Origin of the sequence: Sphingobacterium sp. BIGb0116, assembly GCF_024808035.1 — a bacterium.
Classification (GTDB): Bacteria; Bacteroidota; Bacteroidia; order Sphingobacteriales; family Sphingobacteriaceae; genus Sphingobacterium; species Sphingobacterium paramultivorum.
Genome location: NZ_JANUDT010000013.1, coordinates 1 through 57671, shown reverse-complemented (window position 1 = coordinate 57671; position 57671 = coordinate 1). Strand labels below are relative to the sequence as shown.

47 protein-coding genes and 1 rRNA gene (1 of these 48 running past the window's edge) are annotated in these 57671 nt (G+C 39.6%); 28 read left to right on the top strand and 20 right to left on the bottom strand.

Going from position 1 to position 57671, the window contains the following annotated elements:
- The 9 genes from M2419_RS25700 to M2419_RS25660 all read right to left on the bottom strand — a co-directional run.
- Window positions 1-23, bottom strand: partial view of an NADH-quinone oxidoreductase subunit L gene (locus M2419_RS25700; RefSeq protein ID WP_153845665.1) — the beginning only. The gene continues 2032 nt to the left of window position 1, outside the view; only the first 23 of its 2055 coding nucleotides appear in the window; its start codon is at window positions 21-23; its stop codon lies off the left edge, out of view.
- A gap of 3 nt (window positions 24-26) precedes the next feature.
- The gene (gene nuoK / locus M2419_RS25695) at window positions 27-335 is read right to left on the bottom strand and encodes an NADH-quinone oxidoreductase subunit NuoK (RefSeq protein WP_075994232.1); all 309 of its coding nucleotides are present in this window, start codon (window positions 333-335) and stop codon (window positions 27-29) included.
- A complete protein-coding gene (locus tag M2419_RS25690) occupies window positions 332-874 on the bottom strand; it encodes an NADH-quinone oxidoreductase subunit J (protein WP_153845664.1) in 543 nt (180 codons plus the stop codon). Before M2419_RS25690 ends, nuoK begins: the two co-directional genes overlap by 4 nt.
- Window positions 875-877: 3 nt before the next feature.
- Window positions 878-1441, bottom strand: coding sequence for an NADH-quinone oxidoreductase subunit I (locus M2419_RS25685; protein WP_046672765.1), 564 nt, complete (start codon window positions 1439-1441; stop codon window positions 878-880).
- 3 nt (window positions 1442-1444) lie between these two features.
- A complete protein-coding gene (gene nuoH / locus M2419_RS25680) occupies window positions 1445-2518 on the bottom strand; it encodes an NADH-quinone oxidoreductase subunit NuoH (RefSeq protein ID WP_153845663.1) in 1074 nt (357 codons plus the stop codon).
- Window positions 2519-2768: 250 nt separating this feature from the next.
- Window positions 2769-4055 carry a citrate synthase gene (locus tag M2419_RS25675; protein ID WP_153845662.1) on the bottom strand — a complete coding sequence of 429 codons (1287 nt, stop codon included), beginning with the start codon at window positions 4053-4055 and terminating at the stop codon, window positions 2769-2771.
- Between the two features lie 191 nt (window positions 4056-4246).
- The gene (locus tag M2419_RS25670; protein WP_120333696.1) at window positions 4247-4492 is read right to left on the bottom strand and encodes a hypothetical protein; all 246 of its coding nucleotides are present in this window, start codon (window positions 4490-4492) and stop codon (window positions 4247-4249) included.
- 81 nt (window positions 4493-4573) lie between these two features.
- Window positions 4574-5581: an SPFH domain-containing protein gene (locus tag M2419_RS25665; RefSeq protein WP_159727215.1), complete on the bottom strand. Its 1008-nt coding sequence runs from the start codon at window positions 5579-5581 to the stop codon at window positions 4574-4576.
- 5 nt (window positions 5582-5586) lie between these two features.
- Window positions 5587-6957: a hypothetical protein gene (locus M2419_RS25660; RefSeq protein WP_182330752.1), complete on the bottom strand. Its 1371-nt coding sequence runs from the start codon at window positions 6955-6957 to the stop codon at window positions 5587-5589.
- A 336-nt stretch (window positions 6958-7293) separates the two neighbouring features.
- Here M2419_RS25660 and M2419_RS25655 point away from each other — a divergent pair, with 336 nt between their 5' ends.
- Window positions 7294-7656 (top strand): BlaI/MecI/CopY family transcriptional regulator, encoded by a 363-nt coding sequence (locus tag M2419_RS25655; protein ID WP_075994224.1) that lies wholly within the window; start codon window positions 7294-7296, stop codon window positions 7654-7656.
- A 4-nt stretch (window positions 7657-7660) separates the two neighbouring features.
- Window positions 7661-9982: a M56 family metallopeptidase gene (locus tag M2419_RS25650; protein ID WP_153845659.1), complete on the top strand. Its 2322-nt coding sequence runs from the start codon at window positions 7661-7663 to the stop codon at window positions 9980-9982.
- Window positions 9983-10092: 110 nt separating this feature from the next.
- On the opposite strand, the gene pth is transcribed toward M2419_RS25650, so the two are convergent.
- The 3 genes from pth to M2419_RS25635 all read right to left on the bottom strand — a co-directional run bounded on the left by pth (window position 10093) and on the right by M2419_RS25635 (window position 12823).
- On the bottom strand, window positions 10093-10656 hold the full coding sequence (gene pth, locus M2419_RS25645; protein ID WP_182982060.1) for an aminoacyl-tRNA hydrolase: 564 nt from the start codon (window positions 10654-10656) through the stop codon (window positions 10093-10095).
- A gap of 82 nt (window positions 10657-10738) precedes the next feature.
- The gene (locus M2419_RS25640; protein WP_153845657.1) at window positions 10739-11335 is read right to left on the bottom strand and encodes a 50S ribosomal protein L25/general stress protein Ctc; all 597 of its coding nucleotides are present in this window, start codon (window positions 11333-11335) and stop codon (window positions 10739-10741) included.
- A gap of 531 nt (window positions 11336-11866) precedes the next feature.
- Window positions 11867-12823: a ribose-phosphate pyrophosphokinase gene (locus tag M2419_RS25635; RefSeq protein ID WP_153845656.1), complete on the bottom strand. Its 957-nt coding sequence runs from the start codon at window positions 12821-12823 to the stop codon at window positions 11867-11869.
- Window positions 12824-13625: 802 nt separating this feature from the next.
- Here M2419_RS25635 and M2419_RS25630 point away from each other — a divergent pair.
- The 11 genes from M2419_RS25630 to M2419_RS25580 all read left to right on the top strand — a co-directional run bounded on the left by M2419_RS25630 (window position 13626) and on the right by M2419_RS25580 (window position 30033).
- Window positions 13626-16637: a DUF2723 domain-containing protein gene (locus M2419_RS25630; RefSeq protein ID WP_182330755.1), complete on the top strand. Its 3012-nt coding sequence runs from the start codon at window positions 13626-13628 to the stop codon at window positions 16635-16637.
- A 150-nt stretch (window positions 16638-16787) separates the two neighbouring features.
- Entirely contained in the window at window positions 16788-18188 is a 1401-nt protein-coding gene (locus M2419_RS25625; protein WP_227550148.1) for an APC family permease, read from the top strand.
- A gap of 246 nt (window positions 18189-18434) precedes the next feature.
- Window positions 18435-18998, top strand: coding sequence for a bifunctional pyr operon transcriptional regulator/uracil phosphoribosyltransferase PyrR (gene pyrR, locus M2419_RS25620; RefSeq protein ID WP_075994219.1), 564 nt, complete (start codon window positions 18435-18437; stop codon window positions 18996-18998).
- Between the two features lie 96 nt (window positions 18999-19094).
- Window positions 19095-20033 carry an aspartate carbamoyltransferase catalytic subunit gene (locus M2419_RS25615; protein WP_046672752.1) on the top strand — a complete coding sequence of 313 codons (939 nt, stop codon included), beginning with the start codon at window positions 19095-19097 and terminating at the stop codon, window positions 20031-20033.
- A 381-nt stretch (window positions 20034-20414) separates the two neighbouring features.
- Window positions 20415-23453 carry a tetratricopeptide repeat protein gene (locus tag M2419_RS25610; RefSeq protein ID WP_075994217.1) on the top strand — a complete coding sequence of 1013 codons (3039 nt, stop codon included), beginning with the start codon at window positions 20415-20417 and terminating at the stop codon, window positions 23451-23453.
- Between the two features lie 6 nt (window positions 23454-23459).
- Window positions 23460-25202 (top strand): TonB-dependent receptor, encoded by a 1743-nt coding sequence (locus M2419_RS25605; protein WP_182330757.1) that lies wholly within the window; start codon window positions 23460-23462, stop codon window positions 25200-25202.
- Window positions 25203-25242: 40 nt separating this feature from the next.
- The gene (locus M2419_RS25600; protein ID WP_182330758.1) at window positions 25243-26688 is read left to right on the top strand and encodes an SPOR domain-containing protein; all 1446 of its coding nucleotides are present in this window, start codon (window positions 25243-25245) and stop codon (window positions 26686-26688) included.
- 25 nt (window positions 26689-26713) lie between these two features.
- On the top strand, window positions 26714-27421 hold the full coding sequence (locus tag M2419_RS25595; protein ID WP_046672749.1) for a MotA/TolQ/ExbB proton channel family protein: 708 nt from the start codon (window positions 26714-26716) through the stop codon (window positions 27419-27421).
- Window positions 27421-27831 carry a biopolymer transporter ExbD gene (locus tag M2419_RS25590; protein WP_046672748.1) on the top strand — a complete coding sequence of 137 codons (411 nt, stop codon included), beginning with the start codon at window positions 27421-27423 and terminating at the stop codon, window positions 27829-27831. Before M2419_RS25595 ends, M2419_RS25590 begins: the two co-directional genes overlap by 1 nt.
- A gap of 58 nt (window positions 27832-27889) precedes the next feature.
- Window positions 27890-28717 carry an energy transducer TonB gene (locus M2419_RS25585; RefSeq protein WP_075994214.1) on the top strand — a complete coding sequence of 276 codons (828 nt, stop codon included), beginning with the start codon at window positions 27890-27892 and terminating at the stop codon, window positions 28715-28717.
- Between the two features lie 11 nt (window positions 28718-28728).
- Window positions 28729-30033 carry a folylpolyglutamate synthase/dihydrofolate synthase family protein gene (locus M2419_RS25580; RefSeq protein ID WP_182330759.1) on the top strand — a complete coding sequence of 435 codons (1305 nt, stop codon included), beginning with the start codon at window positions 28729-28731 and terminating at the stop codon, window positions 30031-30033.
- Between the two features lie 113 nt (window positions 30034-30146).
- Here M2419_RS25580 and M2419_RS25575 read toward each other — a convergent pair whose 3' ends face one another.
- Window positions 30147-31166: an asparaginase gene (locus tag M2419_RS25575; protein WP_088162974.1), complete on the bottom strand. Its 1020-nt coding sequence runs from the start codon at window positions 31164-31166 to the stop codon at window positions 30147-30149.
- Between the two features lie 12 nt (window positions 31167-31178).
- Window positions 31179-31946, bottom strand: a complete 768-nt coding sequence (locus M2419_RS25570; protein ID WP_159727203.1) for a TatD family hydrolase — start codon at window positions 31944-31946, stop codon at window positions 31179-31181.
- Between the two features lie 362 nt (window positions 31947-32308).
- Between M2419_RS25570 and M2419_RS25565 the strand changes: the two genes are divergently transcribed.
- Genes M2419_RS25565 through M2419_RS25555 form a run of 3 tightly spaced genes read left to right on the top strand, consistent with a single transcriptional unit; the run spans window position 32309 to window position 35845 of the window.
- Window positions 32309-33703 carry a TolC family protein gene (locus M2419_RS25565; protein WP_227550146.1) on the top strand — a complete coding sequence of 465 codons (1395 nt, stop codon included), beginning with the start codon at window positions 32309-32311 and terminating at the stop codon, window positions 33701-33703.
- Window position 33704: 1 nt separating this feature from the next.
- Complete coding sequence (locus M2419_RS25560; protein WP_070561231.1) at window positions 33705-34661, top strand: HlyD family secretion protein; 957 nt, start codon at window positions 33705-33707, stop codon at window positions 34659-34661.
- 11 nt (window positions 34662-34672) lie between these two features.
- On the top strand, window positions 34673-35845 hold the full coding sequence (locus M2419_RS25555; RefSeq protein WP_182330760.1) for an ABC transporter permease: 1173 nt from the start codon (window positions 34673-34675) through the stop codon (window positions 35843-35845).
- Window positions 35846-35924: 79 nt separating this feature from the next.
- Here M2419_RS25555 and M2419_RS25550 read toward each other — a convergent pair whose 3' ends face one another.
- The 3 genes from M2419_RS25550 to M2419_RS25540 all read right to left on the bottom strand — a co-directional run bounded on the left by M2419_RS25550 (window position 35925) and on the right by M2419_RS25540 (window position 40739).
- Complete coding sequence (locus tag M2419_RS25550; RefSeq protein WP_182330761.1) at window positions 35925-36947, bottom strand: FKBP-type peptidyl-prolyl cis-trans isomerase; 1023 nt, start codon at window positions 36945-36947, stop codon at window positions 35925-35927.
- 23 nt (window positions 36948-36970) lie between these two features.
- Entirely contained in the window at window positions 36971-37981 is a 1011-nt protein-coding gene (locus M2419_RS25545; protein ID WP_075994208.1) for a bifunctional oligoribonuclease/PAP phosphatase NrnA, read from the bottom strand.
- A gap of 118 nt (window positions 37982-38099) precedes the next feature.
- Window positions 38100-40739, bottom strand: coding sequence for a hypothetical protein (locus M2419_RS25540; RefSeq protein WP_259255881.1), 2640 nt, complete (start codon window positions 40737-40739; stop codon window positions 38100-38102).
- Window positions 40740-41150: 411 nt separating this feature from the next.
- Here M2419_RS25540 and M2419_RS25535 point away from each other — a divergent pair, with 411 nt between their 5' ends.
- The 5 genes from M2419_RS25535 (at window position 41151) to M2419_RS25515 (ending at window position 47553) form a co-directional block, all read left to right on the top strand.
- Entirely contained in the window at window positions 41151-41540 is a 390-nt protein-coding gene (locus M2419_RS25535) for a DUF423 domain-containing protein (RefSeq protein WP_046672738.1), read from the top strand.
- Window positions 41541-41781: 241 nt separating this feature from the next.
- On the top strand, window positions 41782-44265 hold the full coding sequence (gene priA / locus M2419_RS25530; protein ID WP_182330763.1) for a primosomal protein N': 2484 nt from the start codon (window positions 41782-41784) through the stop codon (window positions 44263-44265).
- Window positions 44266-44498: 233 nt separating this feature from the next.
- Complete coding sequence (locus M2419_RS25525; RefSeq protein ID WP_046672736.1) at window positions 44499-45155, top strand: protein-L-isoaspartate(D-aspartate) O-methyltransferase; 657 nt, start codon at window positions 44499-44501, stop codon at window positions 45153-45155.
- Between the two features lie 105 nt (window positions 45156-45260).
- Complete coding sequence (locus M2419_RS25520) at window positions 45261-47084, top strand: MutS-related protein (protein WP_182330764.1); 1824 nt, start codon at window positions 45261-45263, stop codon at window positions 47082-47084.
- Between the two features lie 67 nt (window positions 47085-47151).
- Window positions 47152-47553, top strand: a complete 402-nt coding sequence (locus M2419_RS25515; RefSeq protein ID WP_075994203.1) for an acyl-CoA thioesterase — start codon at window positions 47152-47154, stop codon at window positions 47551-47553.
- 161 nt (window positions 47554-47714) lie between these two features.
- Here the strand turns inward: M2419_RS25515 and M2419_RS25510 are convergent, their stop codons facing one another.
- The gene (locus M2419_RS25510) at window positions 47715-48089 is read right to left on the bottom strand and encodes a DUF779 domain-containing protein (RefSeq protein WP_153845646.1); all 375 of its coding nucleotides are present in this window, start codon (window positions 48087-48089) and stop codon (window positions 47715-47717) included.
- A 120-nt stretch (window positions 48090-48209) separates the two neighbouring features.
- On the bottom strand, window positions 48210-49712 hold the full coding sequence (locus tag M2419_RS25505) for an aldehyde dehydrogenase family protein (RefSeq protein ID WP_153845645.1): 1503 nt from the start codon (window positions 49710-49712) through the stop codon (window positions 48210-48212).
- Between the two features lie 173 nt (window positions 49713-49885).
- Between M2419_RS25505 and M2419_RS25500 the strand changes: the two genes are divergently transcribed.
- Window positions 49886-50788: an AraC family transcriptional regulator gene (locus M2419_RS25500; protein WP_259255872.1), complete on the top strand. Its 903-nt coding sequence runs from the start codon at window positions 49886-49888 to the stop codon at window positions 50786-50788.
- Window position 50789: 1 nt separating this feature from the next.
- Here M2419_RS25500 and smpB read toward each other — a convergent pair whose 3' ends face one another.
- Entirely contained in the window at window positions 50790-51245 is a 456-nt protein-coding gene (gene smpB / locus M2419_RS25495) for an SsrA-binding protein SmpB (protein WP_120333714.1), read from the bottom strand.
- 409 nt (window positions 51246-51654) lie between these two features.
- Here smpB and spt point away from each other — a divergent pair, with 409 nt between their 5' ends.
- The 6 genes from spt to M2419_RS25465 all read left to right on the top strand — a co-directional run.
- Window positions 51655-52854 carry a serine palmitoyltransferase gene (spt, locus tag M2419_RS25490; protein WP_153845643.1) on the top strand — a complete coding sequence of 400 codons (1200 nt, stop codon included), beginning with the start codon at window positions 51655-51657 and terminating at the stop codon, window positions 52852-52854.
- 11 nt (window positions 52855-52865) lie between these two features.
- Entirely contained in the window at window positions 52866-53987 is a 1122-nt protein-coding gene (locus M2419_RS25485) for a hypothetical protein (protein ID WP_182330766.1), read from the top strand.
- Complete coding sequence (locus M2419_RS25480) at window positions 53984-54976, top strand: NAD(P)-dependent oxidoreductase (RefSeq protein WP_182330767.1); 993 nt, start codon at window positions 53984-53986, stop codon at window positions 54974-54976. Before M2419_RS25485 ends, M2419_RS25480 begins: the two co-directional genes overlap by 4 nt.
- Before the next feature lie 9 nt (window positions 54977-54985).
- Window positions 54986-55678, top strand: coding sequence for a CDP-alcohol phosphatidyltransferase family protein (locus M2419_RS25475; protein WP_153845640.1), 693 nt, complete (start codon window positions 54986-54988; stop codon window positions 55676-55678).
- Between the two features lie 2 nt (window positions 55679-55680).
- Window positions 55681-56076 (top strand): GtrA family protein, encoded by a 396-nt coding sequence (locus M2419_RS25470; protein WP_159727189.1) that lies wholly within the window; start codon window positions 55681-55683, stop codon window positions 56074-56076.
- A 1291-nt stretch (window positions 56077-57367) separates the two neighbouring features.
- Window positions 57368-57671: ribosomal RNA gene (locus M2419_RS25465) — 16S ribosomal RNA — on the top strand; the annotation flags it as partial.

Here is a 57671-nt window from a genome sequence, read left to right as displayed (position 1 = left end):
GATATGTGAACAAATTGATCCAATGTTTACTTGTCTTTTAATTGGTTTATCTCATCCGGATTAATGGTTTTGTAATGTCTATAAACATTTAATACGATAGCCAATCCAACAGCGACTGCGGCCGCAGCAAGAACGATGGCAAATAATGCAAAAATTTGCCCACCATAACTCAATTTATCATATTTTCCAAAAGCAACAAAGTTCAGGATAGCTGCATTGATCATCAACTCAATACCGACCAAAATCATAATTGCATTTTTCTTGGAAAGAACGGTATAGAGACCAATGCAAAAGATGCAGGCACTGACAACTAAAAAATGCGTCAGCGTAATCATATTGTACGCTCCTTTCTGGATAAATGTGAGGCTCCTATCAAGGCCATCATCAAAAACACGGATATGATTTCAAATGGCAATACATAAAAAGTCATAAAACGTAATCCGATCTGATGAATATTATTGTCTGTTGCGACAATCTCGGTGTTATTTTCTCTAGCTTGTAAAATCCACGCAGACGGGGCTTGTTGCCATTCAATAATGCCGTATAGCATTAGGAACAGGAAGCCAAGCACTACTGGAATAGTCTGCCATTTGGGTATGCTTAAGAATGAACCGCTGCTATCTTGGAGATCTTTTAAAAGCTCTTTATTGGAAAGCATAAAGGCAAATAACATCAATATGAGCACGCCGCCAACATAAACCATAATTTGTGTAATGGCCACGAAATCGGCTAAAGCAAATAGGTAAAGTCCTGCCATTGCAAATAAGACAATAAAAAACAGGAATAAAGCACGCGCAATATTTTTAAGATTGACGAGCAAAAGTGCTGAACCGATTGCTAGGGTAGCAAAGGCGTAGAATAAAATACTTTCCATCTTTTATTTTTGCTTTGCTGCCTCCTTTTCAGCTTGAAACTTGGTCCATTCTGCTTTACGTTGTGCAACCTCGCTATCGGTCATATCTGAAAAACCATAGATAAGATCAGTCAGTTTTTGTGAGCTGCGGTCATATTCGTTGGTCATGGTAATACATTCTGTCGGACATACGACAGTACATAGCCCACAATACATACATTTAGCCATATCAATGTTGAATTTGGCCGGGTATAGTCTTTTAACGCTACCATCTGAGGTTTTTCCAATCGCTTCCGGTGATTTGATGGCTTCGATTTCGATGCAGTCGACAGGACAAGCCTTTGCGCATAAATCACATACAATACAGTCCTCGATATCGACTTGCAGTTGATAGCGGGCAACCTCGGGGATAGGCATTTTTTCACGCGGATATTGAACAGTAACAATACCTTCCTGCTGATCAAAGTAGTTATCCTTTTTAATATTTAATTCCGTTCGCGAACGTCGGGCACCAAACAAGTGTTTAACAGTCAAAGATAAACCCTTGATTGCCGTACGAAATGCATGCGAAGCCGTTTTAAATATCATATTCTATGCTATAACTAAAATTCGCCAAATTGCAGAAATGGCCATACAAATAAAAGCCAACGGTGTCAATACTTTCCAACATAAACTCATCAGTTGGTCTGCACGTAACCGAGGTAATGTCCATCGAATCCACATTTGGATACCGACAATAAATAATGATTTTGCTAAGGTCCAAAATATTCCCCACACTAAGCCTGTGGTCCAATCGGCCAAACGTATCACACCTATGTTTGGTAATGGTGTATTCCAAGCTCCTAAGAAGAGGACAACCCCCAACATCGAGACCAAAAACATCATGGCATACTCCGCCAAAAAGATAAAGGCAAATTGTATCCCGCCATATTCCGTATGGAAGCCACCGACCAATTCAGATTCGGCTTCCGGGATATCAAAGGGAGCACGATTACATTCGGCAAGGGTTGCGATAAAGAATATGATGTAGGTGATAATCAAATGTGGGGCCTGAAAAATATTCCAGGCGAAGAGGCCCCCAATCTCATTGACTTCCCAAAGACCTAAGAATTTAATGCTTCCATTGGTTAGGATGCCTTGCCCAATAGCGATTTCATTCAAATTTAGGGTTTGGGTTAGCATAACGACCGTAATCAGCGAGAGGCCTACCGGAATTTCATAGGACACCATCTGTGCTATGGCACGCATGGATCCTAATAAAGAATATTTGTTGTTAGATCCCCAACCAGCCATTAAAATGCCCAAAGCATCAATGGAGATTATCGCCATTATGAAGAACAGACCCGTATGTGTATCCGCTGGAATAAAATCTTTGGCCCATGGAATAACGGCAAAACCTGTAAAAACAGCCACGAAAATAACGATAGGAGCAACTCTAAAGAGAATTTTATCGGCCGATGAGGGGGTAATTAATTCTTTTTGTAATAATTTGAGAATGTCGGCGATCGTTTGGAGACTGCCATACTTTCCTGTTTCCATCGGTCCTAGACGATCTTGTACAAATCCCGCGATCTTTCGCTCGGCATATACTGCAAACAAGGTGAAAGCTGCTATAAAGGTGAAAATAGCAATGGGAACCAAGATATGTAGTATTGTTTCTAACAAGCCTTATTTATAATGATTTTTAATAAGAGACCAATGAATACGCAAACTTAACGAAAAACAAGGAATTTAGATAAGGAAAAATTAAAATATACTTAACAAGTAGATTATCGTGACAATAGCGTAACGACGAGTAATCATATATTATTCGAGTGGGTGGTTTCAGATAGCTGTAAAGCCATTCATGTTAGCTCGGGTGAAAATAAAAAAGCACCCCGAAGGATGCTTTTTTAGGATATAAATCGAAATCGGATTAACGATTTGAAAATTCAACGTAGTCGCGTTCTGTGTGACCAACGTATACTTGTCTAGGACGACCGATAGGCTCTTTGTTTTCGCGCATTTCTTTCCATTGTGCAATCCATCCCGGTAGACGGCCTAAAGCAAATAATACGGTAAACATATCTGCTTTGAAACCTAATGCACGGTAGATGATACCTGAATAGAAGTCAACATTCGGATAAAGTTTTCTGTCGATGAAATATTGGTCATTCAATGCTGCTTCTTCGAGCTTTTTAGCGATATCCAATACCGGATCTTGAACGCCTAATTTCTCCAAGATATCATCACATGCTTTTTTGATAATCTTAGCACGAGGGTCGAAGTTTTTGTAAACGCGGTGACCGAATCCCATTAAACGGAAAGGGTCGTTTTTATCTTTTGCTTTAGCAAGATATTTTTCAGCATCACCACCATCATTTTTAATGGCCTCCAACATCTCGATTACGGCTTGGTTTGCACCACCATGTAATGGTCCCCATAATGCATTGATACCCGATGCAACGGATGCATAAAGGTTTGCATTGGATGAACCAACGATGCGAACAGTAGATGTTGAACAGTTTTGCTCATGATCAGCATGTAAAATCAACAATTTGTGCATGGCGTCAATGACAACAGGATCAAATGTTTTTTCATCATTCACTTCTCCAAACAGCATGTTTAGGAAGTTGTCAATGTAACCAAGGTTATTTTTTGGATAAACAACAGGATGACCTAATGATTTCTTTTGAATCCAAGAAACGATTGTTGGCATTTTTGCCAAAAGATTGATGATCGTTTGATCTTCTTCTTCTTCTGTTAAGTTTGGATTTAAAGATTCTGGATAAAATGCCGACAATGCGCCTACTAAACACGAAAGTTGGCCCATTGGGTGAGATTTGGATGGGAATCCAGCGAAGAAGTTTTTCATATCTTCGTGAATCATCATTTGCTTTTTGATGTCAGCTCTGAATTTTTCCAATACCTCTTTTTTTGGAAGCTCTCCATAAATCAACAAATAAGCAACTTCCAAGAAAGTCGATTTCTCTGCCAATTGTTCAATTGGATATCCTCTATATCTCAATATGCCTTTTTCGCCATCAAGGAAAGTAATCGCACTTTTCGTTGCACCTGTGTTTTTGTATCCTGGGTCTAACGTAATAAATCCGCTTAGATCTCTTAATTTGGAAATATCAACTGCTTTTTCATTTTCAGTACCGACAATGACTGGAAGGTCATACGAAGTGCCGTCTAAATTTATAGATGCTTTATCTGACATGTTTATATATTATCTTATATCTGATTTGTTATGCTAATCTCACAAATTTAACTATTTGATATTTAAAATTGAAAGTTCTTTTGGAATTAAAATGACATGATTGCGTCATTTTGGATAATATTCACTAATTATTTACTTAAATAAGCAAATAATTTATTCAAATTTAACATTATCTTATTTTGCAAAAAATATCAATCTATTTTTCTTTGTGCAACCTTTCCTTTGTCTTCGTAGTTGCCCTGTTTACCCGATCCAAAAAAGGGTAGTATGACAAAACACACCAGAATAATGGACGTTAGTGTCAGAATTCCTGTAGTCCACAATATTTTGCTGAAGTTCTCTGCATCCAATAGCTTAATGCCCCAAAGTCCCAGTAGGAAATAGGTGGCAACGAAAAGTATCACCAAGGTGAATAATATACCGAATATGTATTTCATAGCTGAATTAATTTATGTGTTATGAATTGATTCACCTCGGTATAATTGAGCTGAATCGTCAGATGAATATCCCCGCATGCGTTATATTTTGTTGAGGATCTGTTTTTTTAGTGTATCGAATTCTTCTTGGGTAATGATGTTCTCACGGAGCAACAGCTGCAGCTTTTGAAGTTTCTCGACAAAGTCGCCCTCTTGCTGAATATGATCTTTAATCTCCTCTTTTTGAAGGTCAAACTGTTTTCCGAGTTCCATACCGACGCCCAGCTGTGCCCCTACACCGGCGATTCCCCCTTCATTTTTAGCGGCATCACGGAGCGCACGTAGTTTTTCTAATTCAACATAGCTTAGACCCGCCTGTTGTGCCGCCTGATTTTGTGTGCTTAAATCGGCGATTTCTCCAATTCTTCGTTGTGTATTGGGATCAAATTGAGTTCCTAAGATTTTGAAATCCGTAATGTCGAGACCAAGGTCATTAAAATCTTGTTCAACCGCAGTCTTGATGTCGTTGGATAACAGTCCCAGTTGACTGTCAATCTCATTGTAACCCAGTTTTTTTTGTGCAATCTGCGCAATAATTTGTTGTGGGATCCGATTATTGATGATGTCCTGAATGACAGCTGTGCTAACCGTATTTTGATTAGCTACAATGTTTTTATAGAAATGTACCGGTTCCTTGATGAGGTAAGAGAACGTACCATTCAAGCCGATTTCTATTGGTAAATTGTAATGGGGGTCGATGTATTTAATAGGTGTCCCCGTTCCCCAGGATTGATTGACGATAGCGGCTGTGCGAAAAAAGTAGATGTAAAGCTTATGTTCGGATTCAAAGTTCTGCCGCAAACGCGCTAAAGTGGTAAAGAATGGATGGTTGTCCGTTTTGAGGTTGTACGTTCCCGGTTCAGTCAACAGGTTTTCACCTTTTCCTTCATAGACAAGGATGCAACCCTGCCCTGGAGCGAGGATCAGCTTGCTGGAATTTTTGATCTCATTCCTTTCGGATGGGAATTTATACCACAATAATCGAGGGTCTTGGTTTTTCCACTCGATGACTTCAGAAAGCTGGTTGTTAAAAAGATTAAATAGTCCCATAGTGTTTAATTTAGTGTGTCGAATTTGGGGTTATACCCTTCAAACTTGTTGATTTGTTTGCCGCTATTATCAAAATAATAATAGTCGCTGGCTCCCTTTATAATAAAACCATCTTTGAGGAGGCTCCCATTTCCATACATGGATTTAAGGTCTGTGGTCACTGTTTTTTGTATTGCGCCTGTTGCCACATCCAATAGTTGGATCTGGAAAGGGTCGTCTTCAGCAGGCGTTGGTTTATACGCAATGAGTAGCGTTTTGTCATTCTGCGCAATGATTACGGGCTGAAAGTAAAGTCTTCCTGGCGTAAAGTCTTTGAAGCTGATCAGACGGGCGCCTTTAAATTGCCATGGATTAATCAATACCTTTTTATAAGGATCGCGGTCGGTGAATATGCCCGACCCGCCATAGTCTTTATCCCAGGAAAATCGCGGGCTATCTTTTGGGAATCCATATTGATATTGGTAACTGTATTGGATTAACTGGATTTTTTCTTCTGGATAATAACTGGATTTACTTGAAAAGGTAAATTCCGTTTTTGTAGTTGGGTTGGGAAGCTTTTTTCTTCTTTCGTCGTACAGCTGTTTGTCGGGAATAGATTTGTTAATCAAGGGATAATAAGCTAGGTTTTGTCCTTCATTGTTGACAATTTGATAGGCCGAACCATAGTCTTCGTATTTAAATTCAACTTTAGCGATGCCTGTGCTTAAAGATGGTGCATCTTTTACATAGTTCTCAAGGACACTTTTATACGTGAGTGTATTTCTGTCCAGCTGATAAATATATTTGGATTTGACGATGATATATAGATTCTGGTCTTCAAATACCTGAAGTGTGACGTCGCTGCTTGACAGTTCGACGGGAGTTTCCATCAAAGCCTTTACCCATTCTTTTTTACCTGTTTTGGGATCGAAGAGTCCGATATAAACTTTATTGTCCTTGCCTTCGTCCATTCGTTTTCTGAAGGTTCCGACATTACCGACGACAACAACATGTGGCGTATTATCTTTATCCAAAAATAGCGTGTTGCTTGCATAGTTCCATTCCAGTGGTTCGGCCTCTTCTTTTTTCTCTGCTGTATTGGAAGTGCTGTAAGTTGAATAATTGGGCGCTGGCTTTTTGGAAAAAATAGCGCTTAGGGCTCCAATGACAAACATAAGCGCAATAAAGCCTACAACAGCAAATAATACAATCCGTATGGCTTTATATTGATCTTGGTTGTTGCGTGGGTAGTTATAGTTGTGGTTGATATTGATGTCATCACTATCCAGAAAAAATTCTGTTCCACAGCTATCACATTTGTAATAATCGGGGCGTAATGTGGTGATTTTTATACTGCCACAATGCGGACATTTGATCGCTTTGATATTTTTAGCCATTTATCTTTCTTGTATTTGTTTTAAACCATCTCCTTTTGGAATGAACAGTGCGACTGATTGCTATCAATTTTATACAGTGGAAATTCTTTTTTTTCAATTGATGAAGCGATTTATGAATGAATTTAGAATTAAAATAAACGTATCGCAAATTTTCTGCCAGCTAACTTATATTCGTCGGATTTGAGTTTAAATACGCAAGAAATGAGCCACTTCTTTTTTGGGAGGGTTGAGGAAGGCCTTATTTTGGGGAAGATCCGAAAAGGAACGAAAAAATATTTTTTGTATTTACGAATTATTCGTAGATTAGTGATAGATTAGAAAAAGGAAGATAAAGACATGGAAAAATTAACAGCACAGGAAGAGCAGGCAATGCAATCCATTTGGAGCCTCAATGGAGGTTTTATAAAAGAGATCTTGGATAATGTAAAGGGCGAGAAGATGCCTTATACGACTTTGGCTTCGACAGTAAAGAATCTGGAGCGTAAGGATTTTGTGAAAGCAGTACGCTATGCCAATGCCAAACGCTACGAGCCGATGGTGAGTGAGGAAGATTATAAGGCCAAGTTTATGAACTCCTTTGTGGGCGATTATTTCAAAAATTCCTATAAGGAGATGGTTTCCTTTTTTGTACAGGAAGAAAAACTGACGGCCGATGAGTTAAAGGAGATCATGGATATGATTAAGCATAATAAATCTTAATGGCATGGAAAGTCTACTAACATATATTATACAAGTCAACCTGTTGTTGGGTATTATCTATCTGGGATATATTGGACTGTTGAAAGGCTTGACGTTCTATTTTTTAAATAGAGCCTACTTCTTAGTAGGGGGGCTATTTGCTTTTCTGTATCCGTTTTTGGATTTAAAGTCTTTGTTTGTACAGCGTGGATTGAGTATTGGGGTCGTAGGCGAGCGGATTTCACTTTATATTACGGAGCCGGAGGTTCAACAGCAGCTGACGTTAGGAAGGTTGGTGGAAATCGTGTTTATGGCCGGTGCTGTTGTATTGTTATTAAAATTTGTATTTCAATTATTGAGCTTATTGCGAATTCATCTGAATTCGAGGTCCGATCAATGGCGGACTTATCTATTCCGGAATGTGCTTATTCCTATTGTTCCATTTTCGTTTTTGAATAAAATCTATGTCAATAAAGGACAGCATGTTGATGCTGAACTAAAAGATATTTTTAAGCATGAAGATATTCATGTGAAAGGCCTTCACAGTCTGGATATTTTACTGTTTGAAATGATATTGGTGTGTTGTTGGTACAATCCTTTCGTCTGGCTCATGCGCAGGGCCATTCGCCAAAATTTGGAGTTCCTGACTGATCAACAGGTTCTCGATAAAGGAATTGACAAGCAGACGTACCAATACAGCCTATTGAATGTGTCCAAAAAGGGCACTTCAGTAGGGTTGAGTAATCAATTTAATTTTAAACTTTTAAAACGTCGTATTATGATGATGAACAAGAAGCGATCATCGAAAATAGAGCTGAGTAAATACGCCTTTCTTTTACCGGTATTTTTATTGACGGGAGCAGCATTTACGGTAAGTAAAGCGGAGGGTAGTATTGAGGGGGTAGTTGAGAAGGCAAATGAGACAGTATTACCTATTCAGTTGCCAACAGCTGATTTAAAATCTCAGGAAGATCAATCAAATAGGAGCTCTATTGCGTTAGCGGATACTGTGGCTAAAGCAAATCAGGTGGAGGCGAGAGATTTTAGGGAAATCAAAAGATCTGCTATTGATTTCTCAAAAAATCAAAAGTATTTTGTGGATAATAAATTGGTCTCCAAGGCAGAATTTTTGGCTATTCCTGAAGGAAAACTGGCGAAGTACTGGTTTTCGAATGATAGTGATATGATCAAGTATCGGACGAAGTCTTCAATTGATATTGCTGGCGGAGCAATCTTGGCCAATACTGTTGAGATGCAACAACATTCGGATATAGCGCAAAAAAAATTACGTTGTGTCATGAATGGTATTGTGCAGGAAAGAACTTTTACTGTGGATGATATCGATCCAAATGCTATAGCATCAGTCTCGGTATTACAGGGGCAGGCTGCTATTGAAAAGTATGGTGAAGATGTTGGGAAAGACGGTATCCTTGAAGTGAAATTGAAGGAAGGAGCTCATATTGGCAAAGATATGACCAAACTCAAAGGGCTTACGATAGGGGTGACGTATCGTGATGATCAGCTAACGAATGATAAGTCAACTGATGTGGTGTATGTTATTGATGGCAAGAGAGCAGATCAAAAAATGGTGAAGGAGCTGGCGCTGACGCCGGATGGAATTGACAATATAACGGTATTAAAGGGAGCGTCTGCGACCGTTAAATATGGATCAGATGCAGAGAATGGCGTTATATTGATTACGACAAAAAAATGGGCCCGTGAAAATCCGGATAAAGTGAGTGATAAAGTGCGTCCAATTGGACAGGATGATAAAAAGGGGGATAATGTTGTTACCGTCGTTGGCTATAAGAATGACAACAGAGCGGATGATAAGATTAGTTCGACGATTGGTTCTAAGAAAAACGAAGGACAGAATGACAAGGTTGTTACTGTTGTTGGTTATAAGAAAAGTGAGAAATCAGATGAGGCGAAACTGGATGTTTTTTCGGATAAATCAAAAAGGATAAGTTCTAACGCGGTAATGGGATTGTTGGGGAATAATTCAGCGAATGAGTCTATTGGTACTGATTTTCCATCTGTTCGTGTTCGTGGCTATGATGGAAAAGTCAAGCCATTGCTTGTGGTTGATGGGACGGTTAAGAGGGAGACCAGTTTGGAAAAACTTGATTCGAAGGATATTGAATCAATAGAGATTTTGAAAAATGCAAGTGCGACTGCGTTGTATGGAAATGCAGGCAAAGATGGTGTCATTATCGTTACGACCCGGAAGAAAGCAAGTGAACAGAAAAACGATGAGCAGGCTAATGGGAAATTAAAAGAGAAGGTAAGCGGCACGATTAAGATGGAGATTGAAAAAGAAAAGGCCCGGGCAGAAAGCAGTAACTAATGTAAAGTTCTCTGAGTAAAAAATAAAAAAAGACCGATTTAAATCGGTCTTTTTTGTTATAAATCAATACCAATATAAGGCACTACATTAATGAGCTTTAGAAACGTTTACTATTTTGTATTCAAATTTGTCATCGTCAGCTCGATGCCGATATTGACAAAACTCTGGATCATTTTAACGGAATGGTCAATTAAAGCCGGTAGTTCAGCTTGTTCCTCTTTGTCAAAAGGGCCAAGTACATAATCTACTTGTCTACCTTTTGGGTAATTATCGCCAATACCGAAACGTAAGCGCGGATAAACCTGTCCGCCGCAAAGCTGCTCAATGGATTTGAGCCCGTTATGACCGGCGCTACTTCCTTTGGGTTTCATCCTTAGCGAACCAAATGGAATGGCCAGATCATCCACAATCACCAATACATTCTGAATAGGAACTTTGCATTGTTGCATGTAGTAATTGACGGCCTTGCCGCTTAAGTTCATATAAGTCGTAGGTTTAATCACAGTGACATTGTGCCCCCTTTGTTTAAATTCGCTATAATAGGCCAACTTGAGCAAGGAGAAACTGGCGCCAACCTGTTTAACAAGTTCATCGGCAACCATAAAACCTATATTATGCCGTGTATCGGCATATTCACTGCCAATGTTGCCTAATCCAACGATAAGATAATTCATGCTGCAAAAATAGAAATTTTAATAAACAAAAAAAGCACCGAATTTCGGTGCTTTCTGCAGTATTTTAAAAATCTTGTTCAGATTATTTTTTACCACCTTTAGTTGCTTTAGCTGCTTCTTGTTCAGCTTGACGCAATGCACGAGACATGATTACTGATACGATTGTATCATCAGCATTGTTTAATACTTTTGCGTTTTCCAATTGAATTTGACCTACACGAACTGATTTACCAACTTCTAAAGATTCCATTGGTACTTCAATGTCTTGCGGCAAGTTTGCAGGTAATGCTTTTACGCGTAAATTACGTAATTTTTGAACTAATTTACCCCCCATTTTTACACCTGGTGAAGTTCCTGTTAATTTGATAGGAATATTTAATGATATTTCTTTGTCATCAAATAATTCTAAAAAGTCAACGTGAGTAACTAAGTCAGTTAATGGGTGGAATTGTGCGTCTTGAACGATAGCTCTTTTAGTTTGACCTTCAATGTTTAATTCAACAATGATTACGTCTGCAGTGTAAAGAACTGGTTTCAAATCAGCTGCGGATACAGAAAGAGCTGTTTGCTCTGTACCACCGTAAAGTACTGCTGGTACTAAACCTTGGTAACGCAATTCTTTTGCATCTCTTTTCCCTACGTTCTGTCTTACAGAACCGCTAATAGCAATTGATTTCATCTTTTAATTTTTTATAAATTTGAGGTGCAAAGATAATCTAATTTCTGATATTATCAAAAAAATACGATCGATATTAGCTCGGAAACAGGCACTTATTCAATGTGTTCAATTTTTCTGTGTTCATGACTATACTTATTCAATGCTGCTTGTTTACCCTAATGTATGACCAAATTAATACCATTTCCTATATTAAAACTGGAATAGGACTCTCTTAGTAGGGGTATAACAGGGGGTTAGCAGGGCTTTACCCCTGTTATACCCCTGCTAACCCCCTGTTAACCCTCTGTAAATCCCCTGTTATTGTAGAATTTGGTATCAATCAATTGCTAACTTATATACTCGCTTATACTCGATAAAAAGGGCTATTCGCCTATGGTTAAAAGATAAGAACCAAGCGGAAGTGCACTTTTAAATGTTTGTTGTTTTTTGGGAGAAGGTGGGGTGGTGGCGCAATACAAAAAAAAGACCCTGGTCGTTGAGCTGAATGCTTTCTGTACCAGGGTCCAATATCTAGGATCTAAAACTCAAAGATTACTCTACTTCAAATAAATTAGAGATTGAAGAGTGTTGATTTACACTTGTGATTGCTTTTGCAAATAAATCAGCCGTTGATAATACTTTGATTTTGGTCGATTGTTTTGCTTTTTCTGGATCCAATTGAATGGTATCGGTTACGATCATTTCTGACAATACTGAGTTTTCAATTGTTTCATATGCCTTTCCGGACAACACAGCATGTGTACAAACGGCTCTTACAGATTTTGCACCATTTTCCATGATCAATGCCGCTGCTTTTGAAAGTGTACCAGCCGTATCACAGATATCATCGATCAAAACCACATCTTGACCAGTTACATCGCCGATAATTGACATTGATTCGATTTCGTTTGCACGTTTACGACGTTTGTCACAGATAATAACTTCTGCATTGAAAAATTTAGCAAAGGTACGTGCTCTGTATGAACCACCCATATCTGGTGAAGCAATCGTTAGATTTGGAAGTTTTAACGATTTGATATAAGGAACAAAAATGATAGAGCCATCCAAATGGTCAACAGGGATATCGAAAAAACCTTGGATTTGTGCTGCGTGCAGGTCCATTGTCATGATACGGTGGATACCAGCTGCAGTCAACAGATTGGCGATCATTTTTGCGCCAATAGCAACTCTTGGTTTGTCTTTTCGATCTTGTCTTGCGAAACCAAAGTAAGGGACTACCGCTGTGATATAATGCGCTGAAGCTCTCTTCGCTGCATCTGTCATCAATAATAATTCAAAAAGATTGTCGGTAGGTTGGTTGGTAGATTGGATAATGAATACATCGCTTCCGCGAACTGACTCATTGTAGAAAGGTTGAATCTCACCGTCGCTAAAACGTGACAATGTTTTGTCTCCTAGTGGTTTCCCGTAAGATTGTGCGATTTTTTCGGCTAGTTCTGTAGTGCCAGAACCTGCAAATAGTTTAACCGTGTTGAATTGCAAAGGCATGGTTTTGTATATTTATGTTGGGTTATTGTATTGTCGTTTATTCAATATTTTTATTCCCTTACTGTTTTTTAAAGTTAAACATTAAAAAAAATGGATTGTTTTCACAATCCATATACGCTTAACTTTAAAAGTTGTCCGACCTGGATTCGAACCAAGACAAACAGAACCAAAAACTGTTGTACTACCCTTATACTATCGGACAATGTCTCTAAAAAGTCAACGTTTCCGTTTTTCTCTTTTTGACGACGCAAAGATAGAGATTTGTTTTAAAAATCAAAATGTAAATTTAAAAAAATCTAAACCCTTTTATAAATAATAAGCCTTGCATATAACGCAGAAAAGGCTTGCATTTGCAAGCCTTTTCTATTGTTTGTTGTCCGACCTGGATTCGAACCAAGACAAACAGAACCAAAAACTGTTGTACTACCCTTATACTATCGGACAAACAATTCAAAAGTGATTGCTATCGTGATGATCTCGTTCACATTTGATGATGCAAATATACGGACTATTCTCATTTCTGCAAATAAAAATGAACTTAAAAGTGTATTAGGGCTGATTTTCAAAGAAATAATTTTTGTTTTGATTTGAAAAGATATGCGCGCTAAGCTTTTTTATCGAGATGTTGGCTCACAAAAGTACACGAGTGCTTTTGCGAATGCTTTCCTTTCAGCCAATATTGGATCGCGTAATGAAATTTTTTCAATTAATATGTGTTAAAAAATCAGAATAAAGTTCATTTCTTATTAACTTATCCTTATTTTCGAGCCGTATTAATAATACTTTTTACAGTTATCATTTTATGAACTATACTAAAATCAACAATCTTTTAGGATGGATATGTGCGCTAATAGCAACTGTAGCGTATGTCATGACTGCCGAACGATCGACGAGTTGGTGGGACTGTGGCGAGTTTATCGCTTCAGCCTTTAAACTTCAAATTGTGCACCAGCCAGGAGCACCTTTATTCTTAATGATTCAAAATATATTCTCAAACCTTGCTGGTGGAGATGTTACACGAATTGCTTTCTGGATGAACGTGGGATCTGCGGTATGTAGTGGTCTGACCATTTTGTTTTTATTTTGGACAATTACAGCTTTAGCAAAGAAAATCGTTGTAAAAGGTGTTGATGGATCATATACATCAACCGATTTAATCAAAATATTCGGCTCGGGCGCTGTTGGTGCACTGGCTTATGCTTTTACGGATACATTTTGGTTCTCAGCAGTAGAGTCCGAAGTATATGCCATGTCGTCTTTATGTACAGCCGTCGTATTTTGGGGTATTCTAAAATGGGAAAACCATGCCGATGAAGCTGGTTCGGACCGCTGGTTGATCTTTATCGCCTATGTGATGGGACTTTCTATCGGGGTGCACTTACTGAACCTTTTGGTGATTCCGGCAATTGCTTTGGTGATTTATTTTAAACGTTCAAAAACTGTAACATCATCGGGGGCGATCAAAGCTTTCTTGATCGGTGTCGTTGTTTTGGCGTTGATTTTATGGGGTATTATTCAATACACCGTGAAAGCGGCAGCATATTTAGATCTGTTCTTTGTGAATAGCTTGGGAATGGGCTTCGGAACTGGATTTAACCTATTCATGATTTTAGCGGTAGCTCTTTTTGTATATGGGATCTGGTATTCAATCAAAAAGGTCAAGCCGATGCTAAACCTGATCTTAATCAGTGCAGCATTTATCATTTTTGGTTATAGTTCCTTTGCCATGATCACGGTGCGTGCCAAGGCAAATCCTACGTTAAATAACAGTGATCCGGATAATGCGTTTTCTTTTGTGAGTTATCTTGGACGTGAGCAATATGCAAGTGAGCCTCTTTTAAACGGACCTACATTTGATGCGCAAGTGGTTGATGCCGAACCTACGTATACATATCGAAAAGATAAGGACAAGTATACCAAGGTGGAGAACGGTATGGACTATAAATACGATAAAACGATGTTTTTCCCTCGTGTTTACAGCAATCGAGATGGGCATGATGGATATTATCGTGATTACTTAAAAATCCCGGAAGGCCAGTCGCCGACTTTTGGCGATAACTTGAAGTTCTTTTTCAGTTATCAGATCGGACATATGTACGGCCGTTATTTCTTGTGGAATTTTGCCGGTCGTCAGAATGACCAACAAGGGCAGGGTTCATTTACCGAAGGTAACTGGATTTCAGGTGCTAAACCTGTTGATCAGTTGCATGTTGGTGGACAAAATGCCATTCCAGATTCTTTGAAGACTGACCCTTCGAATAACAAATACTACTTCTTGCCTTTGATCATTGGTTTAATCGGCGCATTCTGGCATTTTGGAAAGAGACAACGCGATGCGGGAATTGTGGGTCTGTTGTTTTTCTTTACAGGATTAGCAATTGTATTATATTTAAATCAAAGTCCACTTCAACCACGTGAACGTGACTATGCGTATGCAGGTTCTTTTTATGCCTTCGCCATCTGGATCGGACTTGGTGTTTTCGCTATTGCGGATTATCTGAGCAAAAAAGTGGATGGTAAAATTGCAGCTGGTGCCGCTACAGTAGCCTGTCTATTGGGAGCTCCAGTATTGCTAGGCTTCCAAAACTGGGATGATCACGATCGTTCGGAGAAAACAACTGCCCGTGATCTTGCTAAAAACTATTTGGCGTCATGTGCGCCCAATGCTATTTTATTTACTTACGGTGATAATGATACCTATCCTTTATGGTATGTTCAGGAAGTCGAAAATTATCGTCCGGATGTACGTGTCGTAAACTTAAGTTTGTTGAGTTCGGACTGGTATATGCGCCAGATGAAACAAAAAGTGAATCAGGCAGATGGTTTACCGATCAATATCGATGATGAAAAGTTCAAGAAAGGTGTTCGCGAAGTGCTTTATTATCAGGATATGAAAGTTCCAGGACATGTGGATCTGGATTTGATCATGCAGATTTTATTGTCTGACGACCAGAAGAACAAATTGGAATTGAGAGGTGGTAAGTTTGAAAACTTCCTGCCAACCAAAAACTTTAGCCTTCCAGTGAATAAAGAATCTGTTCTGAAAAATAATGTCGTTCCTAAAGCTTGGCAAGAATCTATTGTCGATACCATGAGCTGGACCTACAATAGAAATTATATTTCTAGAGCTGAATTATCTATCTTAAATGTGTTATTGAATAACGATTGGAAACGTCCAATTTATTTTGCGGCAACAGTTCCAAATGATAACTACCTTGGTTTAGATAAATATTTAGTACAAGAGGGCTTTGCGCTGCGCTTGATGCCAATTGCAACTCCTGCCGGAGCAGAAGGTACATTGGTTGATACACAGTCTGCTTACAAAGACATTACTACGAAATACCAATGGGGTAATATGGCACATGCTTCTTACCTGGATCCTGAATCTTACCGCATGATTACCATGATTACAAATACTGTAATGGGTGGTACAGCGACACAGTTGATGATGGAAGGTCATAAGGATGAGGCGCGTAAAATCGCTGTTGAAACCTTTGAGAAAATGCCAAAACGTGTTTATTTGATGCGTGATATTTTAGGCTATATTCCAATTGTCAATGTGTTGTATGAAACTGGTGAAACGAAGCGTGCGAATGAGATTGTAAACCGTAACTTGAAGTTTATGACCCAAAATATGCGTTGGTATCAGGATATTGCCCAAACGAAGCCAGAACTTGAATATTCCAATATTGGAACAGCTTTGCGTGCTTTGGGTGCCTATAAGAGTATTTTAGCCTCTACCTCGGAAAAACAATTGCTACAGCAAGTGACCGATTTAGAAAAATCGTATAAACAACAATATGGTGTTGAGTAACAATTAGAGACATCATTTTAACCGAAGGAGCTGCCCTTTACTACAGGTATTCGAAAAGGAAAAACACTTTTTGATGCGATGTAGGAAAGGGCAGCATTTTTTTTGATTATTTTTTCTTAGCTTAACGCCATATAAAACCAACCTTAAGTTATGATGAAACGTCAATTAAAATTGTGGGATGCAGTTATGCTGGTCATGGGATCGATGATCGGAAGCGGTATTTTTATTGTATCGAGTGATATGATGCGGCAGCTGGGATCCGGATATTGGTTGGCGATAGTTTGGTTATTGACCGCATTAGCAACTGTTGCGGCGGCAATCTGCTATGGCGAGTTGTCGTCTATGTATCCAAAGGCTGGCGGGCAATATACCTATCTGACAGAAATATTTGGGAAGCCAATCGGCTTTTTATATGGCTGGAGCTTATTTACTGTCATTCAAACGGGAACGATAGCAGCTGTAGCTGTTGCCTTTGGTAAGTTTACAGCCTACCTTATTCCGCAGCTAAATGATGCAACACCGCTATTTCAGCGTGGAGAGTTTAAGATTACCTGGATACAGATTGTTGCTATGGGTGTTATTATTCTCCTTACTTTTATTAATACAAGAGGGATCAAGAGTGGGAAAGCTGTTCAATCTTTCTTTACTTCAGCAAAAATCATTGCGCTGATTTTACTGATTTTAGGTGGCCTTTTCTTGATTAAAGAAAATCATTTTTCAGAAAATATGGCTTATGGCTGGGACTCTTTTCAAAATTTGAAAGGAGCAGGCTGGTCGCAGATCTCAGGAGGCGTACTGATGGGGGCATTAGCTGCTGCCATGGTAGGTTCTGTATTTAGTAGTGTGGCCTGGGAAAATGTAACGTTTGTTTCCGGTGAGATCGTCAATCCGCAGCGTAATGTTGTTCGGGCATTGGTTATCGGAACTAGCTTGGTGATGTTGCTCTATATAAGTTGTAATTACATTTACCTGGCGGCATTAAATAGAGAGGAAATTGCTTTTGCGGCAAATGATCGTGTTGCCATAGCGGCGGCTGAAAAAATATTGGGACATAGTGGCACGGTAGCGATGGCGATTTTGGTCATGATCTCGACCTTTGGTTGTGTTAATGGACTTGCACTGTCCGGAGCGCGTGTTTTTCAGACCATGGCAAAAGATGGATTGTTTCTGAAGCAGGCGATTCCCAATAACAAATATGATGTGCCCGCGCGATCGTTATGGCTTCAGGGAATCTGGGCTTCCTTACTTTGCCTGAGCGGACAATATGGCAATTTACTGGATATGATATCTTTTGTTATTGTCATATTTTATATGGTCACAGTGCTAGGTGTTATTATTCAGCGTATCCGGAGACCCGATTTGGAACGTTCTTATAAAACCTTCCTCTTTCCGATTACACCAATCTTGTACCTGTTGATAGGTACCGTATTTTGTGTATTATTAATTATCTATAAGCCACAATATACCTGGCCCGGCTTTATACTTGTATTAATCGGTGTACCGGTGTATTTTTTTGCACGGAATAATAAACGTGCCAAGCTAGATGAATAGTCTCTACCTATAGCATTTCGATTTCAGGGAATTTGCTGTAAATGATTGGCAATTCGTATTGTATATAACTTCAAAATCTGTTAATGTGCTAGAATAATTGGTTTGTAAATTTCCCTGAAAGGAAGATATTCTTTGTTTAAATCACTTTTTGTTATTGTGCCAGCTGGGTGCAAATATTGAAATTAATTGCCCTTCATGGCTTCGTTTTTGTTAAAAAAAGTGTAGCTTTGCTCAAACATTCCCATAATGAAACAGTCGATTTTATTAGACGGACCAAAATTTCAAATCACAATTCAAAGACTATGTCGTCAATTGATTGAGAATCACGGTGATTTTTCAAATGCTGTCGTCATAGGTATTCAACCCCGAGGAACTTTCTTAGCGAGACGTATCGTCAAAGAGCTTGAACAAATGATCGGAAAAGAGATTTTAGTTGGCGATTTGGATATTACCTTTTATCGCGATGACTTCCGTACGAAAGGGAATACTGGTCCAATCTTAGCAAATAGCACAAATATCAATTTTATTGTAGAAGGTAAAGAGGTCATCTTTATAGATGATGTCTTATGGACAGGACGTACTATTCGTGCGGCAATGGATGCTGTACAGGCATTTGGCCGTGCAAGAAGAATAGAATTGCTTGTTTTGGTCGATCGCCGCTTCTCTAGACAGATCCCTATTCAGCCTGATTATATCGGAATACAGGTAGATTCTATTGATTCACAAAAAGTAATTGTTAACTGGAAAGAATCAGAGGATCAGGATAGTATTATCTTGATTACAGAAAAGAAGACGTCAGCTAGCGATTAATAGCGGTGTCATGACGATACTAGAGGTTATTGGTGACCTTTGGAAACAGGCACTTTCAATAAAAAATGATTAGTAAATATTTGAATATACTATAAAATGTCATCTGTAGCAGAACAATTAAGTACCCGCCATTTATTGGGGATCAAAGATCTAAATGAGAATGATATCCAATTGATCCTGGATACAGCAAGTAATTTCAAAGAGGTATTAAATAGACCAATCAAAAAGGTTCCGTCGTTACGGGATATTACGATTGCCAACGTGTTTTTTGAAAATTCGACACGGACACGTCTATCCTTTGAACTTGCTGAAAAGAGACTTTCTGCGGATATCGTGAATTTTGCGGCATCCTCATCTTCAGTAAGTAAGGGTGAGACACTCATCGATACGGTGAACAATATTCTTGCAATGAAGGTTGATATGATTGTGATGAGACATCCATACGCCGGAGCTGGGGTATTTCTAAGTAAACATGTTGATGCACAAATTGTCAATGCAGGTGACGGAGCACATGAACACCCTACACAAGCTTTACTTGATTCATTTTCGATCCGTGAACGCTATGGTGATGTAGCTGGTCGTAAAGTAGCTATCGTTGGGGATATTACGCATTCACGCGTTGCCTTGTCGAATATCTTATGTCTTCAAAAGCAAGGTGCAGAAGTGATGGTTTGTGGTCCGACCACACTAATTCCTAAACATATTACATCATTGGGTGTAAAAGTAGAGCATGATTTGCGGAAAGCGTTGAACTGGTGTGATGTTGCAAATATGTTACGGATTCAATTGGAGCGTCAGGATATTGCCTATTTCCCTTCCTTAAGGGAATATTCCATGCTATATGGATTGAATAAAGAGATTTTGGATTCTTTAGAGAAGCCAATCACAATTATGCACCCCGGGCCAATCAATCGGGGGGTCGAAATCACATCGGATGTCGCGGATAGCGAACATTCAATTATTTTGGATCAGGTTGAAAATGGTGTTGCTGTGCGCATGGCTGTCTTGTATCTATTAGCAGGGCAACGCGGATAGTCGAAATTGGTTTTGACGTGCGTTAATGTACGTATGAGACTAAATAGCACTGTTTTCAAATGCAACAATAGTATGCCTGACTTTATTTTTTGTCGGGCATATTTTTTGTGCAAAATTTCCGTTATAATACGGGGTTATTCACAGATGTTAATAACTTTTGTGTAAAATAGCTCAATTAAAGTATAATTTAGTAAAATGAATAAAACTATCTCCCTGAGAAGTGGAGATTTGAATTGATTTTCAATAAATTTGGGGCTATCTTAAAGCCTTTAATGGCAGAGAGGCTTTCGATAAATTTGCTTTGAAATGCGAATTTATCACGGTTTGGAGGGAGATTCATTTACATTTGCAGATAAATAACATATTAAGGTTTCACATATTATGTATAAGAAGATTTACCAGGTGGGAGTTGCATTAACCGTTATGGCGACGCCAGCATTAGCGCAACAGACAGAATGGCAACAAATCAACAAGGCGTACAAAACAGGGATGGAATTGTATGAACGCGGAAAATTTAGTTCTGCTTCAGCCCAATTTGACCGTGTTGAAGCTTTGCGGACAAAATCCAACTTGCAATTGGACGAAACAGAGGAACTGTCTTTGTTGAAAGAGAACGTACGGTATTATCAAGCGGTTTGCGCACTGGAATTGGGCGAATCCGATGCCGAAAACCGTTTTCTGAAATACATTAAAGATTTCCCTGTCAGTGCAAATGCTAAAGCAGCTTATTTTCAAATCGGTAAATCCTATTATGCTAAAAAAGATTATGTTAAGGCCTTAGAGTGGTTTAACAAGATCGACAGCAAAAATTTAGCAGGTAAAGAAAATGTAGAATATCGCTTTAAATATGGATATGCTTCCTTTATGACAAAGGATTATAAAACGGCGAAACCATTATTTGAAGGATTGAAAGATCAGAAAACTGAATTTCAGGAAGCTTCAATCTATTATTACGCGTATCTTTCTTACTTAGACGCCGAGTATAAAACGGCGTTGAATGAATTTGAGCGCCTAAATGGATCTAAACAATTCGAAAATAGTTACCCTTATTATATTACTGCTTTGTATTTCTTGGATAAACGCTACGACGATGTGTTGGATTATGCGTTGCCAATTTTGTCGCGAACAAAACAAGAAAATGAAACAGAGATGTTCCGTATTATAGCGGCAACATACTTTATCAAAGGTGATTTAAAAACATCAAAAGAGTATTACGATAAATTCCAGGCACAAGACCAAGGTAAGACGCAGAATAATCAGGATAGCTACCAAATCGGTTACATCGCTTACAAATTGAAGGATTACGATAAAGCGATCACTGAATTGGAAAAAATGACTGATCCTGACGCATATTATCAATCTGCGATGATTACTCTAGGGGATGCTTTCTTGAAGAAAGGCAATAAGCAATCTGCGCGTAACGCATTTTTCCGTGCTTCGAAATTGGATTTTGATCCAGCAATGCAAGAAGAAGGCTTATTCAACTATGCTAAGCTTTCGTATGAATTGGAATTCCACCAAGTGGCTTTGGCTTCGACACAAGAATACCTGAAAACGTACCCAAAATCGAAACGCTTAGAGGAAGCAAAAACTTTGCTTGCTGAAGTATTGTTGAGTACAAAAAACTACCGTGAGGCAGTTGATATTTTGGAATCTATCCCTAAACGTGGAAAAGAAGCAAACGCAGCTTATCAAAAGGTGACCTACTATAGAGGTTTGGAGTATTATAATGAGCGTGCTTTTGAAAATGCAATTTCCCTATTCATGCGCTCTGAAGAGTTTCGCTATGACGAGGAAATTTACGCTTTAGCCACCTATTGGAAAGCGGAAGCAATGTACGAAGTGCGTAAATACGGTGAAGCGGTTACAAATTTCAATAAATTCCTACGCTTGCCGGGAGCTAGTAAAACTGATGTGTATGGGTATGCCAATTATGCGTTAGCCTATGCGGCTTTCCGTAATGGTAACTACAGCACGGCGGCAAATTACTTCGAGCGTTTCTTAGCGTCTGGTGGTTCGAAAGGAATAGAAATGAATACACGTAATGATGCAATTGCACGCTTAGGTGATTCTTATTTCTCTTCGAAAAACTACGGCAGAGCATTAACAGAATACAATAAGTTGATCTCTTCTAAAGCGCCTAGTCAGGATTACGCGTTATTCCAGCGTGGTATTATTCAAGGTTTACAAGGGGATAACAATGGTAAAATTTCAACATTGAATGCTGTTATTGCACAATTCCCGAGTTCTAATTATGCTGATGATATTGCGTTTGAGATTCCTTACACACGTTTCTTGATGGGAGAAAGTGATCAGGCAATTGCTGGCCTTCAAACAATGGTTGAAAAATATCCGCGCAGCAGTTATGTGCCACGTGCTTTGGTGACGATTGGTCTAGTTCAGTATAATCAAGATAACAATGATGCTGCATTGGCAACTTTCCAACGTGTAGTCGACCAATATGGATCAACAGATGAAGCAAGACAGGCCATGCGGTCAATTGAGAACATCTATTTGGACAAAGGCGATGCAACAGGGTATATCAAATATGCAACTGGAACAAACTTAGGGGATGCGTCGAAATCTGAACAAGACTCACGTTCATTCTCGACTGCCACAACCCTATTCTCGAGAGGAAATTACCAAGGGGCGGTGGAAGCTGTAAATGCGTATTTCGATAAATTCCCGAAACCAAATCAAGAGAAATATGCGCGTTTTGTTCGTGCTGAAAGTAACGCAGCTTTGGGCAATACAGAAGATGCACTACATGATTATAATATTATCTTGAATGACTGGACATCTCCTTATACGGAACGCACGTTGATTTCGGTGTCAAATTTGTATTTGAAACAAAAGAAATATAACGAAGCAACACAGTTGTTGAAAAAGCTGGAGCTTACTTCTGAATACAAGGCTAACTATGGTTTCGCAATAAATAACCTAATGGTCTCTTATTTCCAAATTGGGGATTATAAAGAAGCATTAAATTACACCAACGCTGTTAAGAATTACGAAAAATCTTCGGAAGAGGAGATCGCAAATGCATTCTTGTATGCCGGTAAATGCTATGTGAAGCAGAATAAGAAAACTGAGGCAATGAAAGAATTCAGTTTAGCTGCATTGAAGAGCCGTACAGTATACGGTGCCGAAGCAAAATACAATGTTGCGGTACTACAATTGGAAAATAAACAATACGATGCTTGTATCAAAACAGCAATGGATCTATCCGATAATTTCTCTTCGTACGAATATTGGGTGGCGAAAAGCTTTATTACCATGGCTGATGCTTATGCAGGTAAAGGAGATTCTTTCCAGGCGAAAGCTACACTTGAATCGATTGTGGATAACTATGATGCGAAAGATGATATTTTGCCAGCAGCAAAAGAACGTCTAAATAAATTGAACAACAAAAAGAAATAGGATACAATGAAGAAGTTGCAAAATAGAAACGTGAAGAAATATACTTTAGCAGCGCTTTTGATGGGCGTGGGATTGAATTCTTTTGCACAGGAAACAGGCAAGAAGAATGATCCTGAGAAACCGGTCACTATCGATTCTTTTGATGTTGTTCGTGATTACAAGCCAATTCTTGCGGATGCTGTGAAAATCCGCCGTAGTCCAGATATGACCAATAAAAGGGAATACCAGCCCAAATTGTCCTACAACAATATTTTGGACAAGAAATTGGATATTAATACCGGTTTGAAACAATTGAATGTACAGGAGATTCCTTTTGCACAACCTTTTGAACATAGTAGCAACTATGTCAAATTTGGTATCGGTAACTATAACAGTATATTGGGGGAGGCTTATTTAGCTTCTGAACAGTTTGAAAACACACGGTTTGGTTTATTTGCGAAACATTTGAGCCAAAAGGGTAATATTGACGGACAAAAGTTCAGTACACAGGATATCGGTATCTTTGGTCGCCGTGTATTGGATGCGGTAACCGTTAAAGGTACCATCGGATACAATCGTTATGGCACAAACTTCTATGGCCAGACTTTTGATCAATCGGGAACAACCTTGTTGAATACGACTCCGGATAAACAGACCTTTACAGATATCTATTTGAATGGAGAGCTATCAAGTAATGTGGATCCAAAAAATGAGCAAGCCTTAAGCTATTCCGCAAAAGTTGATGGTTATTTGTTTAAAGACGCTTATAAAGCCAAAGAAAATTCCATCGCATTATCCGGTTATTTGAACAAGCGCCTAAGTGCATTCAATGTTGGTGCGAATTTGAGCGTGACAATGAATAATGTGAAAGATAGTGCTGAGGTAAAAAATCATTTGGCGGTCATCAATCCATATATTCGTTTTAAGGGCGACAACTATAACGTAACCTTGGGTGCGAATTTAACTTCTGAATTTGGCGATAGCTCAAGATTCAATATTTTCCCATCCGTAGAGGCTGATTTTGCTTTGGCACCTGAATATATCTCTTTGTTTGCCGGAATTAATGGGGGAGTGAAACAAGCTTCTTTCCGTAGTTTCGCTAAAGAAAATCCGTATTTGGCTCCGAACGCTAAAATGATAAACTCGATTGAGAAAATGAATGTTTATGCGGGTTTAAAAGGAAATGCTGGCGCAACATTTGGTTATAAAGTAAAGGTATTCTACAAACAGATTGAGGGATTGCCTTTATTTAAAAATAGTGCATTTGGCGATAGTCAAAATGGTTATGTTCCTTGGGCTTTTGATGTCGTTTATGATGGCGTGATCAATAAAGCTAAACATATGGGATTGGAAGGAGAAATCAATGTACGTCTTTCACAACTGGTTAATCTGGGTGGAAAAGTGTATATAGACGATTATAAATTGAGTGATGAGGAAGAAGCATGGGGATTGCCAAAATTCCGTATGCAGGCTAATGCACGCTTCAATATTTCCGATAAATTTTTCGTAGATGCTGAACTTTCTACACAAGGAAACACCTATGCGTATATTTATGATTATAACGCAGATGGCAGTCGTGTTGACAACAGTGGACATAAGGCAACAATAGCTTCGTTTGCTGATCTTAATGCAGGCGCAGAGTACCGAATCAAAAAGCAATTTGGTATTTTTGTCAAAGCAAATAATATCTTCGGAAAAGAATACGAACGTTATATGTATTACCCAAGATTGGGCTTTAATGTAATTGGTGGTCTTAATTATTCGTTTTAACGAATTAAGATTATAAATTTGCATCTTAAAATAGTGCGCGATGAATCTAGGCAAAAACATCAATAGTTTATTAAAACGTTATGCGGAAGTATACGTGCCCGGAATAGGTGTGTTCAAACGAATTCATTCTCCGGCTCAGTTCGATAAACAGAATAATGTGTTTTTGCCCCCGATTTCTTATGTTGAGCTGGACTATTCTGCTCAACATGGATTTAATATTGTTCATTATATCCAACAACAGGAAAACTTGGGCCTCAATCAGGCGCAACAGATCTTATCGGAGGCTGTTGATAACCTAAGAGCTGATTTAGGTCAGTTTGGACAGGCTAAACTCGATGATCTTGGCTTATTGATTAGTTATGGTGCAAGTTTAGTCTTCAAACCCTTGGACTTGTCGGGATTCGATTTCCAGCCGGTTACAAATCTTGTTGCACCAGAGATTGAAACAGTTGTTTCTTCTTTGGAAGAAGCCAAAGAAGAAGAACTTACGACCTTAGCTGTTGCAGAAGACCCTGTTGTAGAAGAAGATCCGATGGTGGAAGCCGATCATAACGTGGAGCCTGCCGAGGAGTCTTTGCCGGATACGGCAGATCAAGACGAAACGATCGAGGTTGAAGAGGTCAAAGAAGAAGTGGAATCTGCAGATCAACCGCTTGTGGTAACGGGTCTAGTAGCAGAGGAGCTTTCTCCGGAGACACAACCGACAAGTGATCGTACCGATCTTGAAGTTGAAGAATCGTCGATAAAGAAAGAGGAAACTGAGCTGTCTGAACTTGTAGATGCACCTGTAATAACTGATAGCCATCTATCTGCACCTCAAGAAGAAAACACTTCAAAAAGAGAAATCGGTGCTATTGCGTCGGCTAACGCTAATTCAACATACGCCCCAAATATCTATGAGGAAGAGCCGCGTAATTCAAATGCGATCTGGTATTGGATGACTGGAATTATTGTGCTGGCAATGGTTGCTGTTGCGGTCGTTTACACCAATCCTGCGTTGAAGGATTCATTATTTGGGTCGACCAAACCTGTTGTAAAAGCGGCAGATACCCTTATTCAACAAAAGCCGATCATACCTGCCGATACATTGTCCAATAAGTTGCAAGCCGATAGTTTGAAGAAAGTTGATTCATTGGCTAATCGCACTGTGACAGATTCTGTTAAAAAGACAACAACTGTACCAGCAACCAATGCGGCTTCAAAACCTCCGGTTTTGGAAGCAAATCCTGTGATCAAAGAGTCTATTCCTGTTGCTCAACCCAGATATCAATTGGTAATAGGTTCTGCAAAGACAATGGCACAAGCAGAGCAGGAAGCCAAGCGCCTTCGGGAAATGGGCTACAAAACAGCACGTGCTGTAGAGGGAAAGTTTAAAAAAAATAGAAAGAAAATCATCTTAAACACCTACATGACAAAATCGGAGGCAGACCTCGCTAAGAAATCTGTAGAGAAAAAGATTGAAGGTGCTTGGGTAGAAACATTATAGAAACTATATAAAACTGTTAATAATTATGTCATTAGTACAAGATACAGCACGGGCTGCTGTGGATTCGTTTAATCAAGCTGCACAACAACCATTACCTGCTGCTGCGCCTACAGAAAACATGAGTTTGATCGATATGATGATCAAAGGGGGATGGATCATGGTTCCAATCCTACTGTTGTTCTTTATTGGATTGGTTATCTTTTTTGAGCGTTATTTGACCATTCGTCGTGCCGCAAAATATGATAACAGCTTAATGTCGCAAGTAAAAGCAAATGTTTTGTCCGGAAACCTGGATTCGGCATTAGCTGTAGTTCGTTCAAGTAACTCAGCTTTGGGACGTATGTTGCAAAAAGGCTTATTGCGTGTCGGCAGACCGATTAAAGATATTGAAGGAGCGATCGAAAACGTGGGTAAATTGGAAGTTGCCAAGTTAGAAAAGAATATCAATATTTTGGGTATTATTGCTGGTATTGCCCCGATGCTTGGTTTCGTAGGTACGATCTTTGGAGTAATTAAGATTTTCCACGACGTGGAATTAGCTGGTGGTATTGATATTGCTTCTGTATCTGGGGGTCTATATGTAAAAATGGTGTCTTCTGCATCAGGTCTTGCGGTGGGTATCTTAGCTTATTTGGGCTACCATATCTTGAATATGATGGTGGAGCGATTGATTTTACGTATGGAAACGGATGCAGTAGAATTTATTGATTTATTGGATGAACCCGGAAGATAATGAACTTACGAAGTAGAAAAAATAAACCATCTGCGGAAGTACATACTTCAGCGCTGAATGACATCATGTTTTTCTTGATGTTGTTCTTCCTGTTGGCTTCTGCAGTTTCTAATCCGCAAGTGGTGAAGCTATTGTTACCAAAGTCAAGTGCGGGAGAACAATCTGTTGCTAAAAAGACCGTCACGGTATCGATTACAAAAGATTTGGGCTATTTTATTGACAAAACTCCAGTGCCCATTGAAGGATTGGAAGCTGCAATTCAATCGCAAATGGCTGCGGGTGAGGAAGTGACAATTATGCTCTATGTCGATAATACAGTTCCCATTCAAAATGTTATTTCTGTAATGGATGTAGCTAATCGATTGAAGATTAAAGTGGTATTGGCAACAGAACCAAAAAAAGATAAATAGGAACAATTAAACTTTTTTTAAGTTTATTGGTCAGCTATTAATATAGGAGATTAATGCGATGAGATATCACCTTCAACATGAAGAAAATAATTTCCCCAAAGCATTGGGGATATCGACTTTGGTCATGGCATCGTTGCTCTTGATTGGATTTTTTGTTGTTTTTAAAGCTCAGGCACCTGATGAATATGGAATGGGGGGAATGATCGTCAATTACGGTACTTCACCTGAGGGAATGGGAGATGACTATATGAGTGTTGAGGAACCATCGGTGGATCCCAACGCCAATAATGAACGGCCCGACCGTATTGATCCTGTTGAAACACCTACCCCAACTCCAACGCAGCAAGTTGCGGAGAAAGCGGTTGTCACACAGGATTTAGAAGATGCCCCTGCGGTAACAAAAACTGAAAAGAAGGTCGTTTCAAAAGCACCGGAAACAACCAAAGCTGTAAAAGAAGTGGCACCACAGGCCAATGCCAAAGCGCTTTTTAAAGGCAATAAAAATAACGGTACTGGGGCTGGTGATGGTACAGGGACAACTCCTGGAAATCAGGGTTCCAAACTGGGTGATCCTTTAGCAAGTAACTACGGCGAAGGTGGATCTGGAAACGGTAACATGATGTTGTCTATTGAAAACCGAAGTTTTACGCAACGGCCAAGTATCGACGATAATGGACAGCAAGCAGGAAAGGTTGCTGTGGAGTTTAGAGTGAACAAGCAAGGGGTTATCACCTATGCGCGTGCTGGTGTAAAAGGAACGACGATTACCGATCCATCCTTGTTGGAGAAATGTGAGCGTGCTGTACGTGGCGCTAGGCTAAACCAATTGCCAAATGCTCCTGACTCCCAAACAGGACGGATTGTATTCAATTTTAGATTAAGATAAAAATCATTCACATGAATGCTTATAATGAGGCAATCGAGTATCTGTATACTCGATTGCCTATGTTTACAAGGGATGGCACCTCTGCCTTCAAAAAAGACCTTGACAATACCATCAAACTTTGCGCTGCTTTGGATAACCCACAGCGAAAATTCAAAACATTACATATTGCCGGTACAAACGGAAAAGGATCCACCTCCCATATGTTGGCCGCTATTTTGGCCGAAGCAGGATATAAAACAGGCCTCTATACTTCACCACATTTACTGGATTTCAGAGAACGTATTCGTGTCAATGGTCAGTTATGTGAGAAAGAATTTGTTGTTGATTTTGTCAATACCCATCGCGAGCTGATAGAAGAAGTCAGTCCATCGTTTTTCGAAATTACTGTAGCGATGGCTTTTGATTATTTCGAGAAGAATAAGGTTGATATCGCTGTCATTGAAGTCGGCCTTGGCGGACGTTTGGACAGCACCAATATTATTCAGCCTTTGCTGTCCGTAATTACCAATATCGGTTTTGATCACATGAATCTTCTTGGTAATACACTGGTGGAAATTGCTGGCGAAAAAGCGGGAATTATCAAGAGAAATACACCTGTCGTTATTTCGGAATATGCTGAAGAGACAGCAGCTGTGTTTTTAAATAAAGCAGCGATCGAGCATGCACCGATCCAATTCGCTTCCGACAAGTATGAGACGAAAATGCTGGGCGTGGACCAAGATTATTTGACGGTACAAGCGACGGATACTGCAGGTCATTCAGCAGACTATCAACTGGATTTAAAAGGCTCCTATCAGGTCAAGAATCTTGCTGGCGTCCTGTTAGCTGTGGATGAGTTACGTCAACTGGGCTTTGAGATCAGTGATCAACATGTGCATCAAGCGCTAAAAAATGTGCAGGCAACCACAGGAATTCAAGGCCGATGGCAACAATTGTCTAAGGATCCATTTATCATCTGTGATACGGGGCACAATGAGGACGGAATTCATGAAGTGCTCAAAAATCTGGCTACAACGGCTTATGATAAATTGCACTTTGTGATAGGTGCTATGCGCGATAAGGATTTATCACATATGTTGCCTTATCTGCCCAAGGATGCAAGCTACTATTTCTCTGCTCCGGATATGCCGCGTGCAATGCCATCCGAGGAGCTGCGGAAAGAAGCTATGGAATTTGGTCTAACGGGGCTTGATTATCCATCGGTAGGAGCTGCGTTTGATGCAGCAAAAGAAGCGTATCAACAAGGGAACCTTATTTTTGTTGGCGGAAGCAATTTTGTTGTTGCGGAAGTGCTTGCTAGTTTGACGCAGGAATAAGAAAATCACCGTTGCTCGCAAATAAATCTGCGGGAGAAATTCATAGAAACCGATCACAAAAAAGGGAGCTGCGTGGAGTGCAGCTCCCTTTTTTGTGATTTTGTGCCTGGTCATTAGTCATTAATCGTCAATTCACCACGGATATCCTTTTCAATCCAATAGGCGACCTCTTTTTGATCTTCTAACTCACCTTGAAGATACATTAATTTGGTTACTGCCGCTTCGAATGTAAGGTCGTAGCCATTGAGCACGCCGATGGATTTAAGTCCTTGTGAAGTCTCATAGCGACCTAATTCAACAGACCCTACTTTACATTGCGAAATGTTGAGGATATTTTTACCCTGTTCAATTGCTTCCTTCAATAGATCCAGAAACCAAGTGTCGGTGGTTGTATTGCCCGATCCGAATGTTTCCATAACAATGGAGCGGACATCGGAATCTAGGACTGCTTTGATTGTTTGCGCAGAGATCCCCGGAAATAATTTCAATACGGCTACCCTATTGTCCAGTTTGGTATGTAGGATAAATTCTTTATCAATATTATTTAATAAAGCATCTGTATTATATTTGAGGTGAATACCTGCTTCAACCAATACGGGATAGTTTGGCGATCTAAAAGCCTCAAATTTGGCCGAATTATATTTAAATGAGCGATTGCCACGGAATAATTTATTGTCGAAAAGAATGCATACTTCTTGGATAATGGAGATACCATCCTGCTTCGCAGAGGCTATTTCCAACGCTGTCATCATATTTTCCCGGGCATCCGTTCGAATTTCCCCAATAGGCAATTGGGAGCCTGATAATATGACCGGTTTTTGGAGCCCTTCCAACATAAAGCTCAATACTGAGGCCGTAAAAGCCATTGTATCGGAACCATGTAGAATAACAAAACCGTCGTAATCTGCATAGTTATCCTTAATAATTTGTGCCATTTCAATCCAGATCTCAGGTTTCATGTTGGATGAATCGATAATGGGTTCGAAAGAGTGCACGGTCAGCTTATAGTCTAAGCGACTTAAATCAGGGAGATTACGTTTGATCAATTCAAAGTCGAAAGGAACGAATGTTCCTGTTTCATCTTTAACCATTCCAATGGTCCCACCTGTGTAGATAATAAAGATATTATGCATTGAGTTTTGAAATTATATACCAAATATACGTTTTGAATTTTCTGTTGTGATTTCGGCTACCTTTTCGATGGAGATCTGGTGAAGGTCAGCTACCTTTTGTGCGACGTAAACCAAATAGCTACTTTCATTTTCTTTACCGCGAAAGGGGACAGGAGCCAGATAAGGTGCATCTGTCTCCAGAACAATATGTTTTAAATCGATTTCTTTGACCACCTGATCTAAGCCCGCTTTTTTAAAGGTGACGACTCCGCCAATACCAAGAGCAAAACCTAAATCGATAGCCTGGTGGGCTTGCTCCAGGGAACCGGTAAAGCAGTGCAGAACGCCAAATAATTTGTCGTCGTGAAGTTCTTCTAATAATTCGAACAGTTCAGTGAAGGCTTCCCGGCAGTGGATATCGATCGGTAAATTTAATTCCTTAGCCCATTGAACCTGAGTTCGAAAAGCATCTTTTTGAATTTCAAGCGTGCTTTTATCCCAATAAAGATCCAGCCCGATCTCACCTATGGCATGGACTTTGTGTGTTTCCAAGCTCTTTCGGATGGTTTCTAACTCTTCCACATAGTTTTCCTTTACATCGCAGGGATGTAATCCAAGCATCGGAAAACAATGTTCTGGATAAGCTGCTACGGTATCAAATACAGGTTTTATGGAAGCGCTATTCACATTCGGCAAAAAAAGGCGTTGTATGCCATTATCGAAGCAACGTTGTAGATGTTCTTGCAGTTTTTCGGTTCCTGCATGGTAATAAATGTGTGTATGTGTATCTGTAAGCAACATAGTTTTCTGCGTGGAGGCAGCGGGTTAGGGTAAAAACTTGTTTTTATTATTATCGAATAAAGTGGTAGACTTAATTACCAAAATTTCAATTCGATCTCCAAAGATAACTTATTAATTAGCAAAAATGAAAATTAATACAGGATTCCTTCTACAGAAACGAATTCCTTTTTTTGTATCTTGGAAAAGCTAACAGGTGGAGGTCAGTCCTTCATGTCATGAATGCATAAGTGACGATTGTTATTGGCCGTTGAAAAGATACGTTTAATTAAAAAGAGTCAGAAGTCAAACATACCGTACGATTTACTGTTAAACAGATAAAAGAGGCGGTTGTTGTCCTATTTTTATAAGAATAAATGAATCATATGATGAATAAGAGGTTATGCCTGGGTTTATTGACTTTGGCGTCGGTTATGTTTTTAAACAAACTACATGCGCAATCATTGATTGACCCTTCGGTAAAAGATATTATTCAAAAAGCCTTTCAGACAAATAAAGAATTGAAATTGAAGGCTTACGAAGTCGATAAAGCACGTCTGGAAGCCGATGGAGTAAAAGCAAACCGGCTGCCACATGTCTCGGCACTCGGGCTATACGGTTATGTACATAGCAATGGGAGTATTGATATTCCTACAGTTAATATCCCTTTATTGAACTTAGGCTTGTTTGAAGGAGCAACAGGATTTAGTATGCATGGGCAAGCTGCCTATGCGGGGGTGTCTGTAAAGCAGATTATCTTTTCGGGATTGCAGATTCCGAATGGAATAAAAGCATTGCAAGAAAAAGCTGTGGCTCAACAATATTTAGAATCGGCCGGTCGAGAGACACTTTCAAAGGATATTATTGCTTCTTTTGATCAGCTGATGTTGTTGGATGAGGTGGATAAATTGATTGTCGATTCTGAAAAGCGATTAAAAAAAGAACAGGAAAAGGTGAATAAAGCGATTCAAAATGGCCTTGCAATACCTTATGATAGAGATAAATTGAAATTGGCCTTGCTGGAGCTGGAAGAGAAAAAGGTAGAGGTTTCTGGCAATCGGGATTTGTTGTGTCAAAAGATCGAACAAGAAACAGGGGTATCTTTTCAGGAGGTTGGCGGAATTCATTATGGACTTAAACCTATATTTTTGTCGGATCTTCCACGTGATGTCGAACAAAGATCCGAATTGAAAGCACTAGATGCTTCCTCAAAAGCGTATGAGTACCTGTATAAAAAAGAAAAGGGGGGAGCTCTTCCTGCTGTCTTTGCCTTTGGATCCGCAAACTATCTGAATGTATTCAACTCCAAACTCACGGTGAAAGACCAACCGCTATTTGGTACGGTCAACTTACCGCTTAATTCTATCAAGGGGAGTCCCAATCTAATGGTTGGTGTAGGGGTTAAATGGGATCTCTATACGGGCGGAGAGCATCATAACAAGATAAAGCAAGTTAAACTCGATCAAAATATCAATACGACCAAAAGGGAAGATACACAGGAAAAATTAAATCTATTATTGAGCAAGAATACAGTTACCTATACAACTGGGAACCAAAAATTGAAAGTGGGGGAACAGCAGTTGAAGGTTGCCGAGAATAATCTTTCTATGGCTGTTAAACAGTATCAAGCCGGATTAATAGATGTTACGGAGTTATTGGCCGCTGAAAACGATTGGTACAAAGTTAATTTGGGTTATTTTAACAATGTTTTGCAGCAACGTACTGCTGCAGTTGAATTACTACATACATCAGGAAAATTATTACAAACTATACATGAGTAACATGAAGAATTTATATGGGATATTATCCCTGTCTATTTTTGTTTCTTGTACAAATCAAGTGAAAGAGAAGCCTATTGAAGGGAAGGTGGAGCGAGAGCAAGTGACGGTTGTGACAAAGGTTCCGGGGAAAATTGCGAAGCTTCTGGTTGAAGAAGGTGACTTTGTGCATGCGGGGGATACCTTGGCTATTTTGAGTATTCCCGAGGTAGATGCTAAAGAAGAGCAGGCAAAGGGAGCGCTGCAGTCTGCTGATGCACAATATAACATGGCAGTCAAAGGTGCTACGAAAGGGCAACTCGTACAATTGCAGGCGAAGGTAGATGGACTTAAGGAACAATATGAATTTGCGAAAAAATCAATAGGTAGGCTGGATGCCCTTTTGCAGGACAGCCTGATTCCGCAGCAAAAGTACGACGAGACCTACGCTAAATTTCAGGGGGCTAAAAATCAGTATCTTGCAGCACAGGCTGAATTAGCTGAAGCAAAGGGTGGGGCTAGGCAAGAACAGCAGATTATGGCTTTGGGACAGAAAGAGCGTGCGCTCGGGGCGGTATCTGAAGTCAATGTTGCTGCACAGGAGAAATATGTCATTGCTCCACAGGACATGAGTGTGGAAACGATTAATCTGAAAGTCGGTGAATTGGCGATGGCAGGCTATCCGATTATCAATGGTTTCCTCGATCGATCGACCTATTTTAGATTCACATTGCCCGAAAATAAAATGGGAAAACTTCAAAAAGGAGAGGCTGTTGAGGTTGAAATTCCTTATTTGAATCACAAAAAGGTTAAAGCAAAGGTGATTAGTATTAAAGCCTTAAATTCGTACGCAAGCATTGCCTCAGCTTATCCTGATTTCGATCCGCAACAGGCCGTGTTTGAATTGAAAATTGTTCCTGAAGATGTTGCCGGTAGCAAAGATTTGTTAACAAAAACGCTTGTGGTTCTCCATGCGAATTAAAGAGCTTGACTGTGAAAAAATTTTTAGAATTGATCCAACGGGAGTTTAAGCTCTTCTTCAATAATAAAGTGCTATTGATGCTTTTTCTAGGTGCACCTGTATTGTATGGTGTATTGGTGGGGCATGTTTATCAACAAGGTAAGGTAACTCAGATGCCGGTCATTGTGGTTGATGAGGATAATAGCCCCTTAAGCAGTTCATTTATTGATATGCTTTCAGATAATGAGAGTATTGAAGTTGCCCGTGTATTACCCTCCTTATTTGATTCAAAAGATATTGCCATGCAATATGAGGCAACAACGATTGTACATATTCCCAAGGGTTTTGCATCCGGAGTACAACAAGGTCGTTTGCCCGAAATGACTGTTTTTGTAGACGGTGCCAATACATTGACCTCCAATACCGCCATGATGGCTGTCAATGTGTGTGCCTCGACGTTGAAAGCGGGCATACAGATTCAGGCGCAAATGAAACGTGGTGTTCCGGCAAAGATCGCTGCACAGCAGTACGAACCATTTAAGACAACTTTTGTTAAGCAGAATATTCGAAGTGGAAATTACCTGTATTTTATGCTACCGGGAGTTCTAATTACTGTGCTGCAACAGGTCTTGCTCTTAGGCTTGGCTTTGTCTTTTTCCTCAGAATTTGAAGGCAATACCTTTCCGGAACTTGTACGTAAAATCGGTAATCCTATCGGACTGATTCTTGTTAAGATATTACCATATGTTTTGATGTCTGTCGGTATCCTGGTTTTATATTGGGGTTTTGGTCAATATTACCGTATGCCTTTACAGGCCGAATTTGGTCGCTTTGTACTGTGCACTTTCGTCTTTTTGCTCGCCGTGTGTTTTATAGGTGCACTCGTCAGTATTCTACTGCCTTCGCAGTTGAAATCGACGGAAGTCCTTATGGTAATTGCGACGCCAGCATTTATCTTGAGTGGCTTTACCTGGCCTTCGAGTCTAATGCCAGGCTGGGTGCAGGCAATAGCAAATGTAATCCCATCGACCCATTATCTGCGAATTTTTAGGTTAATGTTTATTCAGCATGCTGAAAATTACCATACCGATAAGGCGCTGATCGCATTGACCATCATCATGATTATCAGTTTTATATTGGCGGTAATAATACTATGGCTGAAAATACGGAAGATCAAAAAAGAAGATAAGAAGATTAGCGTATAGTGAATAAAAATACGAACAACAAAAAAGCGGTTTCATCGAGATGAAACCGCTTTTTTGTTAACTGAAATTTACAGTCGAATTATTTTTTTGCTGCAGGAGCTTTAGTTGCAGGAGCTGTTGCCGCTGGAGCAGTAGTTCCAGTAGGCGCTACCATGCCTGGAGTTGTTGCTGTAGGAGCAGGAACTTTTCCAGGTTTGATATCCAATACTTCTACTTCAAATACTAAAGGAGCATATGGAGGGATAACACCTGAAGGGCGATCGCCATAAGCCAAAGATGAAGGAATGACTAAAGTTGCTTTTGTACCTTTGTTAAACAATTGGAAAGCCTCAGTCCATCCAGGGATCACACCATCAACACCTAATTGGAATTTTAATGCTTCATAAGGACGTTGAGGGTTGAAAATTTTCTCTTTTTTAGCTACATCTGGAAGGTTTGTATCAAATACTTTTCCTGTAGTTAATGATCCTACATAGTTCACGTGAATAGAATCACCTACTTTTGCATTTGCTCCTGTTCCAGGTTTAGTAACTACATATTGAAGACCTGAAGCTGTTTTTGTTGTTTTCAAGTTTTTATCCTTGATGTATTTTTCAAGTTTAGCTGGTTCAGCTGCCTTGTGTTTGTTCAATTCTTCTTCAAAATATTTCTGAACTTGTTCACCTAATTGTTGGTCTGTTAACTTTCCTTTTTTGAAGTGTTTTTTGACCTTGATCGAATAAACAATAAACTTATCTGCGAATTCTGGTTTTGGTTGATGCGTTTTAGCAGCCATAGAATCCAAATTGATTTTGAATACCAAGCTATCGCCTTCACCTACGTATTTGAATAAACCAGTAGGGTCACCTGGATTTTTTGCGATGATACTATCTGGATATAATTGAACGATTTGAGGGACTCCCATGTCATACGTACTTTGCATTGTAGAATCTCTGTCCGTTTTCACAACCATGTCAAGTGCTAATAAATCGCCTGATACTGCTTTTTCTTTTGCATTATCATCCACGATTTTATACTCAAGACCACCTTCAGCCTTTTTGAATTTTTGGCATGACGTCATCAAAAGACCGGCAGCCGCGAAAAATAGAATTGCTTTCTTCATTTTCTAATGTATGTTACGATATCTTATTTTGTTAATATTTCTTTATAATTTGGTAAAACCGATTTGAATTTTGCTATCACTGCTTCGAGGCTTTCTTTCGAATTACCTCCTGAAGCGTTAAGATGCCCGCCTCCATTGAAATACAATTTACAGATCTCATTGCAAGGAACTTCTCCAATCGAACGCAAAGATAGTTTAATTTGTTCATTTCTGTCAATAATTAAAGCAGCCAATCGAATTCCTTTGATAGAAAGGGCATAATTGACTAATCCTTCGGTATCACCGGTGATCACTTCAAACTGAGTGAGATCCGCTTTGGTTACATGAATAATGGCGGTGTTATATTCATGGATAACCTCTAGACGATTCAATAGACAGAACCCTAAGAATTTCAGGCGGCTTTCTGACGAGCTATTGTAAATCTCTTCGTGAATAGCCCAGTTTTGTGCACCGCAATCAATGAGTGATGCAATGATGCGGTGAATTTCAGCAGTGGTAGAACGGAAGCGGAAAGAGCCCGTATCGGTCATAATACCGGTATATAAGCATGTCGCCATGTCAGCACTGATATGGTCTGGATCTTGCATCTCATGGACTAAGAAGCGATAGATCAATTGTGCAGTCGCTGCAGCAGATGGATCCCAAAATGCGTAATCTTCAAACCCTTCCGGATCTAAATGGTGATCAATCATGCATTTGATTCCTTTCGCTTGACGAATAGGTTCACCCATTTCGTGAATCCGGGCAAGGCCATTAAAATCTAAGCAGAAAATTAATTCAGCTGCGTCAATCTGTTGATTGTGCAGGTCAATATCCTGCGTATAAATTTGTACATTTTCTAAGCCAGGTAACCAATCCAAAAAGGCAGGAAAGTCTGACGGTACAATGAGATTTACGTGGTGTCCTTTCGCGGTCAACCAAAAATATAATCCTAAAGATGAACCCAATGCGTCCCCATCTGGTTTGTAGTGCGTTGTAATTACAATACGTTTTGGTTCAGCTAATAATTCTTTTAATTCTTCCGATTTCAGCATAGTCATATTAAGTCTGCAAACCTACTATAAAAAAATTAAATTAGACAAATTTTTTATAAAGATCTTTTAGCATCTTATAGCGTTTGGTGTTGATTTTAAAAAATTGATTTTCAGGTTTTTAAAACTTATATACATAGATCTTGAAATCCCGCTTCATGCAGATTAAATAATTGGCATTGTCGCCATAGTTAATCGGTCCATAATAGAACTTTGAAAAACCTTCTACAGGGAATCCCTCCTGAACCAGGCCATCAGATCCGAAGACATAAATCATGCGGTTGTCGGTTCCTACGCCGATGATATCAGATTTACCTATTCGTTTGAAAAACAAGGGTCTGTTACTGGCCTCTTCGATGAATTTATATTCAAAGTATGAAGACGAGTCTCTTGAACTGTAGGCATTCAGTTTGTTGTTGGCTAGAATAACAAAATCTCTGTCTGCTCCACCGCTAATGTCTTCAAAATTAAAGAAAGCATCTTTGCCCCAGTCACCCAGTTTTATTTTTTTTGTTTCGCCTTCGAAAGGAATTTTGAATACACTACCTTTATTGTTCGCCAAGTAAATGAAGGAGTTCTTTTCATCCGAGGCCGCAACTAAACCAATTGGATTTTTAACACTTTCTCCATCGGTATCCAATGTTTTTTTATGGATGACCTTACCATTTTGATCAAAGAAATAGACGGAAGCAGTGCTTGTCCCGGCAATAATATAATTTGTCTGTCCCAGGCTGGTTGTTTTTAGATCGAATAAAATTCGGCCATCCACGCTATTATTTTCAAAGCCATCCACTTTTTTGCCATCGAGGGTATACGCAAGAATTCGGTCTGTTGCCGGAATGTAAATACGTTGCTCCTTATTGAAGGTGGTGATTGTAGCCCCGTAAGTTGCCGAGTATGGAAGTTCAACGGAGAAGCCAGTCCTGTTTTTACCATCGGGCATAATGCGATATAAGCGGTTTTTCGTGACGGCGACAATACTGAGATCCTGTAACTGAATTGGCTCGCCCAAAATTTCCCCTTGGAAGAGGTTTTGCCAGAGTTCTTTCCCATCCGGCGAAAATGCATGTACCGTATGATCTTGTTCTTGAATCAGGATAAACTTGTTCTTCCCATCTTGATCGAAAATCCAAGGTTTATTGATAATTCGGTTATCCAGCTGGGCTGTCCATTCTGGTTTGCCGCCTAGTCTCGTATCACTCTTAAAGAGGGCATATAAACTGGACGAAAATGTGCCCTGATTGCCACTCAACTGATAAGACCAGGAATAGAAATTTTGAAATCCATATTCATCCTCATCTTTAAAGTTCTTTGCAAAATCAGCTTTTAAGTTATCCAGAATATTGCTTTTACCAGCTTTAGGTTCTAAATAGAAAGTCACGTTACTGCGGCTATTCTGCAATGCTGCATGATTTTTGAAAATAGCCGTTCCGGAAAGAAATTGCTTTTCCCGGAAAGATTCACGATAGTCTCTCAAGATGCCCGTCCGTGTAGCTACCACCATAATGTTGTCTACAATGGTGAAATATGGTCGGGTAAAGCTTTTGAATGGCTCACCAAATAGCGCATGTAAGAGATTAGAATATTTAAATTGATAGATTGAATCACCTACAGACGAACTGAATTTCTTAAGATTATCAGCAAACTGCGTTGAATCCGAAATGCTGATCAAACCTATTGCATCCTGATTATCCAATTCCGCGAGCGCAAATTCATCGTTGAAAATTGGCGCGATGATACTGTCAAATGATACTTTGCTGTCTTCTTCAAAGTTCTTTATACTTTTAGCCAATCGACCGTCTTCTTTTTGCTGTACCAACAAGGCTTTCAGTCCGCTTCGAAAACTATGGGGATCTGAAATACTAAAGTCTATATAAGATGCAGCATTTTTAGGAAGATAATTCCCCAGAGCTTGCACTTGAGCCGTCTGCGTTGCAAATAACTGTAGGTAGTTATTTTTGCTCGCCGTGAGATCTGTTTCACCCTTAAAAATAAAAGCATCCTTTTTGAAATTCATGTTCCAGGACGTTTGGCCCTTCAGCGAATCGATTAAGTTGAGATAAGTGCCAAATTTGGATTTCATCAATATTCGAGCAATTTGCGACAATTGTTCATTGAAAAAATAGAGACTAAGTGGCGTGTTTTTATTGTTATGGTTTACGAAGAACTCGATTTGTTTGGTACTTATTTTCTTAACCTGTTTATCAAAGATCTGGGAAAGTACCTGTTTGGAGTAGCTGGCGAAAATGATTTCGTGGGAATAAGCGCAATAAAGTGTACTATCCTTGCTGCCTTGATTAAGCCCATAAAATCGTTGCCCTAAGGTGTCAAAAGGTTGTATTTTGTAGTTTTTACCGACGTTTTCAAGCACTGTTGCCAGTGAGTTATTATCAATGCTTTGACCAACCTGAACGCTGTATAGCGGAGTAATTTGGTCTTTTTCCTGGTGAAAAGAGAGTAATATTTGCTGCCCCGCTACAAGAGGCGCTAACTGTTCACTACGTAATAATTCGTCTTTAAGACGCTCCAAGTTACCAAAATTGCGTTGACCTATAATGGCTTTAAAGAGCTCATAGTCATTGAAGATCGTATCAACAGTCTGATCATTGGCAAAGGAGGCAATTGCTAATGTACTTTCAGGAAGATATTGTAAAGCTTTAGAATCTTGTTTATTGTTTTTATTGAAGTCTCCAAAAAGATAGATCGTGGCCGCGATGACCGCGATGAATAATATAACAGTGATGATGATTGTTTTTTTCATCCTTTTTATTTTTTTCAATGCCTGATAGGAACTCGAATAAATCGTCACTACCACGCTGGTCGATACGATTAAAAATCCAGTTTCATCAGAACAACTATTTATGAGGTACTTATTTTCTTGTCAGCAGATAAGTACACTAAACTTGTTTTTTTAATAGTGATGAAGCCATCATGCGGCAGATGTTTATCAAGGATATACAAATCTTGCACCTCGTTCAAGATTTCGGTGAGCTGCACGATGCTCATGATGATTCATACGTAAAACAAACCTAATAAAAATATATGGGAAGAGATAGAAAATCGTTCCTATAATGCGCCTTTGTAATATAAATTTAACAAAAAATTCCTTATTTTGCTCTGTTTTTAATACATTTATCGCTAGAAACTCATTTTCAGCATTCACTTTAACATAATGAATAAGAAAATCATTTTAGCCGCTTCGTTGTTGGGAGCATTAGCTGTAATATTAGGCGCCTTTGGTGCTCATGGTCTAGAAGGAAAGGTAAGTACATATCATATTGAAACTTGGAAAACTGCAAATCAGTATCATTTCTATCATACCTTCGCCCTGTTATTTTTATCTACTTTTTCGCGAGCAAAGACGTACTCCATTAAAGTATCATTTATAGCTTTCCTCATTGGTATACTTTTTTTCTCGGGATCGTTATATGTCTTAAGCGTGCGCGAAATAACCGGCTTTGGAAATCCGTCTATTTTAGGACCTATCACCCCTTTGGGAGGATTGTCGTTAATCGTTGGCTGGGTTGCTTTATTTATTGCTGCGCTAAAAAATAAATCGTAATCCTATTTAATTGCCTATGTTCATACGAAATCATATTCGTATCTAATCATAACGGAGCCTTCTTGAATAGATTTCAGGAAGGCTTTTTTAGGTTGCAATTGATTGACCTGTGATCTCTTGGTTTTTTCACTCCGATATCGCTTTTAGGCCGTATGGTTGTTGTCGGTTTTATGTATCTCCGGGGTCGCTTGAACTCTTTTCCTGGAGGTTTTTTTGTACTTTTATACCATAATTTGAATTTATGTCCAATCCACAATCTACGATTTTTAGTGAAAGAGATACGCTGTTTGTTGATGTGGTCCTACCACTAGCATTGGCAAGAACATATACCTATCGTATTCCGGTTGACTGGAATGATCGTGTGCAGGTCGGTGTACGTGTCATTGTGCAATTTGGGAAGAATAAGATCTATTCTGCGGTTGTGAAGTCAATTAGTCAGGAGGCACCAAAGCACTATGAAGCAAAGTATATTTTGGACATCATTGATGACAAACCCATTGTTAATTTGGCTCAATTTAAACTTTGGGATTGGCTAGCCGATTATTACATGTGTAGTTTGGGCGAAGTCATGCAGGCTGCGCTACCTTCGGCATTGAAGCTGGCCAGTGAGACCAAAGTCGTTTCATCGATTGCGGCAGATTTTGACCGTTCTACACTTTCAGATAAAGAGTATCTTATCATCGAGGCTTTGGAGGTGGCGGGAGAACTTAAAGTCAATGATATTGTGAAATTGCTGGGACAAAAAACAGTCTTCCCCATATTGAAGCAATTATTTGACAAAGGAATTGTTTTGATTTCTGAAGAGATTACAGAAAGATATAAACCCAAGACCAAAGCATTTTTACGTTTTGCGCCCGACTTTAGAAATGAAGATGCAAAAAGAGAATTGTTGGATAGCTTAAACCGTGCGCCAAAACAACAAGATGCGGTATTGGCATTTATGCAGCTGGTCAAAAAAACCGAGGAGATCACGCGGCCCATGTTGGCTGAGGCCTCGGGCTGTGGTAACGGTGCTATTACGGCTTTGATTGACAAAGGTGTTTTTGAAATAAAGGAAAAGGTTGTTTCCCGGTTCCAGGGGGAAGATATTGAACTGGATGCCAATTTTCAATTTAATGAAAACCAGCAAAGGGCCTATACTGAAATACAAGAGTCGTTTGAAGAGAAGGAAGTTACCCTGTTACATGGTGTTACTGCTTCGGGAAAAACACAGATTTATATACGACTTATCGAACAAGCAATCGCTGCGGGGAAATCAGCCCTCTATCTACTGCCTGAGATTGCGCTGACAGCACAGATTACGGCGCGTTTAAAGCTGCATTTCGGCGATAAATTGGGGGTGTACCACTCCAAGTTTAATGATAATGAACGTGCCGAGGTATGGCATAAAGTGATGAAAAATGAATTTCAGGTCGTGATTGGGGCCCGTTCTTCAGTTTTTCTGCCCTTTCAGGATTTAGGGATTATCATCGTTGATGAAGAGCATGAAAGCTCCTACAAACAGTTTGATCCAGCCCCACGTTACCATGCCCGCGATACGGCTATTTACCTCGGGTTTCTACATCAGACCAAAGTGTTATTGGGATCAGCGACGCCTTCTTTGGAAAGTTATTACAATGCCAAGGCTAAGAAGTATGGTTTTGTTGAACTGCTTGAGCGTTATGGCAACGCACAATTGCCAAGTATTGAGTTGGTGAATATTCCCGAAGAAGGAAGAAAAGAAAATATGTTTTCCTATTTTTCTGGCACCTTGTTAAAGGCAATTGAAGAAGCCGTAAAAAATAAAGAGCAGGTTATATTATTTCAAAATAGACGTGGGCACACGACAATGATCCAGTGTAATACCTGTGGATTCGTTGCAAAATGTGTCAATTGTGATGTCAGCTTAACCTATCACAAGAGTTCTAATATGATGCATTGCCACTATTGTGGTCATGTAGAGCCTCCACTTCGTGTTTGTCCGGCCTGTGGAATGCCGCATATCGAAAGTAAAGGGTTCGGTACAGAACGGGTAGAGGAAGAACTTGAAATCCTGATGCCCGAAATTCGCATCGGTCGGTTGGATCTGGATTCCACAAAAGGTAAATACGGTTTCGACAAAATTATCACGGCTTTTGATGAGCATGAATTTGATGTTCTTATTGGAACGCAAATGGTCGCTAAGGGGCTCGATTTCGGACGAGTAAGCCTCATCGGTGTTGTCAATGCAGATACAATCATTAACTTTCCGGATTTCCGTTCCTATGAACGATCTTTTTCGTTATTTTCCCAGGTAGCAGGACGCGCAGGTCGGCGTGAAGCCGGAGGAAAAGTGATCATCCAAAGCTACACCACGCATCATCGGGTGTTAGAACAGGTGGTCAATAACGATTATGAAGGCATGTTTATGACGGAAATTACAGAACGAAAAAACTATCTTTATCCTCCTTTCTACCGGCTTATTCGGATTGATATTAAACATACGGATTTTCAGAAATGTTATGATTCGGCCAATCGTTTTGCCTCGGCGCTGCGTCAACAATTGGGTGCAAGGGTATTGGGTCCGGAACCGCCTTTAGTTTCACGCGTGCGGAATAATTTTATCCAGACGATTACCTTGAAGATTGAACGCACAAATATTAGTATTGCAAAGGTCAAGGAATTGATCCGTTCGGTTCTCCTGGATTTTGAAATAGATAAAACCAATGCTGGTGTACGCGTTCAGGTCGATGTAGATCCATATTAGCGACAGCTATTACCCATATAGCTTTTAAAGACTTGCGTTTTAGGTAAAGTTAAACCATATGCGCTTATCGTTTTGTTCGGTCCCAAATTCAAGAGGTCAGCGTAGATTGGGCATAAGGACAGATGATTTGGAAAATAAAGCAAATTGACTTGAAAATGTGTACTGTGTTGGTATTGAATTATTTGTGATTAATTCTGCTTAATGTGCCTTTTAAAAGGTAAATTTGAAACATCATGGCGTACAAGTTTATTGATAATTATCGAGAGAAAGGTGCTCGTAAGAAATTGGTTGAACATCTTAAAAGCCGGGGGATTGCGGATCAGAAAGTATTAGATGCCATTGGCAAGGTACCACGACACTATTTTTTTGATGAAACATTTTGGAATCAGGCCTATCGGGATATTGCTTTTCCAATAGGTGACGGGCAAACAATTTCACAGCCGTATACCGTCGCCTATCAATCTGAACTGCTTCACGTCAAAAAAGGAGATAAAGTACTGGAAATTGGCACCGGATCCGGATACCAAACCTGTATCTTATTGGAACTTGGCGCAGAGGTGTATACCATCGAACGTCAGGAAAACCTATATCAACGAACCATTCAAGTGTTGCCTTACATGGGCTATAAACCGAATTTCTTTTTGGGCGATGGCTCCAAGGGAATTGAAGAGCACGCTCCTTATGACAAGATTATTGTAACTGCGGGTGCGCCATTCGTGCCAGAGGTTATGTTAAAGCAGCTGAAAATGGGCGGAATTTTTGTGATCCCTGTAGGAGACGAAAAATCGCAAAAGATGATGACGATCATTCGTGTGGGTGAAAATGATTTTGACCGTATCGAATTGGATACTTTTCGTTTTGTGCCTTTGGTGGGTGATCAGGCCTGGTAGGATATCCATTCAACCAGCTTAAACGACTTCCCCCAAGGTCTTTGAGCGACACCAAAACATCCATGATTAAATTGAAATGAACGTGAAAGAATAAATATTCACCTTATGAACCCAACTGCAATATTATATGACCAGAAGCATCGCGAAATCGCTTCAACTGTCCTCAAATTAAATAAACAAGTCAACACGCTCAGCTTGTCGCGGCTATTTGTGATACTCGGTGGCGGAGCGTTATTATTTTATACCTTTCAACTGGAAAGCCTTCCGTTGGTCTTTTTCTGTTTTTTTGCATTATTGTTCCTATTCGCCTATCTCGTGCGGAAGCAGAGCCAGCTAGAGCTTCAGAAGAACTATTTTGAAGCCTATCTGAAAGTTTTGGCAAATGAACAGGCCCTGGCAGACGGAAAATTAAATATGTATGATCATGGCCAGCATTTTGAAAATGGAGCTCATCCTTATAGCTCCGATATGGATGTCTTTGGGACATACTCCTTATTTGCGCAGATAAATCGGGCAACTACCAAACAGGGAATTGATCTTTTGGCTTCTTGGCTTGATGCACCTCTCCAAAGCCATCAAATTCAACGCAATCAAGAAGCTTCCCAGGAACTTGAAAATGAATCGGAATGGATATGGGATTTTCAGGCAAAGCTTTTGGCAAATCTGAACCATAAATTGGATATCAAAGCATTTTTGATAAATTACTTTCAAGACCGAAATTTTCAGTTCGGAAATGCCTTCATGCGAGTCTATATCAAAGTAGGGCCTGTTTTATTTTTGGTCGCTTTAGCGGGCAGCTTTTTTGTGCCAAAATTGGCTGGGGTGGCAACATTGATTGGGCTATTTCATATTCTTTGGGCCTTGGCCAAAGCGGGAAGTGTTAGCATGTTCTCCTCTCGAATAGACAAGATAGGTGGCGTGCTGGGATCATATGCAGACGCAATTCAATCTATTGAAGACCACGCATGGAATTCTATTGCTATGCAGGAGATCGCGGGAGAGCTTAAACAAAACCAGGGTACAGAATCCATTTCCCTTGCCTTTAAAAAACTCGCTGGTCTTATTAACAATTTGGACGCCCGGAATAATGTCTTTGTCGGGATATTTCTAAACCTGTTTCTGCTTTGGGATTTTAGACAAGTATTGGCTATTGTTGACTGGAAGAATAAATACGAACACGAGATTCTAAATTCATTCGATACCTTAGCTAAGGTTGAGGCTGTAACTAGCCTTGCTATTTGGAAGAGAAACCATTCGTCGTACATTTATCCAGTAATTTTGGATAACCCATTGGAAAATAAGATTGAAGCGCAAGGGTTATATCACCCATTGATTCCAAGCAATCAGGTGGTGGCCAATGATTACAGTAGTATAGATCATCGTGTTGCTTTGGTGACAGGTTCAAATATGGCTGGAAAGAGTACGTTTCTGCGGACAGTAGGTATTAATGCAATTTTGGCATATGCCGGAGCTGCAGTTGCAGCGGCTTCTTTTCAGCTCCCGATTTATAAACTGATATCCTATATGCGAATCAAGGATAATCTGAATGAAAGTACGTCGACCTTTAAAGCTGAATTGAATAGGATGAAATTTATATTGGATACAGTTTCAGCACATAGCGATAGTTTTTTCCTAATCGATGAGATGCTTCGTGGGACAAATTCGGTCGACAAATATCTTGGCTCCCGTGCAATCATAAAGAAACTGGTTCGATTGGATGGTAAAGGTATGGTGGCTACACATGACTTACAGCTGTCCAGTTTACAAGAGGAATTTCCGGGAGATATCAAAAATTACCATTTTGACATTCGTGTCGACGAGGGTCAGATGCTGTTTGATTATAAGCTGAAGATAGGAGAATGTAAAATATTCAATGCTTCGCTTTTATTGAAAGGTATAGGAGTGGATATCGACGAAAATATGGAATAAAAATGACGCAACTGGAGCTAGATTGGTTTACATTTGTCTCCTCTTAAATCCACTTAATAAAAAATAAATGACTTTACAAGAACGTATTGATTTATCAGAAACACACGTCTGCACGACCGTGTTTCCGTTTTTGACGAATCATCACGATACGCTATTCGGCGGCAAGGCGATGTCCATTATGGACGAAGTATCGTTTATGGCTGCAACACGATTTTGCCGCAAAACGTTGGTGACTGTATCGACGGACCGTATAGACTTCAATAAGGCAATTCCTTCCGGAAGTATTATTGAAGCTATTGCAAGGGTTCAGAATGTAGGTCGGACCAGCTTGAAGGTGAAGGTCGACATATTTCTGGAACATATGTATAAGGAAGGAAGAGAACTTGCAATTGAGGGTGTTTTTACATTTGTCGCCCTGGATGAAAACAAACAGCCAATTCCAGTCCTTGAAGGCTTGGATATCGAATAAAATTTTAGCTTCCGAATGCGGAAACTCAGGGGAGAATTTTTTAAAATTATAACATCGAAAAAGGGACGCGTCTGCGCCCCTTTTTTCTTTGAGAGAGTGATCCAAGAATTTTATAGGTCATCTTTACAACGTTGTGATTCTATGGTGTTTTATGCTTTTTTTTATTCGTTTCGTTTGATTGGGCTGAGGTCATTAAGCTCTTCGGCTGTAAATAGGCGATAATGAACTTTGAAAGTTTTACCCAGTGGAGTTTCCAATGAGAATCCTCCGGGACCAAACCCATCCAGTACATCGAGGGTGAAATGTGCATGTTTCCAATATTCAAAGAGATCACGATCCACCCAAAATTCATATCCTTCGGCTAAGCCTATCATGTCGTCATTCGTCCTCGGAAAATACCCTCCTTCCTCAAAACACTGTGGCTGCGTACCCTCGCAACAGCCTCCGGCCTGATAAAACATTAATTTACCATGCTTTGCTTCAAGTTCATGAATGAGCTCCCTTGCTTTTTCAGTGATGTCTAATCTATTAATCATGGTGAAATCAGTTTATGTGTTTTAGCGTTGGTTCATATGAAATTCAGCGGAAGGGGCAGCATTTGCTCCCCCTAGACTCGGGTATCAAGCTGTTCGAAAAGTATACCCGGTATGCTTCAGTTAAAAGAAACCAAGTTTTTCTTTACTGTAGGAAATCAACATATTCTTAGCCTGTCTGTAATGTGCAAGCATCATTTTATGGTTTTCCCGTCCAATTCCTGATTGTTTGTATCCGCCAAATGGAGCGCCAGCTGGGTAGGAGTGGTATTGATTTACCCATACACGTCCAGCTTGTATGGCACGTGGAACCTGATAAAGCTGATGTGCATCTCGGGTCCATACACCTGCTCCGAGACCATACATGGTATCATTGGCGATGGCAATTGCTTCTTGTTCATCTTTGAACGTGGTCACTGCCAGCACAGGGCCGAAGATTTCTTCCTGGAAAATGCGCATGCTATTATCTCCTTTGAATAGAGTAGGTTTGATGTAGTAGCCTCCTTCAAAACCAGCGCCGACATTGTTTTCATCACCGCCAGTCAATACTTCGGCTCCTTCTTCTTTGCCAAGTTTAATATAGGACATGATCTTATCTTTTTGAATCTTCGATGCCTGAGCACCCATCATTGTTGTTGGGTCTAATGGATCCCCAACTTTGATCTGATTAACCCGATCGACCACTTTAGCGATGAATTTTTCATAAATATCCTCCTGGATCAGTAGACGAGATGGGCAGGTGCAAATTTCGCCCTGGTTGAGCGCGAATAATACGGCCCCTTCAACTGCTTTGTCCAAAAATGCATCATCTGCATCCATTACCGAGCTGAAGAAAATATTGGGCGATTTTCCGCCCAATTCTAGGGTTACTGGGATGATATTTTCAGTAGCATATTGCATGACCAAACGTCCTGTTGCAGTGGAGCCTGTGAATGCTGCTTTGGAAACCTTTGGATTTGTGACCAAGGAACGACCAAGCTCTGCGCCGAAACCGTTGACGATATTGACCACTCCGGCAGGAATCAAATCACCGATGATTTCCATAAGAACAAGAATAGATGCTGGTGTACTTTCAGCGGGTTTTAACACGACAGTGTTCCCTGCAGCAAGGGCCGGAGCTAGTTTCCATACGGCCATCAGAATCGGGAAATTCCATGGAATAATCTGTGCAACAACCCCGATTGGTTCGTGTACAATCAGCGACACCGTATTGCTGTCCAGTTCGCTTATGGATCCCTCTTCAGCACGGATTACACCAGCAAAATACCGGAAATGGTCGATGGCTAATGGGATATCCGCATTGAGTGTTTCACGTACAGCTTTTCCGTTATCTATCGTTTCAACGGCTGCGATATATTCTAAATTAGCTTCAATACGGTCAGCAATTTTATTGAGGATAATACTTCGTTCTGTAGCGGAGGTTTTTCCCCAAGTTTCAAAAGCTTTGGCTGCAGTGTTGACAGCGAGATCCAGATCTTCTTTTGTTGAATGGGCAACTTGAGTAAACACTTTTCCGTCTACCGGCGAGATATTATCAAAGTATTTTCCTTGAATTGGTGCGACAAATTTACCTCCAATGTAGTTGTCATATCGTTCTTTGAACGATGGTCTTTTGATTGCGCTCATATGGTTTATTATTAATTATTTTTAATCCCTTCTTATCAAAGTTAGCCAGCAATTATTCAATGGCGTAGCAGAATTGATCCAAAACATAGCACAATTGTGGCAGATGACTTTCGGTCATAATTTATTTTTTTATTATATTTGATTGACTGCCAATTATATTTAATTGTTGCACTATGGGAGATAGGACGCTGATTCATACATTGCCATTTTCGCGCGCGGGCGAGCTTAGCACATTAGTGGAGAACCGACGCGCATTTACGTTAGATAGCTTGGAGCTTAATATCTACGAAACATATCGGGTGTCGCAGCATGTGCCTTTATGTTTTGATGACTTGGTTATGATTAACATGATCCAGGGTAAAAAGATCATGCATTTGGAGAATGTAAAGGCTTTTGACTATCTGCCGGGTCAGATGATGGTGTTGCCTGCATCGGTAGCTATGCATATTGATTTTCCAGAAGCGACCCTCGATCAACCCACGCAGTGTACCGCTTTAACGATTCATAAAGAGAAGATAGCAGCAGTCTTGGACTATCTAAATGAGTTTTATCCGAAAGAACACGTCAATCAGTGGGGGCTTGATCCGAATTTTTTTCATCTGTACAATTCGACTGAGCTTGCCGACCTGGTGAACAAGTTGTTTCAAATTATTATTAGTGAAAACCCGTTGAAAGATGTACTTGCAGATTTGACTTTTAAAGAGCTTACGATTCGGCTACTTCAGTCACAGTCGCTGATTGCATTAAAAATTGGGAAGTCACCTAATAAAGTGCTGTTACACGTGCAGGAATTTATTCAGAAACATATTACAGAGAAAATTTCAATTGGTCTATTGGAGCGGACTGCTCATATGAGCAAAGCAAGCCTTACGCGGATGTTTAACCGTGAACTTGGACTTAGTCCGATGGAGTATGTGATCCAACAGCGTATCGAGAAGGCAAAAAAAATGCTTTTACTCACCCGTAATGTAAAGGAGTCCTGCTATGGGGCTGGATTTAATGATGTCAACTATTTTGTTCGGCTTTTTAAAAGCAGGGTAGGAATGACGCCAGGTGCATTTGTCCTGGCGCGTTAATCTAGAATTTCATCACGCGATCAAGCTCACGTTTAATATCTTTTTCTTTGATGTTTTCTCGTTTGTCAAAATCTTTTTTACCCTGTGCCAAGGCAATTTCAACTTTGGCAAAACCCCGTGAACTGATAAAGATGCGTAGGGGTACAATGGTAAAACCACGTTCTTCCCCTTTCTCTTTCAGTTTTTTTAATTCTCTTTTTGTCAATAGCAGTTGACGGTCGCGTTTTGCCTCATGGTTATAGAAAGATCCCATGGAGTATTCGGCAATGTGCATGTTACGGATGTATAATCCGTCCTCAAAAAAACTACAGAAACTATCGTTAATATTTGCCTTTCCTTCGCGTATTGATTTTATTTCTGTACCCAATAATCGAATTCCTGCAATGTACTTGTCCAGTAAGTGGTATTCAAAAGAAGCTTTTTTATTTTTTATATTGATATCTGAAGATAAAGCCATATATTGTTGTATATTAGTAAGTCTATACCATTGCTATTGCAATGAACCTAAATGTAACTAATTATAGGATAATTTAAAGTTCGCAAATATAATTATTAAAATTGTCTTATTTTAAAGTAGAATTGTGTGGACAGATGTTAGCGGAGTATTAAAATAAAATTAACAGTTTTGGGCGATGTGTTAAAAATATGACTAAATTTAAGTGAAAGTCAGATTATGTTTTCGTATGTTTGCAACGTTTTTGGAATTATTGTGAATCTATACAACGTAGAATTTCAACTTACATTGTGGATATAGCAGATTTTTAGTCGGAGACCGAGTTTTTTATATAAAAGTCCAATTCGATAATTTTGTTTGTTACAATAACATCTAAAAGTTAGAAATAGTTTTAGAAATACCTTTTTATCGCATGAGTAAAGGAAAGTTAGGCGAAAAAATATCGCAATTTAAGATTGTTGAGGAGTTGAAAGCTAAGGGCTTATATGCCTATTTTAGACCTATTCAATCAAAACAAGATACCGAAGTAAAAATCGATGGTAGACGTGTATTGATGTTTGGTTCTAACTCTTATTTAGGGTTAACGACTGATACACGTATTATAAAAGCAGCGCAAGATGCTTTGGAAAAGTATGGTACTGGATGTGCTGGATCTCGTTTCTTAAACGGTACGTTGGATATTCACGTGGAACTGGAAGAAAAATTATCTGCTTATGTAGGTAAAGAATCCGCTATTCTTTTTAGTACAGGATTCCAATCAAATCTAGGGCCTTTGTCATGTCTAATGGGACGTAATGATTATATTTTGTTGGATGAACGTGACCACGCGTCAATTATTGATGGTAGCCGTCTGTCTTTTTCTAAAGTAATCAAATACGGTCATAACAATATGGAGGACTTACGTGCTAAGTTATCACGGCTACCTGAGGATAGTGCGAAGTTAATTTGTACGGATGGTATCTTTAGTATGGAGGGTGATATTGTTAATTTGCCTGAACTTACATCGATTGCCAATGAGTTTGATGCTGCCGTAATGGTCGATGACGCACACAGTTTAGGTGTTATTGGGCACAAAGGAGCTGGTACAGCTTCTCATTTTGGGCTTAATGATGATGTAGACTTGATTATGGGTACATTTAGTAAATCGTTAGCTTCTTTAGGTGGATTTGTGGCTGGTGATGCAGATGTGATTGATTTCTTAAAACATAATGCGCGGTCTGTGATGTTCAGTGCTTCAATGACTCCAGCTTCGGTGGCTTCAACATTGAAAGCTTTGGAAATTATTCAAAATGAGCCAGAGCATATTGAAAAATTATGGAAAAATACAGATTATGCCAAAGCACAATTACTGGATCATGGGTTTGATTTAGGTGCTACGGAAAGTCCTATTTTACCAATCTTTATTCGTAGCAATGAAAAAACGTTCTGGGTAACTAAAATGCTTCAAGATGATGGCGTATTCGTTAATCCAGTTGTTTCTCCTGCAGTTCCTGCGGAAGAGTCTTTGATTCGTTTTTCATTGATGGCGACACATACTTATGACCAAATCGACGAGGCTATTGAGAAGATGGTTAAAGTATTCAAACAAGCTGAAGTTGAAACATTAATATAAAATCTAATCGTATGATTCAGATTGTACCCGTTGAAACAAAGAAACAAAGACGGCTGTTTATAGATTTCCCTCATAGTCTCTATGAGGGAAATCCTAATTATGTACCTGCCTTATTTCTTGAACAAAACGATTTGCTTTCCCCTGACAAGCATCCCTTTTATAAACATTCCCAAGCACAACCTTTTCTAGCTTATCGTAACGATAAGATTGTTGGTCGTATATGTGCCATCTGGAACAACAACCATAATGCCTTTAATCATGTGAATGAAGGACAGTGGGGTTTTTTCGATTGTATAGATGATCAAGAAGTCGCAAACGCGTTATTTGAAACCGCAGAAAAATGGGTTAAAGCTAAAGGTGGGGATACGATCGTTGGGCCGATCAATTTATCGACCAATGATACCGTTGGTTTATTGGTTGACGGTTTTGATAAGCCTCCAGTGGCCATGATGCCCTACAATTCACCTTATTACATCGACTTGATTACCAATTCAGGCTATGGACATAAAGTGGATTTGAGAGCTTATTTGGTTATGGAAAAGTCTGCGGATAAGCGTTCTGTATTGCTTTTGGATAGGCTGGAAGAGCGTTTGAAAAGATCTGGCATTACATTGCGTCAATTCAATGTGAAGGATTTTAAAAACGAGGCAGCAAAAGTTCGTGACATTTATAATAGAGCATGGGATAAAAATTCGGGTTTTGTTCCGATGACAGAGGACGAATTTAATTATACGGCCAAAGATTTAAAAATGATTCTCGATCCACGTTTTGCTATCGTTGCAGAGAAAGATGGTGAGCTTATTGGCTTTGGTCTAGGGATACCTGATATAAATCAGATCCTTATCAAAGTGAAGCGAGGGCGTCTACTTCCTACGGGTATTTTTAAATTGTTATTTGGAAAGAAAAAAATCAACTTGCTTCGTGTACTCATGTTAGGGGTATTGGAAGACTACCGTAAACTTGGTATTGAAGCATGTTTGTATGGCCGAATTATAAAAGAATCAAAAGATTCTAATATTAAGGGGGCCGAATGTTCATGGATGTTGGAGCATAATTACATGATGAACCACGCTATTGAACAAATGAATGGAGAATTGTACAAACGTTATCGTTTGTATCAAAAATCATTATGATAGAAAAAGTATTAATCACCGGAGCGAGTGGTTTTGTAGGCTATCATTTGACAAGAGCAGCGAAAGAGGCGGGGATGGAAGTTCATGCCGCGGTGAGGAAGTCAAGTGATGTTTCAGAAATTCGCTCCGTTGTAGATAAATTTGTTTATCCGGATTTCTCTGATGAAGAGTCTATCAGAGAATTACTGGAAGCGGAAAACTATACCTATGTTGTTCATGCTGCGGCAATGACTCGTGCCAAACATGAAGAAGATCTCGAAAAGGTCAATGTTGGTTATACAAAAAACTTGGCATCAGCTTGTTTTTCTTTAAAAACTCCCATCAAAAGATTTGTTTTCGTTAGTAGTCTTGCGGCGATCGGTCCTGTTAACTATGATGCTAACCTTATCGATGAAAGCAACCCTTATCGTCCTGTTACGGCATATGGTCGTAGTAAGCGGAAAGCGGAGCTCGCGTTGAATGATTTTAAAGATCAGCCACTAACGATTTTGCGCCCTACTGCGGTATACGGCCCTCGTGAAAAGGATATTTTTATTGTTTTTAAAACAATGAATGGAGGCCTGGATGCCTATGTTGGTCGCTCTCCTCAAAAGCTTAGCTTTATTTATGTTGCCGACTTGGTGCAGGCGATCATTCATGCCTGTCGTTTTGACCAAGGTGGAAAGCAGGTGTATAACCTCAGTGATGGACAGGTATATGGCCGTTATGAGTTGGCTAGGTTTTTCAAAGAGTTTAGCCAAAAGAAAATGATTCGTATGCATATTCCTTTGGGTGTCGTGAAGACTATCGCGGTTATTTTTGAACGTTTGTATAAAAATTCTAAAGCAATACCTGTACTATATCCTGAACGGCTGAATGAACTTACAGCTGAAAACTGGGGCTGTGATATCTCGGCGGCTCAGCGTCAGCTACAATACCAACCTAAATATGATTTGAAGAAAGGCTTAATGGAGGCATTGGCTTGGTATAAAGAAAATAAATGGCTATAATCGCAGATAATGAGTGAGTTAAAAATAAATAAAAAACTTTTTCAGGATAGAAAGAGAACAAATATCTTAAGTGAACCCGAACAAAAACTTATCTCGTACCTCGTTCCTAGAATCCCCAATTGGATTACATCGGATGGACTTACGGCAATTGGATTTTTAGGTTCCTTAATGATATTGGGGAGTTTTATACTGGCTGAATATGTTGATATTCGCTATTTACTTTTAGGAATCCCTGGTTTCTTTGTACAATGGTTTGGTGATTCATTAGATGGGCGTATCGCATTCTACCGCAATAAATCCCGCCGCTGGTACGGTTTCGCGCTAGATATTGTAATGGATTGGATCAGTACTGTTTTTATAGGATTAGGATATGTGCTGTATACCGTGGGCGATTTTAAGTATCTGGGATTTACATTGGTCGCATTATATGGCTGGGCAATGATTATTTCTCAGCTCAGGTATAGAATTACAGATAAGTATACGATAGACGCCGGAATTTTGGGGCCTACTGAAATTCGAGTGATTATTTCATTGGTTATGCTCTTTGAAGTTTTAATGCCAGGATCTATTAATTGGTGTGTACTGGTAATCTGTATTGCACTTTTTATAATTAATGCAAATGATACACGCCTACTTCTTAAATTAGGCGATGAAAAAGACAAAGAGGATAAACTAAAAAAACAGCAGGAGGAGGCTATTTAACGATGTCTTCAAAAGTTATTACTTTTTTAAAAGCTCAACTTTCCGCCTTTTTAGGCGGATTGTTTGATTTTGGAGTATACTCTGCTTGTTATAAGCTTCTTCATATCAGTGCTCCTTTTTCTAATGCTATTAGTGGTAGCCTTGGTGCTGTTGTTAATTTTTTGATCAATCGATACTGGTCCTTTGGTAGTACGCAAAAGTCCGTAGGGAGTCAGCTATGGAAATTTGTGATTGTCGTCTGTGGTAGTATTGCATTGAAGTCTACAGGAATTCATTTTCTGGTGGATGTATATCATTTAAACTTTTTGTTCTCAAAACTAGTCGTTGAGCTGCTCGTTTCTTTGGGCTTCAACTATACACTTCAGCGTTTTTGGGTTTTTAAAGCTGAGGAGAAATAGTAATTTCCTTCTTTTTGCGAATCAGCTTTAGCTGGTTTCAGTTTCTTTTCTGTTTTCTGATTCTTTGATCTCTCTTGTTCTTTTCTTACCTAGTTTTGGTTTTGTAGGATGTTAGTTTAGCTCTTGTTTTAGACTAAAAGGGCTTCTTAGCGTCTTATCTCTGTTATATTCCTTCAAATCGCTGTTGTTTTCTGTTTCTTTGGGGCAAATCCGAGGTGAAGCGTGCTACTATCTTATTTGTTGATTCTATTTATTCGCTTTTATTTAGTTCTTCTTTAAACTAGATTTTAATTGGTATTTAGTTAGCTTTTGGTTAGGGTTAGTTTAGCTATAACCTAAGCTATACCTAAACAAACCCTAACTAAACCCTAAGTAAAAGCTATACTAAAATGAGAATTGATCCAGGTTTACTTTAGACTGGTCCCGCCATCCTCTATTCCGCTGCGGTTGCGGTTCCCGGTCACGTCCCATCTCTGTTATATATATCGATGGTATTAAACTATACGGTTCTCTATTCCGCTGCGGCTGCAGTTCGCGGTCACATCCTATCTCTATTATATATATCAATCTATATATATCAATCGTATTAAACTATATTGTTCTCTGTTCAGCTATGTTTACGTTTTCCAATCTCCCTTTCTATGCTGTGTCGGTGGGGCAGTAGACCCGGCAGGTGCAGTTCGGGATGTTTTCGTTGCCAGATGCCGCTATCTGTCCCCATTCCGGATTAGGATCAGCCATTCCGCCCTTCCGATCACCTGTTTTACAAAAAGAATCTCGCACCGTTACAGGTAGTTAGGGACAAAATGAAATAAATAAGAACAAAAGGCTTGGAAGTGATTGTTAAAACTCCCTATCTTTGCACCACTCCGCAAGGGAGGAACGGTTGCTTCGAAAGAGGGAATCATGAAAAAAGAAGGGTTTAAGAGAAGCCTGACAGGATTTAAAATCCCGCTCAGTTTATTTTAAACGCGGAAATCGAAAAAAGGGAAAAGAAAAAAAACTTTAAAAAGTTTTTGGAAGTTCAAAAAAGATTTCTACCTTTGCAGTCCCAACGGAAACGAAGGGAAAAACAAAACGATAAAGAGAGGCGCAATGCCTATCGGAATATAGCGGATACGGAAGTTGAAGCGCGAAAAGTTCTTTAAGAAAACACAATCATGTAAGCGTGACGAGTAGACAAACGAAAGTCATGAACAAATTCAAGAATTAGTTCAATTCGATCCAAGATCAGAGATATAAAAAAAAGAATTCTGATTATGTAAATAGTTGGAATCAAAAACTTCATTTTACAATGGAGAGTTTGATCCTGGCTCAGGATGAACGCTAGCGGCAGGCCTAATACATGCAAGTCGGACGGGATCCGTCGGAGAGCTTGCTCGAAGACGGTGAGAGTGGCGCACGGGTGCGTAACGCGTGAGCAACCTACCTCTATCAGGGGGATAGCCTCTCGAAAGAGAGATTAACACCGCATAATATATCTGACCGGCATCGGTTAGCTATTAAATATTTATAGGATAGAGATGGGCTCGCGTGACATTAGCTAGTTGGTAGGGTAACGGCTTACCAAGGCGACGATGTCTAGGGGCTCTGAG

Excerpts from the sequence above, each read along its gene's own strand:
- nuoK (WP_075994232.1), bottom strand. The coding sequence starts at position 335 with ATGATTACGCTGACGCATTTTTTAGTTGTCAGTGCCTGCATCTTTTGC.
- M2419_RS25690 (WP_153845664.1), bottom strand. The coding sequence starts at position 874 with ATGGAAAGTATTTTATTCTACGCCTTTGCTACCCTAGCAATCGGTTCA.
- M2419_RS25685 (WP_046672765.1), bottom strand. The coding sequence starts at position 1,441 with ATGATATTTAAAACGGCTTCGCATGCATTTCGTACGGCAATCAAGGGT.
- M2419_RS25675 (WP_153845662.1), bottom strand. The coding sequence starts at position 4,055 with ATGTCAGATAAAGCATCTATAAATTTAGACGGCACTTCGTATGACCTT.
- M2419_RS25670 (WP_120333696.1), bottom strand. The coding sequence starts at position 4,492 with ATGAAATACATATTCGGTATATTATTCACCTTGGTGATACTTTTCGTT.
- M2419_RS25665 (WP_159727215.1), bottom strand. The coding sequence starts at position 5,581 with ATGGGACTATTTAATCTTTTTAACAACCAGCTTTCTGAAGTCATCGAG.
- M2419_RS25660 (WP_182330752.1), bottom strand. The coding sequence starts at position 6,957 with ATGGCTAAAAATATCAAAGCGATCAAATGTCCGCATTGTGGCAGTATA.
- M2419_RS25655 (WP_075994224.1), top strand. The coding sequence starts at position 7,294 with ATGGAAAAATTAACAGCACAGGAAGAGCAGGCAATGCAATCCATTTGG.
- M2419_RS25650 (WP_153845659.1), top strand. The coding sequence starts at position 7,661 with ATGGAAAGTCTACTAACATATATTATACAAGTCAACCTGTTGTTGGGT.
- pth (WP_182982060.1), bottom strand. The coding sequence starts at position 10,656 with ATGAATTATCTTATCGTTGGATTAGGCAACATTGGCAGTGAATATGCC.
- M2419_RS25640 (WP_153845657.1), bottom strand. The coding sequence starts at position 11,335 with ATGAAATCAATTGCTATTAGCGGTTCTGTAAGACAGAACGTAGGGAAA.
- M2419_RS25635 (WP_153845656.1), bottom strand. The coding sequence starts at position 12,823 with ATGCCTTTGCAATTCAACACGGTTAAACTATTTGCAGGTTCTGGCACT.
- M2419_RS25630 (WP_182330755.1), top strand. The coding sequence starts at position 13,626 with ATGAACTATACTAAAATCAACAATCTTTTAGGATGGATATGTGCGCTA.
- M2419_RS25625 (WP_227550148.1), top strand. The coding sequence starts at position 16,788 with ATGATGAAACGTCAATTAAAATTGTGGGATGCAGTTATGCTGGTCATG.
- pyrR (WP_075994219.1), top strand. The coding sequence starts at position 18,435 with ATGAAACAGTCGATTTTATTAGACGGACCAAAATTTCAAATCACAATT.
- M2419_RS25615 (WP_046672752.1), top strand. The coding sequence starts at position 19,095 with ATGTCATCTGTAGCAGAACAATTAAGTACCCGCCATTTATTGGGGATC.
- M2419_RS25610 (WP_075994217.1), top strand. The coding sequence starts at position 20,415 with ATGTATAAGAAGATTTACCAGGTGGGAGTTGCATTAACCGTTATGGCG.
- M2419_RS25605 (WP_182330757.1), top strand. The coding sequence starts at position 23,460 with ATGAAGAAGTTGCAAAATAGAAACGTGAAGAAATATACTTTAGCAGCG.
- M2419_RS25600 (WP_182330758.1), top strand. The coding sequence starts at position 25,243 with ATGAATCTAGGCAAAAACATCAATAGTTTATTAAAACGTTATGCGGAA.
- M2419_RS25595 (WP_046672749.1), top strand. The coding sequence starts at position 26,714 with ATGTCATTAGTACAAGATACAGCACGGGCTGCTGTGGATTCGTTTAAT.
- M2419_RS25590 (WP_046672748.1), top strand. The coding sequence starts at position 27,421 with ATGAACTTACGAAGTAGAAAAAATAAACCATCTGCGGAAGTACATACT.
- M2419_RS25585 (WP_075994214.1), top strand. The coding sequence starts at position 27,890 with ATGAGATATCACCTTCAACATGAAGAAAATAATTTCCCCAAAGCATTG.
- M2419_RS25580 (WP_182330759.1), top strand. The coding sequence starts at position 28,729 with ATGAATGCTTATAATGAGGCAATCGAGTATCTGTATACTCGATTGCCT.
- M2419_RS25575 (WP_088162974.1), bottom strand. The coding sequence starts at position 31,166 with ATGCATAATATCTTTATTATCTACACAGGTGGGACCATTGGAATGGTT.
- M2419_RS25570 (WP_159727203.1), bottom strand. The coding sequence starts at position 31,946 with ATGTTGCTTACAGATACACATACACACATTTATTACCATGCAGGAACC.
- M2419_RS25565 (WP_227550146.1), top strand. The coding sequence starts at position 32,309 with ATGATGAATAAGAGGTTATGCCTGGGTTTATTGACTTTGGCGTCGGTT.
- M2419_RS25560 (WP_070561231.1), top strand. The coding sequence starts at position 33,705 with ATGAAGAATTTATATGGGATATTATCCCTGTCTATTTTTGTTTCTTGT.
- M2419_RS25550 (WP_182330761.1), bottom strand. The coding sequence starts at position 36,947 with ATGAAGAAAGCAATTCTATTTTTCGCGGCTGCCGGTCTTTTGATGACG.
- M2419_RS25545 (WP_075994208.1), bottom strand. The coding sequence starts at position 37,981 with ATGCTGAAATCGGAAGAATTAAAAGAATTATTAGCTGAACCAAAACGT.
- M2419_RS25540 (WP_259255881.1), bottom strand. The coding sequence starts at position 40,739 with ATGAAAAAAACAATCATCATCACTGTTATATTATTCATCGCGGTCATC.
- M2419_RS25535 (WP_046672738.1), top strand. The coding sequence starts at position 41,151 with ATGAATAAGAAAATCATTTTAGCCGCTTCGTTGTTGGGAGCATTAGCT.
- priA (WP_182330763.1), top strand. The coding sequence starts at position 41,782 with ATGTCCAATCCACAATCTACGATTTTTAGTGAAAGAGATACGCTGTTT.
- M2419_RS25525 (WP_046672736.1), top strand. The coding sequence starts at position 44,499 with ATGGCGTACAAGTTTATTGATAATTATCGAGAGAAAGGTGCTCGTAAG.
- M2419_RS25520 (WP_182330764.1), top strand. The coding sequence starts at position 45,261 with ATGAACCCAACTGCAATATTATATGACCAGAAGCATCGCGAAATCGCT.
- M2419_RS25515 (WP_075994203.1), top strand. The coding sequence starts at position 47,152 with ATGACTTTACAAGAACGTATTGATTTATCAGAAACACACGTCTGCACG.
- M2419_RS25510 (WP_153845646.1), bottom strand. The coding sequence starts at position 48,089 with ATGATTAATAGATTAGACATCACTGAAAAAGCAAGGGAGCTCATTCAT.
- M2419_RS25505 (WP_153845645.1), bottom strand. The coding sequence starts at position 49,712 with ATGAGCGCAATCAAAAGACCATCGTTCAAAGAACGATATGACAACTAC.
- M2419_RS25500 (WP_259255872.1), top strand. The coding sequence starts at position 49,886 with ATGGGAGATAGGACGCTGATTCATACATTGCCATTTTCGCGCGCGGGC.
- smpB (WP_120333714.1), bottom strand. The coding sequence starts at position 51,245 with ATGGCTTTATCTTCAGATATCAATATAAAAAATAAAAAAGCTTCTTTT.
- spt (WP_153845643.1), top strand. The coding sequence starts at position 51,655 with ATGAGTAAAGGAAAGTTAGGCGAAAAAATATCGCAATTTAAGATTGTT.
- M2419_RS25485 (WP_182330766.1), top strand. The coding sequence starts at position 52,866 with ATGATTCAGATTGTACCCGTTGAAACAAAGAAACAAAGACGGCTGTTT.
- M2419_RS25480 (WP_182330767.1), top strand. The coding sequence starts at position 53,984 with ATGATAGAAAAAGTATTAATCACCGGAGCGAGTGGTTTTGTAGGCTAT.
- M2419_RS25475 (WP_153845640.1), top strand. The coding sequence starts at position 54,986 with ATGAGTGAGTTAAAAATAAATAAAAAACTTTTTCAGGATAGAAAGAGA.
- M2419_RS25470 (WP_159727189.1), top strand. The coding sequence starts at position 55,681 with ATGTCTTCAAAAGTTATTACTTTTTTAAAAGCTCAACTTTCCGCCTTT.